This window comes from Sporosarcina sp. FSL K6-1540 (genome assembly GCF_038620285.1).
GTDB classification, from domain to species: Bacteria; Bacillota; Bacilli; order Bacillales_A; family Planococcaceae; genus Sporosarcina; species Sporosarcina psychrophila.
Genome location: NZ_CP152018.1, coordinates 2,390,001 through 2,447,671, shown reverse-complemented (window position 1 = coordinate 2,447,671; position 57,671 = coordinate 2,390,001). Strand labels below are relative to the sequence as shown.

The following is a 57,671-nucleotide window of genomic DNA, read 5'->3' as shown; positions in this document are numbered from 1 at the left end:
AAGAACTCCAAATGACGCTTTCTGAACACCTAACAGTCCAATTTCTAACCAACCATCTGGTATATCCGTAACTTTCGGAGTCATTCCGTAACGTGCTGTCTCTCCTCCGCCTTGCCACATCAAGTTAATGATAATACCTGACATCGCTGCAAGCCCAAAACGTACCACGAGCACAATCCATAACTTCACACCGACTTTCAGTGCAACGCCTGTTTCAATGAATAGATTATGTGAAAATGACAACATGATGGCGATGATGAATACTTCCTTCACAGTCATTTCCAACGATAAAACCCCTGCAATTCCCGCATATAAATTGAGTGCATTACCAAGCACTAACGGGATTGCAGCTTCTCCACTAAGACCGAATATCCCCATAAACGGTGCAACAAGTTTAATAAGCCACGGTAACACGGGTGTATGCTGTAAAATGACGACGAGTACTGTGATTGGAAAGATGATTTTCCCCAGCGTCCACGTTGTCCGAAGTCCTGCCTTTAATCCATTTTGAAGCGTCCCCATTCCCCAAACTCCTTCTTATTTATCTTGATACTTCACATTTACTTTTTGAACGTATCTTCTTACTATGAATACCGCGATAGCAACAATGATTGTGATAACCGATACTAGCTGCGCCGCCCGAAGTTCACCGATGACATATAAGCTGTCTGTTCGCATCCCCTCAATGAAGAAGCGTCCAGCAGAATACCAGACAAGGTAAAATAGAAACATTTCGCCGCGCTTCAAATTCACCTTGCGCAACAAGATAATGATGATAAGTCCCACAATATTCCACATAGATTCATAAAGGAATGTCGGATGATACGTCACGCCTTCAATCGTCATTTGGTTCATAATCCAATCAGGAATAATCGTTGTTTCAAGGAACTTTTCTGAAACAGGACCTCCGTGCGCTTCCTGATTCATGAAATTGCCCCAACGACCGATAATTTGACCAATCAGCAGTCCAGCTGCTGCGATATCGACCACTTTCCAGAATGAAATACCTCTCTTTTTCGTGAAGAAGTATGTCGTAATGAAGGCACCAATTAATGCACCATGGATAGCGATGCCGCCTTGCCAAATTTGAATAATTTGTCCCGGATTGTCTTTATAATAATCCCACGAGAAAATAACATAGTAGATTCGCGCACTAACAATCGCGATTGGAACGGCCCAAATGAGCAGATCCGTCAAAAAGTCCGGATGCATCCCGCGCTTAACCATTTCCTTTTGAACAACAATGAATGCGAGGACAATCCCCAGCGCAATTAAAATCCCATACCACCTGACTTCAAGCGAACCTAGCGAAAATGCAATCGGGTTTATTGCCAGTACATTAAACATGTATTAACCTATCCTTTCTCTATCAATCATTTACTTTCGATTCACTTTAATTTCATCAGCAAGTTTTTTTGTAAACTCCTCTGCTGCATTGACTCCAAGTTTTTTCATTCGATAATCCATTGCCGCAACTTCAATAATAACGGACAAGTTGCGCCCAGGTCTTACCGGCACAGTCAGCTTCGTCAATTCCGAATCCATAATTTTCATCTTTTCTTCATCAATGCCAAGTCGATCATAAATTTTATCCTGATCCCAAAATTCAAGATCGACGATAATTAAAATTCGTTTATCGCTCTTCACGGCGCTGGCTCCGAACAATGTCATCATATCTACAATCCCGACTCCACGGATTTCAAGCATATGTTCAAGTAGTTTTGGTGCATTTCCAATCAACACATTTTTTGCTACCTGTCTAATTTCCACAAGGTCATCAGCCACAAGTCGATGGCCCCTTTTCACAAGTTCAAGCGCTGTTTCACTTTTACCTACACCACTCTTACCCGTGATCAGTATCCCTATTCCATAAACATCTACAAGCACTCCATGAATGGCTGTCATTGGTGCAAGTCTGCCACTTAGATAATTCGTCAGCATTCCCGAAAATCGCGTCGTTGGAACATCCGTTTTCAAGACAGGAATGCCTTGATTTTCAGCAGCCTCAATCAATTCAACCGGCACTTCCATTTCATGTGCCACAATGATGGCCGGCGTAGTTTCTGAACAGAGTCTTTTCATCCGATCTATCCGTTCTACTTCGGTTAAGTTCGCGAAAAATGATAGCTCTGTCTTGCCCAATAGTTGAACACGATCCGCTAGGTAGTAATTGAAATAACCAGCCATTTCAAGGCCTGGTCTTGAAATATCACTCGTATGTATCTCACGCTCGATGCCGGCTTCGCCTGCGCATAGTTCAAGAAAAAGTTTTTCTTGTGCGTCCTTTACTGTTACATAAGACATTAACTCGCCCCTTTTCTATATATTCCAAACGTCTATAGCCTATTTTACCATGCTCTTTTTCAAATGAAATGATTTAGTGCCGAAACTGTCCACCTCTAAACCCTTTTTCCCTATATAGAGGATAAGGAAGGGAAGATTTTGACGACAATAATGATTGATGCAGGGCACGGTCCCAAGACAGCGGGAACACACTAAACAGATGGACTATTGCGGAAATTCCGCTTTTACAGCTTGTAATCGAACAGACCGCGGCGTGAAGAAAGCGAACTACGCTGTCCTACGTGAAACCCGGACGCCTGCGATACTTATTGAGTGCGGATTCATGACAAATTGAGAAGAAGCCGTGTTATTAATGAAGAAAGCATATAGACTTCAGTGTGCAAGGGCAATTGCTCACGCACTATCAACTTAGATTTATCAATAGAATAAATATTTTTTGATAGGGAGTAAGCAATTGTCGTGGTAACTATCAAAACCGACAGAGCTCTTTTCCCGATTTAATGGCTCTATAATCAGCACTTATCAAATAGAATGTTCTTCCAATACCGCTTTATCGCTTGGTGATGGCCTCACGTTTGTCGCTCCTTCGCTAGATTTGTTCATTATACTATTGAGGTATACCACCTAGTTAACTCCAAATAGGTAGTACCGAATATATAATCGGCAATTTCATTTCATTTAAAAAGGACTGTTGCTACACCGATTTCGGTGTAGCAACAGTCCTTTTTATTTCTTTATACTTTTTTCGCGTTATAACAAACGAGAACAGAACCCGTTTTCGCTTCACCAAAAATGTGTAACGGAGATGGATTTCCTTCTACGTCCTTTTTAAAACGAATTGTCCGATGTAGCAATTGTTCCTGCTCGACAGTCCGATCGACATCTTCAAGTTTTAAGTCCAATCGGCCCATATTGGACGCAATTTCACCTGACAGAGCGACTCCTGTTGGAATGTAAATTTCAACTGTACCGCTCATTGTTTTTGCTTCGATTTTCTCAGCTGCAAGATCTGTCGTTGTAACCACGACATGTCCGTTTAAAGATTGTGCCTCCACATCTTTCACAGCGCCATCGATGTACACACGGCCGTTGAGTGTTTCTGCTTCAATTGTAGTAGCAGTCACATCGTTTAGACCGATTGAGCCATTCACAGTTTCAAATTCACCATTTTTGAACGTCAAGCCAGCAATCTCGATTTTCCCGTTTGCAGTCTTCACTTTTACCTTTTCAGCAGTGGCATCTTTCATTTTAAATGAGCCGTTCAGCAAACGTGCGGAAATTCTCGCGTAATCCTTTTTCGGAATGAATAATTCAACATTTACTTGAACCATTTTCAAATCGCTTGAAATTCTTATTTTCCCTTCGTCATTAACAAACAATAACTTTTCAAGAAAATCTTTTTTCGCTTTTTCTTCTGACTCACTATTGTAGGTTTTCACCGTGAAATCTGCCCGTATTTCTTCTGTTTCACCAGTATGGATTGTCACTTTTCCGTTGTCGATATCAATGATAACTTCGTCGATTTCGGTTGCCGGCTTAGTTATTGTATGGTCAAACGTAACCGTATTACCAAATGGAGAATCAAATTCGAACGATTTCACTTTTTGAACAGCGCTCTGCATGAATTGCATGAATCTATCCCCGACGTTGGTAAAATCTTTAGTCAAATCTTCAAGGAATTCATCCATAGAAGGCTGATCTTGATCCTTGTCTTCGATAATAGGCTCAGCCTTTTCGAATGGATCTACTTTTTCTTGCTGTTTTGGTTCACTATATTGTTTTTCCAATTCTTGTGCCTTTACAGTGGTCTGTTTAGCTTCTGGGCTTTTTTCCACTTGACCAGTTTTCCCTAATGTTTCTAGAAGTGTCAATGCTTCCTCGGTCGTGATCGTACCGTTTTCCAGCATTGCTAAAATCCGTTTCCGTTCATTTTGCATCATTACGCCTCCTAGTATTGTGGTGTTCCGGATTTCTCCGTTATTTTATGACTAACTATTAAAGGTTGAAATAAAGAATCCCATTAAATTCGCTACTGCTCCCCTTATAAGGCGCCTTCGCTCAGTTTATATAGGTATTCATTTGTTCAACATACTATATATACGAATGGATGTGGAAAAGGTTTCATTTCGAAACCTTTTCTGCATCTTCAATCATCATGTCCATTCGTTTTCGTTCTCGCTCAAGTACCGGTTTTAAATAATAACCTGTATAGGATACTGTCGATTCCGCTACTTTTTCCGGAGTACCTGTCGCAATAATTTTACCGCCTTTATCACCACCCTCAGGCCCTATGTCGATAATGTAATCGACGGTTTTAATGACATCCAGGTTATGTTCGATAACGAGTACCGTATTTCCTGTATCGACAAGGCGCTGCAATACGATAAGTAGTTTGGCAATATCGTGGACATGAAGACCCGTCGTCGGTTCGTCAAGAATATAAAACGACTTTCCATTGGAGCGTTTGTGCAGCTCAGAAGCAAGTTTCACCCGTTGTGCTTCCCCGCCTGATAATGTTGTTGCCGGCTGGCCTAGATTAATATAACCTAGTCCCACATCAACAATCGTCTGAAGCTTACGGCTAATTTTCGGTATATTTTCAAAAAACACGAGTGCATCATCGACTGTCATAGCAAGTACGTCCGCAATGTTTTTCCCTTTATAGGTAACTTCCAGTGTCTCTCTATTATATCGTTTCCCATGACAAACTTCACAAGGTACATAGACGTCCGGTAAGAAGTGCATTTCGATTTTAATGATTCCATCGCCACGGCAGGCTTCACAACGACCACCCTTAACGTTAAAGCTGAAACGACCTTTTTTATAACCGCGGACTTTAGCTTCGTTCGTAGATGCAAACATATCCCGTACATCATCAAACATGCCTGTATAAGTAGCAGGATTGGATCTAGGCGTCCGTCCAATTGGAGACTGGTCGATTTCAATGACCTTTTCAAGCTCTTCAAGACCTATAGCAGTTTTATATTGTCCCGGTTTCTGCTTGGAACGATTCAATTTCTGTGCGAGTACTTTGTAAAGAACTTGATTGATTAGCGTACTTTTCCCTGATCCTGAAACACCCGTTACGGCGATGAATTGTCCGAGCGGAATATCTACATTTACATTTTTCAAGTTATTTTCAGATGCACCTTTAATGACGATTTTTCGTCCGTCCAGTTTACGTCTTTCCAATGGGAGCGGGATAAATTTCTTACCACTCAAATATTGACCTGTCAGTGAGTTAGGGTCATTCATAACTTTTTCAGGTGTTCCTGCAGAAACGATTTCTCCCCCTGCAACACCAGCACCAGGTCCGATATCAATTAAATAATCGGCAGCCATCATCGTATCTTCATCATGCTCAACAACAATCAGTGTATTGCCGATGTCGCGCATACTTTTCAATGTACCAATGAGCCGATCATTATCTCGCTGATGAAGTCCAATAGATGGTTCATCTAAAATATAAAGAACGCCTGTCAGCCTTGAACCAATTTGCGTTGCCAATCGAATTCGCTGAGCTTCGCCGCCGGATAGCGTTCCTGCCGCCCTCGATAATGACAAATAATCGAGTCCAACATTAATTAGGAATCCAAGACGTTCTTCAATTTCACGCAATATAAGCTTCGCAATTTGTGTATCTTTTTCAGATAGCACAAGGTTTTTGAAAAACTCGTCTGCTTCAGTAATGGACAATTCCGTCACTTTTCCGATATGGACGCCATTCACTTTTACCGCAAGTGACTCTTCCTTCAACCGGTAGCCAGCGCAAGTAGGACATGGCCGCTGTGACATATACTTCTCCATCTGTTCACGGATATAATCTGAAGAAGTTTCTTTAAAGCGGCGCTCTACATTTGCCAAAACACCTTCAAAGTAAATATTGCTATCCCGCGTTCCACCAAATTCATTTGTGTAACGGAATCGAATTTTTTCATCTTTCGAGCCATTTAATATTTTATCAAGTTCATCGTCTGGCAATTCATTTACCGGTACATCCATTGATATGCCAAAATGATTCGCGACAGTTTTTAAAAGTTCCGGATAGTATTGAGAGCTTGTCGGCTCCCATGGCGCAATTGCATGATCTTTTAACGACAGCGTTGGATCTGGCACGATTAATTCCGGGTCGACTTCTTGCTTTGTCCCCAGTCCATCACATTCCTGACAAGCGCCAAACGGACTGTTGAACGAAAACATTCTTGGTTCAAGTTCGCCAATTGAAAAACCGCATAATGGACAAGCATGGTGTTCACTGAACAGGATTTCTTCCCCGTCCATGACGTCAACCAAAACAGTACCATCCGCAAGACGTAGAGCCGATTCAAGAGAGTCGCTCAGACGTGGCGCAATGTCTTCCTTCATAACAATCCGGTCGATGACAACCTCAATCGTATGCTTCTTGTTTTTGTTCAATTCAATATTGTCGTCAAGATCTATAATTTCACCGTTGACTCGAATTCGTACATACCCTTGCTTCTTAATATCTTCGATTAATTTCACATGTGTTCCTTTACGACCTGAAACAATCGGTGCCAGAACTTGAATACGCGCACGTTCTGGTAATTTCATAAGGCGGTCAACCATTTGCTCAATCGTTTGGGACGAAATTTCCGTTCCGTGAATCGGGCAGATTGGTTTGCCAACACGTGCATAAAGAAGACGTAGATAGTCGTATATTTCCGTTGCAGTTCCTACGGTCGAGCGGGGATTGCGGCTCGTCGTCTTTTGATCAATTGAAATTGCCGGTGATAGCCCTTCAATGACATCCACATCCGGCTTGTCCATCTGACCTAAAAACTGTCGCGCATAAGAAGATAATGATTCAACGTACCTTCGCTGCCCTTCCGCGTAAATTGTATCGAAAGCGAGGGAGGACTTCCCTGACCCCGAAAGACCTGTCATGACGACCAATTTGTCACGAGGGATATTTATGTTAATATTTTTCAAATTATTCGCTCGTGCGCCTTGTATGATGATTTCTTTATTCTTCATAAAAACCCTACCTTTCAGCCTTCAATTCCATGATTGTATCCCTTAGTTCAGCAGCACGTTCGAAGTCGAGTGCTTTCGCTGCCTCTTTCATCTCTTTTTCCAAAGTTACAAGCAGCTTTGTTTTTTCGTCTTTTGTCAACTTCTTGCCTTGTGTTACTTTTTCTAAATAGGAAATAGCTTCTTCTGATACTGCTGTTGCACGAATCACATCACGGATTTCCTTTTTGATTGTCGTAGGTGTTATGCCATGTTTTTCATTATATTTTCGTTGAATGTCCCGACGTCGCTCCGTTTCCCCAATTGCTTTCGCCATGGAGTCCGTCATTCTATCTGCATATAAAATGACATGTCCATTGGAATTACGGGCAGCACGACCCATCGTCTGAATAAGTGCTCGCTCAGAACGTAGAAACCCTTCTTTATCAGCATCCAAGATTACAACAAGCGATACTTCAGGAATGTCTATCCCTTCTCTTAAGAGGTTAATACCCACAAGGACATCATATGTGCCTATTCGCAGTTCTCTTAACGTTTCAATTCGTTCAAGTGTTTTAATGTCAGAATGAAGGTATTGAACTTTTATACCAATTTCCTTCAAGTAATCGGTCAAATCTTCGGACATTTTTTTTGTTAACGTCGTAATTAGAACACGTTCATTGTTTTTAGTCCGTTCTCTTATTTGACCTATCAAATCATCAATCTGCCCTTCAATCGGACGGATTTCAATCGTCGGATCTAGTAGACCAGTCGGGCGGATAATCTGTTGAATCATCTCAGGAGTATGCTCAATTTCGTAAGGGCCTGGTGTCGCAGAAACATAAATCGCCTCGTGGACATGGTTTTCGAATTCTTGGAATGTAAGCGGTCTGTTGTCGAGTGCTGAAGGCAAACGGAAACCATGGTCAACAAGGACATTTTTCCGTGCCTGGTCACCGTTATACATACCACGGATTTGTGGCAATGAGACATGACTTTCATCTACAATAATGAGGAAATCATCTGGGAAATAGTCAAGCAATGTATACGGTATCGCTCCTGCAGGACGGAGTGTTAAATGACGGGAATAGTTTTCAATACCCGAACAGAAGCCCATTTCTCGCATCATTTCAAGATCATAGCGTGTCCGTTGTTCAAGACGTTGCGCTTCCAATAATTTGTCCTGGGCACGAAACTCTTTCAAACGTTCTTCCAGTTCAATTTCAATGTTTTCAATTGCTTTCACCATTTTTTCTTCACCAGTAACAAAGTGAGATGCGGGGAATATGGCAACGTGTTCACGTTCACCGAGGATTTCGCCTGTCAGTGAATCCACTTCGCGAATTCGTTCGATTTCATCACCGAAAAACTCGATACGTAAGCAATGTTCATCCTGGGATGCTGGCAAAAGTTCAACAACATCGCCGCGTACCCGGAACGTACCTCGAGTGAAACTTACGTCATTGCGTTCGTATTGAATATCTACAAATCTGCGAAGCAGTTCATTGCGTCCGATTTCCATACCTGGACGAAGAGAAACAACATGTGCGCTGTATTCTTCTGGGGAACCTAGACCATAAATGCAAGAGACAGATGCAACAATGAGTACGTCATTCCTTTCAAATAAGGAAGATGTTGCAGAGTGACGTAATTTATCAATTTCATCATTGATGCTTGAGTCTTTTTCAATGAAGGTGTCAGTATGCGCGATATACGCTTCTGGCTGATAATAATCATAGAAACTGACAAAGTATTCGACTGCATTGTCAGGAAAAAACTCTTTAAATTCACTATATAATTGACCCGCTAACGTTTTGTTGTGAGCGATAACGAGAGTCGGTTTGTTAATCTCCGTCAAGACATTCGACACGGTAAATGTTTTTCCAGTCCCGGTTGCACCGAGCAAAGTTTGGTGCTTCTCACCTCGGTTATGTCCTTCTAATAGTTGTGCGATTGCAGACGGCTGATCGCCTTGTGGTGTATAAGGGGCTTGCAAATTGAATTTTCCGACCATCGGAAAAACCTCCTCTATCAGTTACATCTATCTTATCACTTTACCCATCTTTTGACGAGTAAAAAGCGAACGTACGTTTTTCCACTAATTTTCACTTTTATAAACACACACAAAAAAACGCTGCATGTCTACTCAACATGTAGCGTCCTTGCATTTTTCAATCATTCTCTTCAAGTTTGCCCAGTCTTTTGGAATACAGTAGGAATGCGCTTTCATCCCTACTGTCAAGCGCAAGGTCAATCAATCCCATGAACCTACTCTTTGTCTGCTCTCTGTGTATATGTTTCAAAAAAAGATCTAAATAAATTTCATTCAGCAGTTTTTCCGCTTGGAGCGAAGTACTGTTTTTCCCTACAGCTTTTAAAAACTCGGCATATGAATAATTGTTCTCCATCCCTATCACCCCTGATGCCTTTTATTTAGTATATCTAATTTCAGAGATAAGTTGCAAGGTTTATTGGAATATTCTATTTTTATATTTAGTCATAATTTATCAAAGAAAAGCGTAAGGCGCCGTTTAGCCCACTCGAGTCTAGACGCTGTTCCATGACGAGAAATTCATACTTCCTTTTCTACAAACAAACGCCCCGTCTGCAAATGATTGCAAACGGGGCGACTTTTCTTAGTCATATTCTTTTTTCTCTACAGTCAATCTGATAGTAGCCTCAGAGATGATGAGAATGACAGCCCCGACAAGAAGAGGTGTTACAGAAACCCCATAGAGATACAGTGCAGCGCATGTGACTACTGCCGCCTGAATCCATTGGACTGTACGAACGATTCTTTTAATAGCATCCGGGCGGGTGTCTTCCTTTTCAGGAAATAGCATATCCATCCGAAAATCGTCCCCTGCCCGCAATGCGTGGATAAGTTGTACGGCAGAGGCAAATGCAAGCGCTCCTGCGAAAATAAATACAACAATCGGAAACGGGATGAAAATCGCTCCAAGCGCCGATAAAGCAGTGAGCCTTACCCAGAGCCAAAAAATATCATCCGTGCGTATAAATGTACGTCTGATTAAATACGGTTGTGCTACAGGCTTACCGAAATTCGGGGATCCCATCGCAAAACCGAGCCATGCTCTTCTACTAATGGATCCTTTCAAATGCGGGACGTCTGTGAAGTAATTGGCAAAACGGTAAAAACGCATCATCCGATTCTGTTCGAGTGATATGAAATGATCGTAAGGGAATGGTTTTAGCATTCTCTTTTTTCGCCAATAGAAGTTGTACAGTACAATGAGTACACCAATAATCAGAAGTATAATTAGACTTCCTTCAAGACCTGCATAAATTATGGTTCCCGCCAATAAAAACCGGACGGCCCTATCTAGCCAGATCCCTTTTCCATCCAAAACATGTCTGAAATTATATTCCGACTCAATGAATACTCGCTTAATAACTAGTATCAAAACTGCGATAACGATGTATTCCATCTTTGAACCGGTCCCTGTAGCTGAAAGTAACGGCAACGCCACAATATATAAAATAAATGGTAATGGCAATTGGGAATAGAAGCTCCAACTCAAAGCCCGTTTCATATACGTAATAAGCTTTTGTTCCAGTGGTAGGAAATAAACCGTGTCAGCAGGTTTCAATAGCGTCACTGGCGGCGAAAAGGTGAGCGCTAATCCAAGTATGAGAGCCGTAAGCAACGCTGCAGGGAATTCCGCTGGCACTTCCTTCAACCATTCGCTATACGTAAAGCCCCCCGCCCCAATTGTGAAAACAAGGACAATTGCCAAATGGCCTGTAAATACATACTTCAAATACTTTTGGAGCTCGGTTATATAATGGACGAACCGAGATCCCCATATTTCACGCAAATTGTTCATTGTCGGTTTCCTCTGTCATCGCGATATACAAGTCGTCCAGTGACGCGCCAGGACGTCCGAATGCATTTCTCAAGTCATCCATCGTTCCTTCTGCTCGCACCCGTCCTTCGTGCAGCAAGATGATCCTGTCGCAATATTTTTCCGCAGTTGCCAATACATGCGTTGACATGAGAATGGAAGCCCCATTTTCTGTTCTCTGCGTCATCTGCTCTAAAAGTGATTTGATGCCGATTGGATCGAGACCCACAAATGGTTCATCAATAATATATAAAGATGGATTAACGAGGAAAGCACACATGATCATTACTTTTTGACGCATCCCTTTTGAAAAATGCGCTGGGAACCAGTTTAGACGTTTCTCCATTCGGAATTCCCGGAGTAACTCATCAGACCGTGCTTCAAACACTTCTTTATCAAGGTCGTATGCCATTGCTGTCAGTTCAAGATGTTCCCTAAGCGTCAATTCTTCATAGAGTATCGGCGTTTCCGGTATATAAGTGAACGCTTTTCTATACTTTTCGGGATCCTCACTGAATGTCACCCCGTTGACACGAATTTCACCTTTATGAGGATTCATTAATCCAATAATATGTTTAATGGTTGTACTTTTTCCCGCCCCATTTAGTCCAATCAAACCTACTAACTCACCTTGTCCGATGTTAAATGACAAATCATACAGAACAGGTTTACGTGTATAACCGCCTGTTACGTCTTGTAATTCAAGAATTTCCATATCCATCCTCCATTCTTTCATTCATTTTAGCAAAAAACGCTACAAAAAGCTTTTTCCTTCATATCAACCGATATAGTATTGAATGATTGCAATCGAATAAAGCTTGGACCTGTAGGATGCAGGTCATGCAGTGGGGAGGGAGGGATTGACCTACATCCCTCCTTGTTGCGACACGACGTCGCGAACTTAGACTGCCTTCGTCTCGCCCTGTAAGGCTCCTACGCTAGTTTACCGTATTCAATATTTCAACCTATATCTAAAATTATGCTACACTTGTCCCATTCATGAAAATATGAACAGGAGTGTTGAAAATGACTGAATGTATTTTTTGTAAAATCATTGAAGGTACGATCCCTAGCGTTAAAGTTTATGAAGATGAGCACGTTCTTGCCTTCATGGATATTGTACCTGTAACGAAAGGGCATGTCCTTCTCATCCCGAAAACACATCGTGAAAATATCTATGATTTAACTGCTGAAGAAGCGGCACAACTATTTTCCGTCGTACCCAAAATCGCCAATGCCATAAAAGATGAATTCAAACCAGCTGGAATGAATTTACTACAAAACAATGGCGCATATGCGGGACAAGCCGTTTTTCATTCACACCTACACCTCATCCCTCGCTATGATGAAACTGACGGCTTCCAACTTACGTTTGAAACGAAGGAATCTGAAACAAGTATGGAACGAATTCAGGAAGTTGCAGCTGGAATTCGAATGAAATTACAAAAATAAGCTTGTGAATTATCTGAATACCGTGTATGATTCATAATAAGTTTTTCGCTGTCGATCATGAGGATACGACAGGAAAAACACAAAATACTAGATGAGCCGAGGAGAGATTAGAAATGAAAACGAAAAGTCTTGTGTTAATGTCTTTATTGACTGCTGTAGGTGCTGCACTTTACCTGATTATTCCCCCGATTGCTGGAGGAATGAAACCGGATTTCATGCTGACAATGATGTTTATCAGCATATTCCTGTTCCCTGAAGTACGCAATGTTTTGTTACTTGCTGGAACAACAGGTATTATATCAGGTATTTTTTCAAATTTCCCTGGCGGATTCATCCCCAATGTAATTGATAAGTTCATTACCGCATTCGTAATCTACGCTATTATTATCTCACTAAAAAAAGTTACAGGTAACTTGATTGCTTCCACTGTTGTCGCAGGTATTGGAACTGTATTGTCAGGAAGCATCTTCCTTTCAATCGCCATTTTCATTCTTGGAGTAGATTTACCGTTCGGTGGTTTGTTCTTGGGGGTTGTACTTCCAGCTGTTGCGATGAACGGAATTGCATTTTTCTTGATATACCCGATTGTTAAGGGCTTGGTCAAACGCTCCTCGTTTAAAACTGCATTTTCCAATTGAAATTTTAGCGAAAGCTTTCCGTCTCCACGAGGAGAGCTTTTTTTGTCGCCTGTATAATATACCCGAAGATGAAATTTCGGGCACCCCTCCGCTTTTACTAAAGAAAAGATCATACAAGTAACAGTGCTACGCTATATTGAAAGTGACACTGCCCCTAATTCGAAAAGGAAATGCTATAGAAAAGGAGTAAGCAGTCATTTACTGGTTACTCAACACATGTAGTTTAAAATATAAAGTAGCGTCTAAACAGGTCACTTGCGCTTGTTTTTATTGCTCAGGCACTTTTTAAATGTTTTAATAAAACTAGAGTAAGGAATACTATTCATAACAGGAAGGAGTGTATTATACAATGAAAGCATCTACATTTTTCATCGGACTCGCAGCAGGTTCAGTTGCAGCTGCTGTTACGGTATTGTATTCGACTCCCCAATCGGGAAGTCAACTTCGGACATCCGTCAGGGATGCTTCAAGCGACATGAAATTTTTGTTCAAAGATGTAAAAGTAAAAGTCGATGATTTAAAAGAGTCCATTTCCCACCTTACGAAAGAAGCAAAAGAAACAGTTCCAACAGCAATTGATGGAATTAAAGGTTCAGTAGATCAGTGGCAACAATCAACGGAATCTAATCGGGAACGCATGGAAAAAGAAATTGCAGCAATCCAAACCGCTATTGAAGAGCTTGAGCAGAACTTCGCAAAACAGCAAAAGTAATGTCAATTATGCCTAGGCGTAATTGCGTCCAAAATTTGTAATATCCCTCGGAGGCTTGGACCAGCAGGGAATTTGTTCCCACTTATAAAAGCTGGGGTTGAATGCTAATTCAAGTTAAAAGTTAAAAGTAAATACTATCCACCAGTAAGGAATGCAGTCAACCCTCCACGAGAGACCTACATTATATAGGTTTTAACTAGTGGATACGGCCGCATTCCTTATTTTCATACCCATTTCCCCAAATATTATTATTGAATCGAAAGCTTTTTCACAATTTTTACTTTTCTCTTCTTTGCTTTTCTGCTATAATAAAAGAAGCGGGAAAATATAGAAAGAAGGTGTTTCCAATGTCAGAGCAAAAGTACTCTCCGAAAGAAGCAATGATTTTCAGTCAAAGGGTTGCACAGATGTCTAAAGCTCTTTGGAAAGCAGTAGAAAAAGATTGGCAGCAGTGGATAAAACCTTATGACTTGAATATTAATGAGCATCATATTTTATGGATTTCTTACCATCTTCAAGGCGCAACCATTTCTGACATCGCTAAATTTGGAGTCATGCATGTTTCGACAGCTTTCAACTTTTCGAAGAAGCTAGAAGAACGTAATTATTTACGGTTTTATAAAAAAGATGATGACAGAAGAAATACATATGTTGAAGTTACAGAAGAAGGGGAAAAACTGATACTCGAGATGAACATGAACTACTATGATTCTAAACATGATATTTTAGAGGGATCACTCCCTATTAAAGACCTTTACGGAAAGTTCCCAGAATTTCTCGAAGTAATGTCCGTTGTCCGAAATATTTATGGGGAAGATTTTATGGAAATATTTGAGCGCGGCTTTGAGAAAATCAAAGAATCATATGATGACTCCACCGGTGAAATGATGGCTATTAATCATACGAAAAGTAACGAAGAACTTAAAAACCCAGTATTTAGCGCAGAGGAAAATTAATTTCATTTTAGAAGGACTTCTGCTATGATTGCCTTGGGAAGTTAAAGAGGAGGAATAGATTTGATCCTTATTATTACAATTCTGTTCTCGTTATTATATCTGTTTCAAATCAATAAAATGACGTATGCACTATGCGAATCTAAGGAAATCCCTGAAGAGAAGCAACAGAAAATATACACAACCGTTAACGTTCTTGTAACCATTTTAATCGTGTCATTTTACGTCGAGATTCTGTTACAAGTATAAAAAAGTCCATTCCCTTTTTTACGGGAAATGGACTTTTTCCATTATCGATACCCTCAGCGCCTAACGCCTTGAGCTTTTCTGGAATTAATTCAGGAAGGCTGCACCGACAATGATTAATAAAATGAACAAAACAACAATCAACGCAAATCCCGAAGTACCATGGGAACCTTGGTCATATCCGCTCATAGGAGCACCCCCTCTCTCTATGTATCCTATGCAAAACAATTGGCTCGTTGTAGGCAGTATATTCTAGGGGAACCTTTTTGTTTTAGATACGTTTTTATGGTATAGTGTCTACTGTTGCACATAAAAGTTAGGGGAGATTTCAAAATGAAAAAAACTATTTTAGCACTTACAATGGCCGCATCTGTACTTGCACTTTCAGCGTGCAGCGACAAGAATGCCGGTGATGAAGTTCTTGTCAAATCAAAAGCCGGAAATGTAACACAAAGTGAACTTTATAACGAAATGAAGGATGCTCAAGGTGAACAAACATTACAACTACTCGTCCTTGAAAAAGTATTAGATGCAAAATATAAAATCTCTGATAAGCAAGTCGATACAGCAATCAATGAAATGAAAGAACAATTAGGTGAAGGTTTCGATGCTTATATCGCTCAACAAGGTCACACTGAGAAGAGCTTGAAAAAAATCCTTCGTATCAACATGTTACAAGAAGCGGCTCTTACTGATGGCGTTGAAGTAACAGATAAGGAAATCGAAGAGCGCGTTAAAATGATGGCTACAGAATTGAATGCCAAACACGTCCTAGTTGCGGATGAAGAGACTGCACTTAAAGTCAAAAAGGAACTTGAAGGCGGAGCTGATTTTGCTGAAGTAGCGAAAAAGAATTCGACTGAACCGGCTGCAAAAGAATCCGGTGGGGATCTTGGGTGGTTTGGCTACGGTAAAATGGTCAAAGAATTCTGGGATGCTGCATATGCACTTGAAGTGAACACAATCAGTGAGCCGGTCCAATCGGAACACGGGTTCCACATTATTAAAGTTACAGAAAAACGTGACATCGAAGCTAAGGAAATGACTAAAGAAGAGAAAGAAAAACTCACTAAAGAAATACAACTTGAGAAAGCAGATCCAAGTACAATTATCCCGAAAGTATCTAAGCTAATGAAAGATGCTGATGTAAAAGTTGAAGATAAAGATTTGAAATCAGCACTTGATGTATTCTTGGAAGAACCTAAAGTAGAAAAAGAAACAGAAACAGATAAAGAATCTAAGTAATACTAATAACAATTCAAGACTCCTTTTCAGGGGTCTTTTTTTATTGGGGTATTTAAATGTACAAACAAACACCTCCAAAAGACGCCTGTCCTTCGGAGGTGTTTGCTAGTTCAATATATGTTATTCCACGTCTGTTGATTAACCATTTTCTTGCATAAGATACTGGTAAGGTAGGTGCAAAAGTCTTCATTTGGACTAGTACGTTTCCGGCTCGCTTTCGGCTCGCTTTCGGCTCGCTTTCGGCTCGCTTTCGGCTAAACTAATCACTACATTTTTATCGTGGGAAAAGGGGGTGGCTAGAAGTGACTTCGTCACTTCTAGCCACCCCCTTTTCGATAATTCTGTTGCGATTAGTTGCCTGTCGCGTACCTACAACGTTCTAGTAAAAATTGCAATTGCTTGGAAAATAAGAATAGATAACTTTTCACAGAAGGTATAAGTGCCCGAAGATACAATTTCGGGCACGCTTACATTTTCTACAATGCGTTCCTTACTGACTCTTAGCAAAATCAGGCTTGGCAACATGTGATATCCTGTAGAAATTGACACTTCATTAAAAGATCTAAAGTACTAGTGTCTGGACGTAAAATCTCAATGTTCTAACTCATCCACGGTACGAGATTTTATAACCTCCTAGACAATAAAAAAGAAAAAACCATAAAGAAGGAGTGAGCCGCCAAAATTGTATCTTTGGCGGCCTTTACCCAGATAAGAACCAACTATTCTTTCATCCCAAAAAGCTTTAGCACTTCGTGTACTTGTGTCTTAGAAGGGCGACGGATGAATGACCACCATACGATTACCGAAAAAATCTATAGGGATACGACAAAGTCGCATCCTTATAGATTAAGATATCACGGTAATTGTGTAGGAGCCGTTTAATCCAAAGCGATCTAAAACAACTGTACTCGGAGCGCCTTGTGGTTGATTGCGTTATTTACTGGTTAGTCAATTGATGGATTATAAAATGACCTGTTATCCAGCGGGAAAATTCTTTCAGTGAACTCACCAGGAGCCGTCTTGCCAAGTGCGCGGTCCAACATATTCATCTTCGCATCGATGTTATCGATGTAATGAAGAATTTCCGCTTCTTTCAGCATTGGACGTTTCGGGCTTCCCCATTCTTCCTTACCGTGGTGAGATAAAACCATATGTTGCAACAGCATAACTTCTTCACCTGTAATTTCAAGTTCGTCAGCCGCTTTTGAAATTTCATTGACCATAATCGTAATATGACCTAGCAGATTCCCCTCAATCGTGTATTGAGTTGCAATTGGACCTGAAAGTTCAATTACTTTCCCAACATCATGCAAGATAATTCCCGCGTACAATAAATCCTTATTGAGTGATGGATACAGATCCGCTAACGATTTTCCAAGTTTCAGCATGGAAACAACATGATCAATAAGACCCGATACATAATCATGATGATTTCTTGTCGCAGCAGGATACGTCATGAAAGCTGTCTGATGCTTTTTCAATAAATGACGCGTAATTCGTTGAATTTGTGGATTTTGCATTTCAAAGAAATACTGCATCAGCTCTTCGTATAGCACTTCTTTACTTGTTGCCGATGACGGAACTAGGTCGGCAATCGCCACCCCTTCATCCTCTTTTACGGGACGTATACTTTTAATGCGCAACTGATTTTTCCCACGGTATTCATGTACTTCCCCGCCAACTTTGACAATCGATGCTGCGGCATATGTTTTCGCGTGCTCATCTGTTGTATCCCATAACTTCGCTTCAATATCACCGCTTTTATCCTGCAAAATAAGCGTCATAAACGGTTTACCTTGTGTGGTAACTCCTTTTGTTGATTGCTTAATTAGCAAGAAAAGATCAAACGGCTCGCCTGCATTATATTCTGCAATTTTCTTCATAAGACCATCGCTCCCTGTTCGCTTCCGATATCGGAAACGTTTAGTATTGTTGCCCCCTGCCATTTATCCTTCATCGCTTCGTGGCATGTAAAATAAATGAACTGATGCTTGTTTTGTAGATTGTCTAGTAGTTCAATCATACGCGAAAGTCGCTCTTCGTCAAAGTGAACGAATGGATCGTCCAACATTAGTGGAAAAGGTGCGGTATTCATTATAGATGCCGCAAGCGCCAATCTAAGCGAAATATAGGCTTGCTCTTTTGTAGCCTGGCTCAGCTCTACAATGGGATAACGCATTCCATTTTTCGCTACTACTTCGAAATGACCCGTCTCCGTTACACTCAGTGATTCATAATTCCCACCCGTCAGTTCACAGAACATTTTTTCTGCCGCTTCAAGTACTTCTGGCAATTTCTTTTCTTTCAACTCCGACATCGTTCGTCTGACTGCTTCAGTAATCGCTTTGCGCTCAGACCATTTTTTTACGAGTTCTGCGAGCTCCGATTTTTTCATTTCGAAGTGTTGCAGTTTACGACCGTAATTTTCATCTGTCAGTAGTCGTTCCGTTTTGTTAACAAGTGCCGCCTTGTCATTGATTAAGACATTTAGCCTCTCGCTAATCGACGATAGTGTTCCGCTAATATCATTCACTTTTTTTCGCAACTCTTCATCCACAACGCCATCAGGCAATTCAAGAGGGCCATATGATGCTAATTGAGCATTGACATCCTCAAGTTGCCCCTTTAAACGAAACGCTTCCAGGTGGCTATTGTATGCGGCGTAAAAGGCCTCTTCCGTTTCTACTGCTGCTTCAGCAAGCAGAGCCTGTACTTTTTCCAGCAACGAGTTTACAAGGCTGGATGTCTCTTTCAGCGCTGATTCTTTGCGTTCCAAAGCAACTGTCAATGACCTGATTGTTTCTGCCTGTTCATTAAGGTGAATGAATTCCCTTCTCAGCATCTCATAAACTGTTTCTTGTGGTGCAAATTTCCGCACTATTTTTTCAGCTTCTGCTACCCTTTCAGCAATCTGTTGTTGAATCGTTTGTCGCCGTAACAAGGCATCATTCAACTTTCTAGTAACTTCCTGAACTTCTCGAATCATACGGAATAATTCCGGGATAATCCCGGTTGAAGGTATTTCATCGAAACCATAAAGTCCTAAAAAATCGACCAGTTCCAATTCGATTTTCCGTCTATTGCTATAGGTATTTTCAAGCTCGGATGTCAACGATTGAAATTTCCTTTCAAGTACCATAAACGCTTCTTGTAAATCTTCTTTCTTGCGCTTATACATGCCAATTCGGTCTGTCAGTTCTTCCATTTGATGCTCATTTCCATCATATGCGGCAATGATTTTTTCCATCTGCTTCAGTTTTGCTGAATCCGGCGTTTGATGCTGTTTTTCAGAATAAATTAGAATACCTAATCCTATAACAATAACACCAGCTATAATTATGAACCATTCTTTTTGGATGAAACCGAAAACGATGAACGCGACAGCAAGTACGACAAGAAGTGCAGGTATCATCAGTGATTTCTGTTCAACCGGTCTTCTGCTTAGTGAAATATAGGCTTTCGCTTCAGCAAGTTGCTGACGAATTTTCGGCCACTGCAGTACACGTTCTAATTCCTCTACGGCAGGTGCAGTGCGTTCAATTCCACCAATTTCAGTTTCCGTATCACCTAACTCATTTTCCACTTGGATGAGTTGGCGATTCACAAAGCCAATTTGCTGATCGCCTTCAGTAAGTTCTTGAATAATTTTGTGCATCTGTTCTTCCTTTTGGATTGAAACATCTGCATCCAAAATAGTATTTTCCGCTTCAAGCCCTTTGACACCAAGTCTATCAAGCAGACGTCTCTTTGAACTAGTTAGCTGACTCACGTTTTCTTCTTCAAAAGTAACCGCTGTTTGCCATCTATGCCACTCTGTTTCTTTCGCCAGTAAAATTTCAAGTTCAGCAATGCGTTCAAATTCGTGCTGTTCAGGCATTCGTTTCATTAGCTCTGCTAATTCTTCTTCCAATCGTCGTTTAGTAGCTTCGGCTTCCGTTAACTTCCCCGCAAGCATTTCATAGCGCCTGATACCATCTGTGGGAAAGTTTATTTCACTTAATTGCGATAGTCTTGCATCCAATGCTTGTTTCTTTTGATGAAGGGGGAGTAGCTGTCGCACGAGAGCGAGCTTCTGTGATTCTTGCATAAGTTCCGCTTCCTGTCCTCGCAACTCTGTAAGCAAGTCATCGATTTCCCGTATTCGTTCAATCGAGGGTGCATATTCTCCCACTTTTTCCTGCTCTTCTTTCAACTCTATTTCCAATTCCCGAAGTTCCATGATCTTGACGTTCATCTCCGGAATTCTTCCCGACTTTTTGAACAAATCTCCCAGTTCTTTTTCCATTCGATTTCCAAGCTGTAACAAAGAGTCAACACCAGTAGTCCCCGAAGCAAGAAGTGTCCTGCTTAATTCGTCTTCATCCATTTTTTCAAATCCCTGCAACTGTAACAAAGAGAATGAAAATATGGATTCGAATGAAGCACGGTCATACTGGCGAAGTAGCGTGTTCAATTGCTCTTCTCCACCCTTTGTTCCATCTTCGAAATAGACGGTAACATCACCAGCAGATTTTCCACGGATCCGTTCGACGATGCATTTCCCATATGTTTCATCTATAATATGAACTTGCCCACCGTACTTGCCGCCCGATTTCGGTTCGTAGCGTAAAAGCGCATTATTTTTCGCAGGAAATCCAAATAAGATATGCAGGATGAACTGCTGAATAGTCGTTTTCCCAGCTTCATTCAATCCATAAACTACAGAGATCCCTTGTCCAAAATCCACCGTGACATTTTCATGTTTTCCAAATCCATAAATGTTTAGTTTTTCAATTTTCATGTAAACACCTCATTCCATTCCTGACATTTCCGCCGCCAACAATGCTGTTGCTCCGGCTTTCACTTCATCTATTTCATCTTCAGTCAAAACATCCAGATATTTGACGCCACGCGCATGCTGGTAAACATCTTTTAAAACATCCTTCCAGTCTTCCGTCGTCCAACCATCAATCATCCCAGCAACTGATTGCATCAGTGCACTTGATGCAATAGATGGATTCAACTGACTCGCAAATGTAATCTTCTGCACCCAGACATAGGGTTCGCTTTCACCCACATAATCACGCAGGACCTCCAACCATTCTCCCTCCGGCGATTGACTGAATAGATTCGCAGCTTCACGATCGATATCAGTCAGCAACAGCTCCACAATTCCCGCGCCATTGTGCTCTTTAAATGACTCTAGCACTTCCGAACATGCCGTCAGCCACTCATTCGCATGACTCATTCCTGCACAAGGCAATTCGAGTCTATCAAAGACAATTGCTGATGCCGGGATGAAATGAAGAGATGCTGTTGTTTTCGAGAGTTCAACTTCATAGAATCCCTTTGTACCACGCTCATTGCGATGACGCCCCTGTAAATTTCCCGGATAAACGATTGGAGGCGTTTCATGCAGCTGTTGCCTCACATGGATATGCCCGAGCGCCCAGTAATCATACCGCTTAGCTAGCAACTCATTTTTAGTGAATGGGGCATAAACGGCATGTGTTTCATCTCCCGCCAAGCTACCGTGCAACATCCCGATATGTATCGCATCCTGACCTTCAGCTACAGGATAACGGTCAATCACTTTATCACGGATATGCCTTTCCTGATAACTAAACCCAGAAATCAACACTTCTTGACCATCCACGGTCAGACGCACTGTTTCAACATGCTCATCGAAAACATGCACATTCGGAGGCAGGTCAAATCTTGTCCATCTTCCGCCAAGATGGTCGTGATTGCCATGTGAAATGAATACTGGAATGCCTGCTGTATCCAATTTCACCATCCCTTCCCGGAACTTCATCTGCGTACGTAAACTCCGATCTTCCCCATCGTAAATATCACCCGCGATTAACATGAAATCCGGTTTCGTTTTGACTGCGTGCTCAATCAACTTAGTAAATGCTGCAAAGGTACTGTCACGTAAATTATTCAGGCGATCTGTTGGTAAGCCAGTCATGCCTTTGAACGGGCTGTCGAGATGCAAATCGGCTGTGTGGATAAATCGGATTGTTGACAAGTTAGTCCCTCCTTCATTCGGCGAATACTTGTTCCTATTTTACCATAAATAAAAAGACTCTGCGAATTAATCAGAGTCTTTCTATATCTCACTTATTCTTTTCCGAGCTGGATTGCTTTTTTAATATCTTTCAACGAACGAGACGGTCCGTACATGAGAACACCACCGCGGTAAACACGTGCTCCGAAGAAGCCCAAAAGGAAAATTGTCACAAGCATAATCGCAATTGACAATAGCGGTTCCCATACTGGTAACTCCAACATACCAACGCGTAAGAACATGACGAGTGGCGCAAAGAACGGGAAAAACGAAGCATATTTTATATAGGCCATTTCAGGGTTTCCTAGCCCAGTTGCCGCAATCATGAACCCTGCCACGATTAGCAACGTCATTGGCATGATAATCTGCTGTACATCTTCCGTGCGGCTGACAAGTGAGCCAAGAAGAGCTGCCAGCGTCGCGAAGAGGAAATAGCCCAACAGGAAGAAAACTAGCGCATAGACAAGCGTTCCCACATTCATATTCGAAAAGCCGAAGACGGAAAAGAAGCCATCTGCCATTTCAGAACCTGTTGTTTTCAATGCAATATATCCTGCCAGACCCAATAATACCATTTGCAAAAGACCAAGCGATCCAATGCCAAGTACTTTTGCAAACATATGTTTAACTGGTGATACGCTTGAGATAAGAATTTCCATCACACGCGATGATTTTTCCGCCGCAACTTCTGTCGCGATCATACTTGAATAAACGATGACTGCAAAGTAAATAAGAAACATGAGTACATAGACGAGACCACGTGCCTGGCTCAATTCTTCTTGTGATTTCGCTGACGGAGATACAGATTGCTGTTCAAATTGGATAGGTGCGAATAGTGTCTGTACTTGCTCACCAGACAGTGAGAGCTCCTCCGCTTTCATTTCCGTTTGAATCGACTTAAGTGCTTCTTCTAGCATCATTGGAAGAGAAAAGTCCATGGCACTCATCGAGATGTAGTTCGCTTGAATTGTATTTGTGACATCAAGTCCAAGCGTCACGAACGAATCGATTTCTCCCTCTTTCACTTGTTCTGTAAGCGCATTTTCCGATTTACTGGACAGTTCTACCTTAATACCTGATTCATTTGACTCTAGTTGCATTTTCAACCGCTCCGCAAGAACACCGCTTTCATCGAGTACTTGCAGCACTTCCGCAGAATCTTTATCTCCGCCCGTGGCACCTTTAACGGTATCAATGATTTTTTCCATGTTAGCAAAAAGGAAAACCGCCGCAATCATGATGGATGTTGTTATAATGAACGATTTCGTTTTCGCTTTTGTCGTAAATGCCTGTTTAAAAATGATCATGAATTCACGCATGCTGTTTCCCCACCTTTTCGATGAAAATGTCTTGTAGCGAAGGTTCCTCAATCCCAAAATGGCGAATCGGGCCCGACTTTAATGCGGCCGTCAACAAATCATTGGCCACTTGTTCAGATTCGACCTGGTAGAGTGCCCCTTCAACCGACTTATGGACAGATGTAACACCTGCAATCGCATTCAGATGTGCTAAATCATTGTCTGAATTTATGCGTACGTTCTGCTTGCCATATGACCGCTTCACATCGCGGAGTGTCCCGCTCACGATTTGCTTACCTTTATCGATGATACTAAGTTGCTCACACAATTCTTCGACATGATCCATGCGGTGGCTCGAGAATACGATAGTTGCACCATCATTACGAAATTGAATTATCGCCTCTTTCAACATCTCAACGTTTACCGGGTCCAACCCTGAAAATGGCTCATCTAGAATTAACAGTTGAGGATTATGCATGAGAGATGCAATTACTTGGATTTTTTGTTGATTTCCTTTTGATAGTTCTTCAACTTTTTTATTGGCATAGTGAGTGATTTCCATTCGTTCCAGCCATTTATTCATAGCTGTCTTGGCATCCGACTTTGTCATACCACGTAATTGTGCTAGAAAAATCAGTTGCTCTTCCACCTTCATTTTCGGATAAAGGCCGCGTTCCTCCGGTAAATAACCAATCTCAGGACTTGTTGCGTAAGAAATCGGTTTCCCATTCCACGTAATCCGTCCTTCATTCGCATTTAATAGACCAAGAATCATCCGAAATGTCGTCGTCTTACCTGCACCGTTCGCTCCAAGAAAACCGTACATCGTGCCTTTACCTACAGACAGCGTCAAATCATCAACCGCCGTGAAATCTCCAAATCGTTTCGTTACATTTTCAAGTAGCAATGACATTTGATTACCCCTTTCGTTTTACCCAATATTAACTATACGTATCTAGCACTCTGAAGTTTCACTTTTTTTGTTTTTCAGTTTTTACTACTGGCGATTGCTGTACCAATCGCATACGACGCCATGTGCACTACCCAAATTCCCGTTAGAATGAAAAATGCAAGTTGCGGTCCTTCAACAATAATGATAACTGCCCAAGCAATGAGTATCGCAACGGTTGTCGCACACCACGAAATTGAACGGGCATGTTGATGAATCGTTCTATATCGTTCGTCAAACCATCGTTCTTTCTTTCCCCTTTTCCGATTTATTAACATAGTAATGAAAATAATGACTACAGCAAGCGGCAGCCCTGCAAGAAATACCCATATATTAAACCCTTCGTACATTTTCAATCCTCCTCTGGTGTAAAAATATCTTCAATGCGACAATTGAATAACTTCGCAAGTTTGAACGCTAATGTCAGTGATGGGTTATATCTACCTTTTTCGAGGGAAATAATCGTCTGTCTCGAAACTTCCAGTTTCTCCGACAGATCATCTTGCGTTAGCCCCATTGCAGTCCGCATTTCCTTTATCAAGTTATTCATTCCAATGCTCCCCCCTTCATACGAAAAGCGTAGGGCGCCCAGAGTCAAGACACCGACAATTGTAAAGGTAACTTTACGTAAAGGTTACTTTACTGCACTCGAGATGTCAAGCAACCTTTACAAATTTCCTTTTAGAATATTTCATAGTATAATGAATGAAATAGAGTGGAAAGGGTGAATTATGTGAGAACATATAAACTAACAGCTTTTGAACCAACGGGGGAATTAATTACAGAAGATACATTCACAGCTGAAACGGACGAAGCAGCAAAAGAAAAAGGCCAAGTAATGCTTGAGGATAAGGGTCTTCTTGAAAAGACACATCGCCTTGCATCTCCGGCAGGTAAGTTAATATTGTTCCATTCCTAAATAAAATTGCACTTCAGATGTTTACTTCCCTTCACTTATTATGTAATCCTAAACAGAAACAAAGCATTTCCATCATACAAATAGACAGGGTGTTGAGAAATGAAAATCGCATTAATTGCCCATGACGAAAAGAAAAATGAAATGGTCAATTTCACAATTGCCTACGAATATATCTTTTCGCAATACACATTATTTGCTACCGGTACAACGGGAAAAAGAATTATGGACGAAACCAATTTATCTGTAACCCGACTTAATTCGGGACCTTTGGGTGGTGATCAGCAAATTGGTGCAATGATTGCAACTGGCGAGCTGGACTTAATCTTGTTTTTCCGTGACCCACTAACTGCTCAACCACATGAACCCGACGTCAGTGCGTTATTACGCCTTTGTGATGTCTATGGCATCCCACTCGCTACGAATATTGCAACGGCTGAGCTGTTACTTCGCGCTGTTGAAAAAGGGTACTTTTCGTGGCGTGAAATGCTTGATAAATATAAGTAAGTTCATTTCAAAATAAAATAAAAAGTACCAAGCACTGATCCTTTTATTCAACGGATGCATGCTTGGTACTTTTTTAATTACGCAGGCTGATTCAGACTGCAAGCGCTGGATCAAATTGTTGATTTCCTTTCTTCCTTATGACCGCCATGGAGCTTGTTATGCTCGCCATAGGTGCAGTTATGACCGCCATGAGCACTGTTATGCTCGCCACGACTTCCATTATGACCGGCATCAGCCGTGTTATGACCGCCACATGTTAATTGCACAAAATGTCTAGTACATGAAAAGACACTGATTCAGGATGGCGTAAAAACTCACCCCTAAACCAGTGTCCATATTACATAAAAATCATTTCCCTATAAATTCCGGCTTACGTTTTCCCACAAATGCCTGAATACCTTCTAGGTGGTCTGCTGTTTTCCGCATTGCCACTTGTGCTTCACTTTCCATTGCCAATATGCTTTCAAGTTCTTTCGTTTTTTGCGCATGCAGAATTTTTTTCGATGCAATCATTGCTGCAATCGGCGACGCAAGCAGTTTATGAGCAAACGCTTCGCCGCGTTCAGCACCAGTACCTTGTGCAGTCACTTCATCGATGAGTCCTTTTTCAAGTGCTTCTTGACCATTCATCACTTTTCCTGACCAAATGAGTTTTTTCGCTTGAGGCACACCTACGCGTTCTTTTAAGAAGAAATGACCTGCCCCGTCTGGAATTAGACCAATGCCGATAAAGTTCATCGCAAGTTTACTTTCCTCTTCCGCAATAATATAATCGCAGCCAAGCACAAGGCTAAATCCAAGTCCTGCCGCCGCACCATGGACGACCGCAATCGTAACTTGCGGTAATGTATAAAGTGCCTTCGCAAGACGTGACACGTCTACCATTACGCTACCAATATCCATTGGGCTATCCGGATTTAACATCGCTTTAATATCCCCACCCGCAGAAAATGCACGACCGGCCCCTTGGATTACCAAAACTTGAACTGACACATCGCTTTTCAATTCCTCGAAAACATCTGCTAGTTCCTTCATCATGACACTATCCATCGCGTTCATCGACGCAGGCCTATTCAACGTAAGATGCGCAAGGCGTCCCTCTTTTTTTAATTCGACAGTTGTATACATAAAAAAACACCCCTTCGTAAGAAATGAATTACCATTCACTTCTTAGATTCGGTGTTTTTTCAGTAAACCCTTTATTTAAGAGCTAAGAAAGTATACGTTTTTCTACCTAGAGTAGGGTCTATCAAGGCACTTGCGCTTTTCTACTTAACCATCTCTGGAAAAATCGCGTCAAGATGAGCGAGCTTCTTCACGATTGAATCCTCATACGTCAGAATATAAGCTGCCGGATCTTTCGGATTATAGAACTGCGTAATTTTCCCCGTTTCAGGGTCAATGAACTTACTTGAAGCCCCACAACCTACTCCAATGATCGTCTGTACCTCTTCCATAATAACGATGTTATAGATACTTTCTTCACCAGGCTTTGCGTACCCGACGTTTTCCAAGTTGCCTAAAATGTTCTTTTGACGGTATAAATAGTACGGTTCATAGCCATTTGCAGCGTTCCACTCTTCTCCGAGTTTCATCATCTGCTCGACTGTTTCACGATTAGCAACTTTGTATTTGTCTTTATTACGAGTCATTTCAGATGCCCGTTTGAATGACAATGTATGAACTGTCAGCGATTCAGGTTGCATTTTTTCAGTCTCTGCAAGTGAATGCTTGAATTCTTCCATTCCTTCATTTGGCAAACCGATGATGAGATCCATATTAATATTCTTCATGCCCATATCGCGTGACAACCAGAACTTATCGACTGTTTCTTGAACAGTATGGTGACGACCGATTGCTTTTAGTGTCTCATCTGTATAGGATTGCGGATTGACGCTTATCCGGTCAATACCCCATTTTTTCAGAACTTCGATTTTAGCGGGCGTAATCGTATCAGGACGACCTGCCTCTACCGTTACTTCTCTGACTTTATCCATATTAGGGAATGAAGCATACATCGTTTCATATAGCGCATCCATTTCTTCCGCTTCTATAGATGTCGGAGTTCCTCCACCGAAGTAAATCGTCGTAATGGCCATGTCTCGCTCTGTCAACCATTTTCCCATTTCTCGGATTTCTTCATGCAATCCGTCTAGGAATGTTTCGACTCGTCCATTTTTTCGATTAATCGCATAGGCTGGGAATGTGCAATACGCACATTTCGTCGGACAAAATGGAATGCCTATATAAATACTTACTTCATTTTTTAATTCGTGTAAATCAGGCACCGTTCGCAACTGCACATTCGCTATTTTTGCTAGAAGTTCGCTTTTTTCGCTCGAGAGCCGATGGCGATTCATTAACAATTGCTGGGCCTCTTCCGTACTGTGTCCTTCGTGGCGATATTTATGGTACAGTTTCATCGGGCGAATCCCTGTCAGAATTCCCCACGATTGATGCATCCCTGTTGCTTGTTCAAGCGTTTCAAGGAAAACGTGTGAATAAATCCGCTTTAACTGGCGGGTAATCGCTTTATCATCGTCCGTCTCTTCTATCTCAGAAAACTCAGCAGAATATTCCACACCGTCCCATGTAAGGATTGCCTTTCCGACAAGTTGTCCATCAAGCGTCCGTTCCAACGTCAAATTTGCCAGTATCGCACCCTCTTCATCTTCATCGACTATTTTCGATTGTTCAAAGAAAAGGTTTGCTAGATGCGTAAACATCCTAATCCAACCCTGTTCGTAGTTTTCTTTCATGATGATTTTTTGCATTGTAAGTACCCAACTTTCTATTTATAAAACCGAAGTTTTTTCTCTAGATAAACATAAAATCATTATAGCAAATTTACGGAGTGAAAGAAGAAAAACCGGCCTAGGCCGGTTTTTAGATGGATTCGTATAATTGTTGTACTGGTTTCATCAGTACACGGTTTACTTCTTCAATCAAGCCACTCAATTTCATTTCTGCTTCAAGCATTTTCATAATCTTAGGATTTTGCTGCGCAAGTTGTGCAGTCTTTTGAGCATACTCAAGCTCTTCAGCTACTGGCTCTTCACCTTGCATCTGTTTTTCCTGAAGGCTCAATTGGATTTTACGGAAGTTTTTGAACAACGCTAGTGCATCGTCATCCACCTTCACTTCTTCTACCGCTTGCTGTACTTCTAAAAACTCTGCAGTTTTTCGGAATGTTGCTTCCAATTTGTTTAAATCATCGTAAATATTCACTGTCATGTATTGTTCCCCCTAGGATAAATTTGTTGCCAAGACAATAAGGCCTTGAACGATTCCAATCAAACCGCCGAGAAATGCTCCAAGTACGGTGATCATCTTGAATTCGCGTCTTGAAATGCCGAGCACTAGATCTTCCAGTATTGCAACTGGAAACGCATCGACTTGCTCTCTAACCATATCATCTAATTTAAGTTTGTGGAGCGATATCTCCATTTGTTTTTCTGCCTGTTCGAATGCAAAGCTAGTCAGCGCCGGCGTCAGATTAACAGCTGTCCATTCCGCCCCTGCAGGCCAATAATCCTGTATCGTCTTATTCAAGCGAGCTTCCAGTACAAGTCCTTTTTCTGCATAAGATCGGACTGAATTGAACAACCCATCCCAATCAAATCCTGAGAGAAGTTCCTCAACGGGACGTTTTTGAAGCTTTTCCCATTCATTAAGTATAATTGTGTTCACAAGATCGTACGTCCCTTGTGCTGCGACAAACTTCAGTGCTTCACGCTGTACTTTTACAACAAGCGATTCTGATTCTCCAAAAAACATATTTACCATACTTCCAAGTGTACCTTTTGATGCTAGGAAATCATCAATCATTTTATGGAACATTGCTTTTCCTTCATCTGATTCGAAGTAGGTTTCCGACCTTCCTAGAATATAGGTTGTTATGGCTGGAATGCGCCCTGCAGCTTCTACCCGCCACTTTTGCGGTAGCACCTCTTCTACCGATCCCGTCGTCATTTTTACACGAACGGCGTTAAGCTGGGCATCGAGTACTTCCAACACTTTCCGCTCTGCTTTCTCTGCAACATTCATCGCGCCGGCAGTATTAAGCCAGTCATTCAATGTTTTATCAGAGAGAAGGATATGCTGCTCAAGTTTTTGTTGGAGGAAATCCTCTGCTTTCTTCTCCATGTCAGGCGTCAATAATTTCTTTCTGAACGTTTCCGGTGTTAATAAATAATTCGTCACCGTCTTACCGAGTTGCACTGCCAGTTCATCGCGCCGTTTCGGTATCAATCCCGGCGTGAATGGCAAACGCCATTTCCCAATATATTTCGCTTCATGTGGCCTGAACAGCATTTTAATCGCCAGATGATTTGTAAGTCCCCCGATTAATGCACCAATAAAAGCCATGAATAACAATGTCCATAAAATACCCAAATGCTTCACCTTTTTCCGTATCGTTAAGTCCTAATTATAGCAGAACTAAACCGAACGGAAAAATTCAAAGACTTATCTTAGTGCGTTGTACATTGTCGACATGCGAATAGCGTGTTCCATTTCATCATGCATTGCGATGAAAAATGGATTGTAGGCCTGTTGAAAAGGAACGGTTAGTAGCATTTCCTTATACATTTCAACCGCTTCAAGCTCACTCACCAATGCCCGCTGAACACACTCTTTTAAGTTATAACAAGGCAACGGTCTCTTTGGATTTGGTACAAATGTCCCCGTCATCATATAATAGAGCTGTTGAAACATTTCATAATGGCTTTTTTCATCTTCATACATATGTCTGAGGAAGTCTTGCCAAAGCGGATCATTGGTCATGTCGTGCATTGATTTATAAAAATAATAATCTTTGTACTCATCCTCGATGGCCTGCTTTAATTTATCAACAAACAAGTCAGCACCCTTTCGCTTTCTTTTCTTGATATTATGCGGTCGGGTAGCGTCTTATGAGAGGAGTTATTTACATGCTACAACATTTCAGTTTTAAACCGATGTTTGACAATACACAATTACCGGGTTGGACATTCTCATTTTTCTTCCGCAATACGAGGTATACCGGTGACTATTTACCTGAGGGTGTCATTGTTTGGACAGGAGAAACGCCTCCTGAAGAAGACAATTTGAAAAAAATGATTCATGAATTGATGATTTTTCACGTCTATGATTGATTCGTGAAAACTTCGGGAATACTGTCCTCCATGACGTATTAAGGAGGCGCAGTATGAATAAAGAAAAATCCCCTGAAGAGTTGCGTAAAGAAAAGGAACAGTTAAAAGTACAAGATCAGAAAACTGAAAATGTCTTTGAAGATAAGAGTCGAGTACCAGAAGAACAAAATGCCTGGAAAGAAACACAAGCCAGACGCGGTGAATAACAAAACTCCCTGCATATTGTATGCAGGGAGTTTTGTTATTCTACATTTCTCGTTTCCTCTATGCCAACCGCGTGCCTTGTATCTTCTTCCAAGTACTTATTACTGTTCGTGTCATTTGTTCCCCTCGTCATATCGTCATAAGGCATAAAAGGCGTAAACATATTTCCTGACTTCTTCTTATTAAAAAGTGTCTTGTAGATTGCAAAACCAATCAACACCATACCTCCGAGTCCCAATACAATGGCAACAACAGCTATAATGGTAATGCCCATAAGAACACCCCTTTTTATTTATTATACCACTAATGAACCAGATTTTTCTGACACCCTATTCCTACGACAAATTTCTTCTGCCAAAAATGAAGTAATAGTACGTCGAGGAAACAACATAGAGTCCTGCTGTGATTGTGAATGCATAGGCATAGCCCCAATACGAACCACTTGCAATAACAAGCCCCGCTGCTACAGGCCCCATCGCTGCCCATCCAATATTAAATACAGTTTGGTTCACTGAGTTAGCAAGCCCTTTGTATTTATCCGCAACAATTTCCATTGCAATAGCACTTTGAATCGGATTCCCCGCATTCATGAGTGCCTGGCGCATAAGGAATCCGAGTGATGCTAACAACAGGGATGTCGTATAGGCCGTTAATAGTAAAAATGGAATAGACAGCATTTGGAATAGGATAAGTGCTTTCACTTTCCCAACCTTTTTCACTAATGCCGGACCAATAAGCATAGCTACCGCCGTCATCGCAGATCCAAGTGATAAAATAAGACCAATGTATGCATTTGAGGCATCAAATCGGTTTGAGAAATATAAATTCAAGTACGGCACAACAAGACCTGAACCAAAACCAATCAGCAAACTCGCAAATGAGAAATGGAAAATCAGAATGATATTCCGTCTGAAGCTGCTGTCGACTTTCTCAATCTCTTCGTCCACAGGTTCAACGGACGTTTTCTTCACTTGCACCGGTTTAGGCGGCTTGTTTTGAAGTTTAAATAAGGGAAGTAAACCAATTATAAAAATGGTTGCCCCCGTTAGAAGCGCCCAACGAATCGCATCAGCTGCATCGAGAGCCAAGAGGACTTCTAGTACGTCAGCGATAACGCCCCCAAGCAAACTGCCGATAACATTCGCAACCGTCATGAGGGCGAAGTGGATACTAAACATATGGACCCGTTCGGCGGGCTTTGAGTTTTCAGCGAGAAATGGCACACCCGAAACTTGCACGAATGCCATGAATAACCCCGTCAGAAATGCTGCGTAAATAATTGGCGTTTCAGCAACAGCGACACTTCGGTAAAACAATGTCATTCCTCCGAAAATTGCACCGCCGACAATCATCCATTTCCGACCGAATTTATCACTTAGAAATCCGGCTGGAACGAGCATAATTGCCGAAGCCAACGCCGTCATAGAAATGACTTTTCCGTTGATAGTTTCAGGCATTCCTAACTCTTTTATATAGAGATTGTACATGACCATGAATACACCCATCCCGATCTGGATGAGCACGTTCGCTAGCATGAACAGCCTGACGTTTTTATTGAATGAAGATATTTTCAACTTCCAATCCGCATACCATTTCCCCATGCTACTCCAACTTTCCATACGAGATACTTCGTTACTCTAAAGATACGTCTTTCAGAATAGTTTTTCAACAACTCAAATGCATCGTGCCAGTTATTGACACCATTTGTACCCTTCAAATTGTGGCAACAGCTGGACCACACACCGGGTAGTACGGGCAACAATAAAGCAGTCACTTGGAGCTTAATCACAAAGAAAAAAGGAACTTCCCACTTACACGGAAGTCCCCTTCGTCATATCCTTGTCATTCAACTTTCGGAGTACCAGAAGTTCCCGCCTGCAATTTATACATTTGAGCATATTGCCCACCAAGCATAAGCAACTCATCATGTGAGCCTTGTTCAACAATCTCCCCGCGATCTAACACTAAAATACGATCCGCGTTCTTAATAGTAGAGAGTCTATGGGCAATGATGAACGTTGTACGCCCTTTTTTCAGTACGTCCATCGCATGTTGGATGATTTCCTCTGTTTCCGTGTCGATGTTGGACGTCGCTTCATCCAGAATAAGAATGGCAGGATCGAACGCAAGCGCCCGTGCGAATGAAATAAGCTGGCGCTGTCCAGAAGAGAGCGTACTCCCTTTTTCCACAACTGGCTCGTCAATTCCGCCTGGCAAATGTTTCAATACCAGTTCCCCACCGACTGCATCTAGCGAATGTTGCACTTTTTCGCGTGTAATGCGTGAGTCACCTAAGCTAATGTTCGACTCGACTGTCCCACTAAACAAGTAAGGGTCTTGCAGAACAATACCCATATGATCACGAATCGTCTGACGTGGCATGTCACTGATGTTTAGTCCGTCAATCGTAATCTTCCCTTTCGAAGCATCATAGAAGCGGAACAGTAAATTCATGATTGAACTTTTTCCCGATCCAGTATGGCCGACAAGTGCGACCGTTTCTCCCTGCTTTGCTCCGAATGAAAGATCCTTTAAGACATATTCTTCATCCTTATAAGCGAACCAGACATTCTCAAAGCGGACATTTCCCTGGTAACGGGCGATTTTGTCGTCGCTTACCGGCTCCCCTTCACGGTCCAATAATTTGAAGACACGCTCTGCCGCCACAAGTGAATGCTCGAGACGTGCGAACTGGTTTACAATGCCCGTCACCGGGTTGAACAACCGTGTAATATAGTCTACGAAAGCATAGAGCATCCCAACTGAAATGAAACTTTCTGTGGAGATCGAAGCACCGCCAAAATACCAGATAAAGAACACAAAGGTCAATGACCGGATTACGTCGACAAGGTTATGTGAAGTCGCCGCCTCCACTTTTAGCAGTTTGTTCTGATAGCGGAAGTGTTCATCATTCAAGTCACGGAATTCCTCTTCCATCTGCTTTTCACGACGAAATGCCTGAATGATTGTCATGCCATTTATTGATTCATTAATCATCGCATTCATGTCACTCACTTTTCCGCGGATGATATGGTTAACCTTCGAAGCGAATTTTCTGTATGCCTTCATCCAAATATAAAGTATTGGTAAGACAAATAACGTGATAGCACCCATTTTAGGATCCAAAATGAACATTGCAATGAAGATTCCTGTAATGTACATTCCGCTAATTGCGAACTGTGAAACGACCGTCACATATAAGTTACGGATCGCTTCCGTGTCATTTGTAATTCTTGCAACAACTTTCCCAGCAGGCAAATTATCAAAATAGCGGATTGGCAATGTCTGAATATGTTCGTACAGATCATTACGCATTTTCTGTATGATACGATTTGCCGCCTGTTGCATCAATAAATACTGGAAATACCTCAGTATCGCAGTTACCACGGCGAGCCCGAAAAAGATGGCAAGTAGCTTGGCGATCGGAGCGAAATCCATGCCCCCGCCAGTAGCCCCTGCAATGTGGTCATCAATGATTTTCTTGGCAATCATTGGTCCCATTAGATCCGCAGCGACTGCGAACGCGAGAAGAATAATACCTGTCAGTAATAATTTTTTATAGTCAAGTGCGTAGTGGAGTAAGCGTCTACCGGTACCCATATTATTCAACCTCCCCAATCTGTTGGCGGTCGAATTGTTCTTTGTACCAGCCGTTCATTCCAAGTAAGCCCTCATGTGTTCCCTCTTCAATAACACGCCCATCGTCAAGTACGATAATCCAGTCTGCATGCTGAATAGCAGACAGTCGGTGTGTTGTAATAATTGTCGTTTTTCCAGAACGTTCCGTTTGAATATTTTCTATGATTTTCGCTTCCGTTTTTGCATCGACCGCAGAAAGCGAGTCATCTAAAATAAGAATCTCCGGATTTTTCACCAGTGCTCGTGCAATGGATATTCGCTGTTTCTGCCCTCCGGATAATGCAACACCCTTCTCTCCGACAAGTGTTTCAAGTCCTTCAGGAAGCATTTCAAGATCTTTTTCAAAATAGGACAGACGAATCGTTTCCGCAATGTCCGCTTCGGTTGCATCGGGTCGTCCGAATAAGATATTATCCCTGACTGACCGTGAAAACAGAACGTGATCTTGCGGGACGTAACCAATCCAATCCCTTACCTGATCTTTTGTCATTGACTGCATTGGTACTCCCGAGAAGACGATTTCCCCTTCTCCGGATGGATATTCACGCAGTAGCTGTTTGACGAATGTCGTCTTTCCACTACCGGTTTTTCCAACTATCCCAAGCGTATCGCCACGTTTCAAATGGAGCTTAATAGCATCCAAGTTGACCGAATGCGACGTCGGATAAGTGAAAGTAACATCCTGGAAACCTACACTATTAGGTTGTTCAACATTCACGGGATGTTTAGGATCCTTCACATCTTCCTCATAATCAAGCGTCTCTGTCACCCGGTCGAGTGACGCATTTCCGCGTTGTAAAACGTTAATCAATTCACCAATTGCAAACATCGGCCAAACAATCATCCCAAGATAGACATTAAAGGTAACAAGATTTCCTAGCGTCATATCACCAATGGATACAAGGTAGGCCCCGTAACCGAGCCCAATCATATACGTCAGACCTGTCAGTACTTTCGAAATTGGCATGAACAGCGCGTCAATCTTCTCGACGTGCATGTTTTTCTGATAGACATCTTCCGTCATATCAGCAAACCCTTTTTCAGATGCACGTTCCTGGACGTATGCACGAACAACCCTTACACCCGCGACTGCTTCCAAGACGTTATCATTCAAATCACCGAACGCCTGCTGTGCCGTCATATATCTTTCGTGAATTTTCTTTCCTAAAACCTGCATGATAAACGCCAAAATCGGAAGCGGTAAAATCGCCACAAGCGTCAATTTCCACGACACGAGAAAGCCCATCGTCAAGACTAGCGTCAGTAAATAGAGCGTCGAATCGACAAGCGTCATGATGCCGAAACCTGCCGTCTCAGATATTGCCCGTAAGTCATTTGTAGAACGGGCCATCAGATCGCCTGTTTTATTTTTCTCATAAAACGTGGGGGTCATTTTCAGAAAATGATGCATAAGCTTTCCCCGTAATTGTCGTTCGATTACATAAGCCCCGCCAAATAATTGGTATTGCCAAACATAGTTACTTGCATAATTGAAAAGCATAATTAAAAACATAGAACCAATAAATATAACAAGTAATCTTGCTGTCAACGTCTGTGTATAGATCGAGTCAATTGCCTGCCCGATTAGCCAAGGTGGAATAACAACAAGAATATTCGTCACCATCAGCAGAATAAGCGCAACTGTGTACCTCTTACGATTTTCTTTAAAAAACCATTTTAATTTAAATAGCACTGAAAACATAATTCAATCAACCTTCTTCCCTATTCTCTTACAGCTATCCGCTTTCGAGAGATTCCTTTTTCAATATTTTCCTTTGTTGTTTGATGATTAACATCGTCAACACTCCTTTTCCTATTAGTTAGTCCAACTTTATGCAACACGCAATGCGTGGAAACACCAATTTCTCTTTAGATTAAAACAAAAAAAGAGCACACGCTTCTTAAGATAAGCGTGTGCTCATAAAAGGAACGGCAAAGCGCGCCGGTCCGGGTTTATTTAGTGTTAAAAACTAAAACACGGATAGGTACGGTTTCATTTTATTGTAGTTGTTTTGGAACACGTATACTTTTTTCATTTTCCGTACCTCCCTTTCTATTTCGAGTAACTAACTACTTGTAGGTTATCATTTCCATTTCAGAGTTGTCAATACTTTTCGAAAACAGAATTACTTCAACCATTTTCTATGATGTAATCCTCAAGTCAGTGAGAATCTTACTGTTCGTTAATATTGGATAAATATATGAATGAGTTAAATTGAATATGACACCAACAGAGAAATACGTAATGAATAACAGCTACTATATATGTTAAACAAATGAATACAGCGTATGCGCTTTACAAGAGCTTTTGGTAGGCCACTGAGAAGGTCCCAATAATTGGAGTGAAATAGAACTCCTACCAATACCGCTTCGACGCTTTGTGGATGCCTCCCGCGATAAGCCAGAAAGAAGACCACTTTCAGTCTTATCGCTCCGGCTACCACGAAGTCGCGCCTTCGCTGGATGGTCTATTTGAGAAAGCGCATTTCATCCCAGATAATTATATATGTTGAATCTGGTATATATACTGAGCGAAGGCGCCTTAACAGGGGTAGCCGAAGCCATAAGACTGGCGGCGAAGCTGCTTGGCTTAGGGCGGGAGGCATCCCCGAGCGTCGCAGCGGTTCAATGGAATTCTTTATTTCAATTTATATAGTATCAACTAGTAATCACAGTATAATCTCGGCATATACATCTCAAAATCATATTTTCCTCGATAATGAACACCCTAGCGCAGGCATCCCCAAAGCGTCAAGCGTTCTACAATCCACACCCCGAATTTCATTGAGGCTTGAACAACTTCTATGAACTTTTTCTTATCCTTTTTCAGAAGTCCTGCTATACCGCCTTACCAGCAAATATACGTAAGACAAGAGTATCTATTTGTTTTTTTCTTGAAAATAAATTATCATAGAGTTAACTAAGGATTTTACCACTATAGGAGGTGTACACTTTGTTCTCCCCCTCATTTGGGTTCGGAACAAAGTAATTATTTGGATATTGCCATACGATTGACAGCATTTGCTGTCTTGATCGCTCTCACCGCATTTTTTGTTGCGAGTGAATTTGCAATTGTGAAGATTAGATCAACACGGATTGACCAACTGGTTGCGGAGGGTAACCAGCGTGCCGTAATTGCGAGAAAGGTAATTAGTAATCTGGACGAATATTTGTCCGCTTGCCAATTGGGGATTACGATAACTGCTCTCGGACTCGGGATGCTCGGGGAACCAACTGTAAAACTAATGTTAAAACCGATTTTCTCTTATTTCGATTTAACAGCTAGTACTTCCAGTATTCTTTCATTCATTATCGCATTCACATCGGTAACATTTTTGCATGTTGTTATAGGTGAATTGGCTCCTAAAACGATCGCGATTCAAAAAGCGGAAGCCATTACATTGTTATTTGCAAAACCGCTTATTTTATTTTATCGCCTCATGTACCCTGTTATTAAAGGTATGAATGGTTCTGCACGTTTCTTCGTTGGACTGCTTGGCTATAAATCGATTTCTGAATCAGAAGTCGCTCATACAGAAGAAGAACTTCGAATGATTTTATCAGATAGTTTAAAAAGCGGCGAGATTAACCAAGCCGAATATAAATATGTCAATAAGATTTTCGAATTTGATGACCGGATTGCCAATGAAATAATGGCCCCTCGGACAGAAATGATATCAATCGAAAAAGATATGACATTACGTGAAGTATTCGATGTGATGGGTGTTGAACAATATACACGCTACCCTGTCACGGATGGCGATAAAGACCATATTATTGGTCTGGTCAACATGAAAAACCTATTGACAGCATTCATTAAGGAACCAGACACAGCTGGCCATCAACCAATTGTTAATTATATGCAACCGATTATACATGTCATCGAATCGATACCAATCGCCGACCTTCTACTCAAAATCCAACGAGAACGCATTCATATGGCGATTCTAATGGATGAATATGGTGGAACTTCAGGCCTTGTAACTATCGAAGATATTTTAGAAGAAATCGTCGGTGATATTCAAGACGAATTCGATATGAATGAAGTACCAGAAATTCAAATTCTCGGGGAAAACCATTACATTTTAGACGCGAAGATGCGCATCGAAAATGTAAATGACATTCTCGGTATTTCCATTAACGAAGAGGACATCGATACAATCGGCGGCTGGATCATGACCCAACGCTTCGAAGCAATCCAAGGTGAAAAAATTATTGAACAAGGGTTTGAATTCATGGTGAAAGATGTGGATGGTCATCATATTCTCTACCTAGAAGTCATCAAATATGAACAGGACTCCACTGACAGCACTTCAGAATTGTCAATGGAATCCTAACTAAAAGCGTCTTCCCTATGGAGGACGCTTTTTTTGTCCGATACGATACGCTCCCACCTTCTCAGCTATATTTCAAATGACCTGAAAAGTCTGTATTGACTTTCTTCTTGCGTCTTGTTATTATTAATTCAACTTACAGAAAGCAGGTGAAGTTTTATGGCTATTATCATTGTACCTATTGCTAATTTGATCGGACCCATACTTTCACCTGCCGTGCTTTTATAATAAGCATGCTTATTCTGTTATGCGCGTGAAAGCCGTGGTGTCCGATCAAAGGACCCACGGCTTTTTTATTGTCTAGCTACAGGCGCCTTGCGCTTTTCTAGTACGCACATAACAGGAGGAATATAAATTGATTAATTTAAACGAGTACGGTTGGAATTTATCCCATGAAACGAACTGGGATGATATAAAAGACGGATTAAAAATGAAAAAATGTACGCCTGGGCGTGTCACACTCGAGCATAAAAGAATGTATCGGGTTGTCACAGCTGAAGGTGAATGGCTATCTGTCTGTTCGGGTGCGATGCAGTACGAAGCCGATGAGCGACGAGACTTTCCAGCTGTCGGTGATTGGGTCGCAGTGGAAAAAATGCCTGGTGAAGAACGTGGTATTATCCATGACATATTACCGAGAACATCTCTGTTCTCCAGAAAATCCGCTGGCACAATGATTTCCGAACAAATTATCGCAGTAAATATCGATATCGTTTTCTTGGTCATGTCGATGAATAAAGACTTTAATGCTAGACGACTCGAGCGTTATCTGGTTGCCGCCTATGATTCAGGCGCAAGTCCCGTCGTCGTATTGACAAAGAAAGACGTATGTGATGACCCTTCCTACTACATTGAAGAAGCACGGAATATAGCTATGGGCGCTGATGTTTTCGCCGTGAGCAATGTAACCGGTGAAGGAATTGACGAATTGACCGCACTGTTAGATGGCGGAAAAACAGCGGCCTTATTAGGTTCTTCAGGTGTAGGAAAATCCTCTCTTACAAACGCCATTTACGGCGGTGAAACGATGTTCGTTCAAGATATCCGTGATGATGACGATAAAGGCCGGCATACGACAACCCATCGTGAACTCGTTAAGATTCCTGGCGGCGGTGTACTGATTGATACGCCAGGGATGAGAGAGTTTCAGCTGTGGGACAACAGCGAGAGCCTGGATTCAGGTTTTAAAGACGTGGAAGCATTCACCAATTCATGCAAGTTCAATGACTGTCAGCATAACAATGAACCCGGATGTGCAGTACAGGAAGCACTTGCTACAGGTGCTTTACCTGAAGACCGCTATGCGAGCTATCTGAAACTCCAAAAAGAGTTGGCATTCCTTGAACGAAAAATGGATGCCGCCGCTCGATCCGAAGAACGGAATAAGTGGAAAAAGATAACAAAAAGTATGCGCAATCATCCTTCGAAGAAGAAATAAGTAAAGAGTCACTATATGAGAAGGGCTGATCTGTTAGTCGATAAATTATCGACTAACAAGAACAGCCCTTTTTTTGATATGTATATTGATTGTTATCACCGCGTTGATTTGCTTTATCACCGTCATCGGGAGGTTTATCACCGCCATGGACCCGTTTATCACCGTCTTAAACGAGTTTATCACCGCCATGGAATTCCTAGTAAGTCGGAAACTACTTTTTGCGTTACAAAAAACAGCCACGTACACCGGGTTTACCGGTATGCGTGGCATTTTTGCTTTCAATCCTTCTTATACTCGATATGGTACACATCATGACGACGATCTTTTAGTTGCTTCACGGTACCGTCCTGACGCTGGCGACGTAATATCTCGAGGTCGACGTCTCCAATAAGTACCATTTCTAAATTTGCATTCGTTTCTCCTACGATGCCATCCCGAGCAAACTCGAAATCGGATGGAGCGAATATAGCTGATTGTGCATATTGGATATCCATATTTGCCGTCTGTGGCAAGTTTCCGACCGTGCCAGAAATAACAGTGTAAATCTGATTTTCAATCGCTCGGGCTTGGGCACAATAACGGACGCGCAGATACCCTTGTCTATCTTCTGTACAAAATGGTGTGAAGATAATATTGGCACCCATATCTGTTGCAATACGTGCCAATTCGGGGAATTCGATATCATAACAAATTTGGATGGCGATTTTCCCACAGTCTGTATCGAAGACGCGAACCGCATCTCCTGCACTAATTCCCCACCATTTTCGTTCATTTGGCGTAATGTGAATCTTATATTGTTTTTCGATTGACCCATCACGACGGAACAAATACGAAATATTGTAGATTTCTTCATCCTCTTCCTCGACAAAGTGAGATCCACCAATGATATTCACGTTATAACGGACTGCAAGATTCATGAACATCTCAATATATTGCGGCGTATATTCAGTCATTTTACGTACTGCTTGGCTCGGCGATATTTCATCCATAAATGACATAAGCTGAGTCGTGAATATTTCAGGGAAGACGACGAAATCGGAGTTGGCATCAGACGCGACGTCAACGAAATATTCACACTGATGAGCCATGTCGTCGAATGATGAAATCTTGCGCATCAAGTATTGGACAACGCAAATACGTACTGGATAACTTGTCTTGAAATGACGCTTCGTCAGCGGTTTATAATCAACGTTATTCCATTCCATAAGTGTTGCATATTTCTTCGATGCTTTATCGTCCGGTAGATAGTTTGGATTAACCCTCATCAACGTAAAGTCATTCATCAGTTGGAACGTCAGTACAGGATCATAGATTTTATGGCGCGACACAGAATCTACATATTCACGCGGCGACATTTCTTCGGCAAATTTATGGTAGTTCGGGATCCGACCACCTAGGATAATCGACTTCAAATTGAGCTCTCTCGCAAGTTCTTTACGTGCTTCATACAAACGCTGTCCGACCTTCATACGGCGGTAGCCAGGATGCACCATAACTTCGATGCCGTACATATTATAACCGTCGGGATTATGGTTTGTTATGTACCCTTCATCAGTGACATCATCCCATGTATGGCGGTCGTCATACTCATCGAAATTGATGATTAGACTGGAGCATGAACCGATGATTTCCCCATCCAATTCAGCAACCATCTGTCCTTCCGGAAAATTTTCTAAATGACTCTTTAGATGCCCCTCTTCCCACGGTTCCATACCAGGGAAACATAATTCCTGCATACTTAAAAGCCTCGTTATATCCTCAAATTTCATCTGACGAATAACCATACTTATTTCAAACTCAGACAAATCAAATTCTTCACTCATCCGAAACACCTCTTCCCAACCTGTATCTCTCCATTATACCGCAGTTGCCCCTACAGTTAATAATGTTTTACTTGTTTAATACGACACCCTATAATCAAATGTGTATGTAGTTTACCAAGCAGGAGATGATTGTATGCAAAAACGACTAGAAAACAGTCTCATTGTTATTTGGACAGTTTCATTTGTCGCAACGCTCGGTTCGTTATACTTTTCGGAAGTACGCGGATATGAGCCCTGTACGCTCTGTTGGTACCAGCGGATTCTGATGTATCCAATCGTACTCATTTCAGGTGTCGCCCTGTTCCAAAAAAACGCACGAATTGCCTTGACTCTAGCTGTTTTCTCGATTGTTGGTGGAAGTATCTCCCTCTATCATTATGGAATTCAAAAGCTGACTTTTTTGGGCAATAGCGCACCGGTTTGTGGGAATGTATCTTGCACCGGACAGTACATCAACTATCTTGGATTTATTACAATTCCCTTCTTGGCGCTTACGGCATTTTTAATCATCTTAATCACAAGCCTTTTCATGATGAAATGGCAGAAGGAGTCGAAGTAACTTGAAAAAATTATTAATCATTGGCGGTGCTATTGTCGCGGTCTTCATCCTCATTGTCGTATTATCGAACAAAGCGGACCAAGCAAAAATGAAAGACAATCCATATGGAACGGATAATCTTGAAAAACCAACAATCGATTTGATCGGCAATGAAAACTACAGCAACATCGTCTTGCCAGATACTCTGTTCAAAAAAATCGAGGCCGGTGAATCAGTAACGGCCTATTATTTCCACCCTGAATGTCAATTTTGCATGGAAATGACACCTGTTTTGATGCCAATTGCAAAAGAGATGGATGTCAACGTACTGCAATATAACATGATGGAATTTGGTGATAAAGCCGGAATGGATACAGACTATAAAATTGAACGTTGGCCAGCCCTCGTCCACTACAAAGATGGTAAAGAAGTCGGACGTATGCTCGGTGCACAACCCGAGGAAAATATCCGTGCATTTTTCAATGAATTCGAAGGCAAATAATATGGAACGAAGTCTAAGTTCGCTGCGTCCTGCGGCAACTAGGAGGGATGAAGTACAATCCCTCACGCTTCATGACCTACATCCTGTAGGCCCACGACTGGAAGGAATGATTTAAATGGCTTTATTTCATTATAAAACACAAGAAGACAATATGACGGTTGAATACTTGCTCAAAGATAAATGGCAAGGCGGTAAAAAGACGGTCCACCTTATGCGTATGGCCAAGAGTGTACTAGATTCGAACGGCGAACCCGTAGACGACTGGCGCTTACCTCTCGCGGAAGGTACGGAATTGGTGTTTACTTTCCCTGATGCAGCTTCCACGTATATTGCTGATGAACAAGTTGAACTTACCGTACTTTTTGAAGACGAGCATATCCTGGCAGCTGTTAAACCTGCTGGCATGACAACACATCCCGATGGTCCAAGGGACAAAGGTACACTGATGAATGCTGTCATGGCATATGTTAAAAACAATGGCGGGGATTATGCCGAGCATATCCATCGTCTTGATAAAGGAACTTCCGGTGTTGTTCTCGTTGCGAAGCATCCAATTGCGAAGGCACTCTTCGACCGTATGATTGAGAATAACGACATCTCGCGGAAATACACGGCAGAAGTTGACGGTTACTTGAAACGACCTAAAGGTTCCATTAGACTTCCGATTGGAAAAGACCGCCATCATCCAGCCAAACGAATTGTTTCAATGTCTGGACAAGCTGCTGTTACAAACTTCCGACTTATTGAACGTAAAGAAGAGACTTCCATTGTAGAGGCTGATCTTGAAACCGGTCGGACACACCAAATCCGCGTACATTTATCACATATTGGATACCCAGTTACAGGCGATACACTATATGACGGCAGTGAAACGGAAGACGGTCATTATCGGTTAACTGCAACTGCGTTATCGTTCATCCATCCATTTACAGAAGAACAGACGCTTATTGAAATGAAAAATATCTAAAAAATGCCATGGAGAGTATTTCTCCATGGCATTTTTTTAATAAATTGCACTTAGTTTGTGACATCCTCAGAACGCGGCATTTTTAGTCTAGGTACTCCTAAGTTCGCTCGTACTGAATCAAATTAAAACGCTAGTTGACGGATTCCATTCTCAAGACGCTCATCAACTTCTTTTGCATCTTCAATATGTTCCACAATTAGATTATGTGCTTGTGAGAATAAACTTTTCGCACCGTGAAGTTCATGTTTCACTTCTTCGGACAGTTTTTTCTGTTCTTCAATCATTTCTTGAATAGCACCAATGTCACCTTGGCTTACCTCAATCGTGCTTAGGATGCTTTCAATTTTTAATGCAGTTGCCAAACTTACTTCGACTCCTTTTTCAACGAGCTCAGCACTTTTCCTTGTAGCGGCAAGCGCTTGCTCGATTTCATTGCGAAGTGAAGAAGTTAATGTTTGGATGTTTGCCGTACTATCCGACGTGCTTTCTGCAAGTTTCCTTACTTCTTGGGCAACGACCGCGAACCCTTTTCCGGATTCTCCAGCCCGTGCCGCCTCGATTGACGCATTCAATGCAAGCAAATTTGTCTGCGCTGCAATATCTTCAATGACGCCGACAATTGACTGTATCTCAACTGATCTAGCGCTTAAGTTCGTCATGTTCTGTTCGGAAGCTTGAATTTGGATTCCCAAATCTTTGATTACATCGGCTGTCGCCTTTACCTCTTTCGTTCCTTCTGATGCTTCTTTAACCATGCTATGAGATTGTTCTTCAAGTGAACGACCTTTTTCAAACAAGTCCTGTGACTTTTCCGAAGTTCTTTCGCTTAGTTCACCTACGTTTTCAAACCTTGTCTCAATCTGACTAACTGCTTCACCTAATACGTTATGTTGCGCGTTTACTTTTTCATGCTGATTAACAGCAGCATTCAGCTCGCTTTTTAAGTCAGTTAAACGTCCTTGATCCTGTTGTTCTTTATCTGAATACGCCAACTTCAAACGGTCAATTTCTAGTTGAAGACGATCATCCTCGATACCCTTTTTCTTGCTTCTGAACATGGTAATCAATTCCTCCTACACCCTTTTTTTCATCATACCATAAAATACCTCATTTTGAATGTAGTATTTGTGCTAAAAGTTGCAATACTATGAATAGCATTAAGACTTATGACACATATCAGGCACGCTAATGAAATTAGTATGAATCCGGATTGGTTCCCGTCCGCTCATCGCGATTAAGTGCGTTAATCGATGCCATTTCTTCAGATGACAGTTCAAAATCGGCAACTTCATTATTTTCACTTATACGTTCAGGTGTCACCGACTTTGGAATAACGATGAGATTATTTTGCAAATGCCATCTGATAATAACTTGCGCAGGTGTTTTACCGTACTGTTCGCCGATAGTAAGAAGCGTTGGTTCTGCAAGTAGCTTCCCACGTGCAAGCGGTGACCAAGACGTCACAGCAATTCCATTCTCTTCGCAAAACGCACGGAGCGGTTCCTGTGTTAGATACGGATGGAGTTCAATCTGGTTCACCATTGGCGCAACATTTGCTTTTACAAGGATTTTTTCAAGATGATGGGCATGATGATTGGAGACACCTGTTGTACGGATCAGTTTTTCGTCATACAACCGTTCAATCGCTTTATAAGTGTCGACATATTTTTCTGACACAGGCCAATGTGTCAAATATAGATCCAAATAATCTAAGCCTAGTTTCTTCAATGAAGTCTCGAATGCGCGGAGTGTCCCGTCATAGCCCTGATCAGTATTCCATACCTTCGATGTGATGAACAGCTCTTCCCTTGGAACACCAGAGTGACGGACCGCTTCCCCCGTTTCCCTTTCATTCTCATAGATTGCCGCTGTGTCAATTGCGCGATATCCTGTTTCTATTGCGTATGTAATTGCTTCGACAGTCTGACCCGGATCCGTCATCTTATAGACGCCAAGTCCTAATTGTGGCATTTTCACACCATTTGCTAGCTCAAGTGTTCCGTTGAATCGTTTTGTCATTTGAATTTCCCCTTTCGAAACTTATTCTTTAATTGTACAAGCGGCATTCGAATATTACGAATTACCTGATTGCATTTCAGAGTTGAATTTTAACGTAAAAACGAATATTATTGTAAATGTACTTCATTTCGTTCGTATTCTGAAAGGAGATTTACATTGTTTCATTTAAAAAAACATAATACCACTGTGAAAACGGAAGTATTGGCAGGTATGACAACTTTTTTGACAATGGCCTATATTGTCATCGTCAATCCGATTATTCTTGCTGACGCCGGCGTACCATTTGAGCAAGTATTCATTGCGACAATTATCGCTGCGGTTATCGGTACACTTTGGATGGCACTTTTCGCCAATTATCCAATTGCAATTGCACCAGGAATGGGATTGAATGCTTATTTTACATCGGTTGTTCTCGCATCTGATGGTCAACTCGACTACATGACTGCTTTTTCTGCAGTATTCATAGCTGGATTAATATTTGTTCTGTTGTCCTTGACTTCTTTCCGTGAAAAATTAATTGAATCAATTCCTGAGAGTCTAAAGCTCGGGATTACAGCTGGGATAGGGTTATTCATCGCCTTTATCGGCTTGCGTCTTTCTGGACTCGTCGCTCCACATGAGGCGAACCTTGTTAAGCTTGGCGACCTTACGTCTCCGCCCGTTCTACTCGCTTTGTTCGGCCTTCTCGTGACGGTTATTCTTATGACTTTGAATATCTATGGTTCGATTTTCATTGGAATGGTTCTAACCGGAATTGTCGCAGTCTTTACGGGTCAGCTCAAATTTGAAGGTGCCTTATGGAAAATGCCTCAATTGCCGGAAGGGATTCTTGTTTGGAATCCGATTACTGCATTCGGTGACGTCATTTCACATGGTTTGTATGGGGTGGTTTTTGCCTTTCTCATCGTTACCTTGTTCGATACCACCGGCACGATGATTGGCGTTGCAAAACAGGCTGGCCTTATGAAAGGCAATAAGCTGCCACGTGCACGTCATGCATTACTTGCAGATTCTGTTGCAACAACATTCGGATCAATGTTCGGTACGAGCCCAACAACGGCGTACATCGAATCTTCATCTGGTGTTGCAGTAGGTGGCCGGACAGGATTGACATCACTGACTGTCTCTATCCTCTTCCTTGTCGCGGCATTTTTCGGTCCACTCGTCAGTACATTGTCTGGTGTATCTGCAATCACAGCTCCTGCTTTGATTATCGTCGGAAGCTTGATGATTGGCGCAGTGAAAGATATTGATTGGGATTCATTCGATGAAGCATTCCCAGCATTCCTCGTTATTCTAACAATGCCACTCACATCGAGCATTGCGACAGGAATCGCTCTTGGTTTCATCACATACCCGCTATTGAAAGTTGTGAAAGGGAAAGGAAAACAAGTTCCTATCCTGTTATATATTTTCGCAGTACTGTTCACCTATCAGCTGCTCTATTTACCACATTAAAAAATACCCTTCCGTTAGTATTCGGAAGGGTATTTCTTACATATTGATTTAGCGTCTAGAAGTGATAGCTGACATTACGAGCGCTCCTGCAGTTAGTAGGTGCATGAACCAGCCAATGAACGGAATAGCACTCACTATGCTCGTGACGAGACCTAGGATGGGTGCTGCCTTACCCTGCATGTCCCGAATTGAAAGCAGTAACGTAATTGCATGTAAAACGAACATGACACCCAGCACTGAATATCCGGAGCTTATAACAAAAACTCCTCCAATGATTGGAATTGCAAGAAAACCTTCTGCAATTGCCGTGATCCATTTCATTCCTGTCGAGTAATTTTTCATACTATATTCTACCTCCATATTATTTAAGTCGTTATGTTATATACGGACAAGCCGACAAAAAGTTTCATTTTTCTTGGCTCTGTCACAATTTTTCCTGACGGTCGTTTCAATTCCATTTAAAATAGGGTATACTTAACGAAGCTACTAATGAATTTACAGGAGGTACCTATCATGACAGTAATTCTAATTATAGGTGTTTGCTTTGCATTCCTATCTGCAATTTTCACAGGCGGATACGATGATAAACCGGGCAAGGTTAAGATACCTGGCCTAAAAAAATAACAATAAGTAAAACGGGACATGCCTTCAGGCTGCCCCGTTTTTTTTATACCAATCCTGGATAAGATTGTTGCCTAAGTGCTTCATATATAAGTATCGCCGCCGTGTTCGATAAATTAAGCGACCGAATGTTGTCGTTCATCGGGATTCGTAGACACCGTTCTTTATTCTCCTCTAAAATTTCTTCAGGAAGTCCGCTCGTCTCTTTACCGAAGACGAAAAATATATCTGTTGCACCATCAGAATAATCGAATGCAGTATGAGTCCTTTCACCGTGTTTTGTCAAAAAGTAAAAAACAGCATCGGGATTCGCCGCGAATAGCTCACGAATTCCTTCATGATATGTAATGTCGACGTGCTCCCAGTAATCGAGCCCCGCACGTTTCAACATTTTGTCATCCGTCGAAAATCCAAGCGGTTTCACAAGATGAAGTTTCGCTCCTGTTCCTGCGCATGTCCTTGCAATATTCCCTGTGTTTGCAGGGATTTGTGGTTCAAATAACGCTACGTGTATGGCCATCTCAGTGATTCCTCCAATTAAACTTTTTCTTACTATAGATTTGTTGAAATATAGAACCCCATTGAATTTACTTCTGCTGCCTCTTGTAAGGAGCCTTCGTTTAGTTTATATAGGCATTCATTTCTTTAATATATAAGTATCCGCTGCCTTTTCTAATTCAGCACGCACTTCCGGATCTTCCTCTTTCGATAATGCTTCCTTAATCGCTACATATCCTTCTTCCAAACCAATTCGACCAAGTGCCCATGCAATCGTACCACGAATGACGGGCCTTGGATCGTTCTCTAACATACTGATCAATTCAGGTACCGCAGACTCCTCCTTAAAATGTGCGAGTGCAATAATTGCATTTCGCTGAATCGGATTTTTTCCGCGCCAAGATCCTGATACATGTCCAAATTTCTCTTTAAATTCTCGATTCGACAACCTGAGCACAGGCTGAAGAAGTGGCTTCGCCAGTTCAGGGTCCGGTTGGAATGCTTGCTGATGCAAATTATGCTTTCCTTTATTTTTCGGACATACCGTTTGACATGTATCACACCCGTATATCCGATTACCAAACTCCGCACGAAATTCTTCCGGGATTGGCTTTTTCGACTGTGTAAGGAAAGCAATGCAACGCTGCGCATTTAATTGACCACCCTGAATCAATGCACCAGTTGGACATACGTCAAGACAAAGTGTGCAATCCCCACATTCATCTTCCATTGGAACGTCCGGCGCAAAAGGGATATTGGTAATCATTTCACCCAGGTACACATACGAACCGAATTCCGGCGTAATTATTGAACAGTTTTTTGCCGACCAGCCAATCCCCGCCCGTTCTGCAACAGCGCGGTCTGCAAGCTCACCCGTATCTACCATCGAGCGAACCTTTGCTTTAGGTGCATGTTCTAGTATAAATTCCTCAAGCAGTCTCAGCTTTTCACGAAGGACTGTATGATAATCTGTTCCCCATGATGCACGGCAAAAAATACCCCGGCGCTCGCCTTTTTTTCCTCTCGGAGAATCTGCCATTTTGGATGGATAAGCTACAGCAATTGCAATAATGCTTTCTGCTTGATCAAGCAAAAGAGCAGGTTCTGTCCGTTTATCTAAATCCTTTTCTTCAAAACCCGACTGATAGCCTAGTTCTTGCTGCCGCTTCAAGCGGTTTTTCAACTCACGAAATGGTGCAGCTGTTGTAAAACCAATTTTGTCGATGCCGATTGACTCCGCATAGTCCCTCACTGACTGTTGCAACTGAACAGCATTCACACTGTATCGCCTCCACTATGCTACTATTGAATTAAACTATATAAAGGGTGAAGTCATTGATTATTGAAATGGATATGAAGCTTTTAGGTGCCGTACCCGGATTAAAATTGGGCATTAATCATTATACCAAAATTACAGTGTCAGAATCGCCTCAAATGCTAAAAGGAAAATTGCAATTATTCCAAGAGCAACTTTTCTTTGAGCTGGAGAACAAGTCCGTCCCCGAATTCCCTGGCATTAAAGAATGGCGTACTGTGTGGAAAGCACTTGGCGCAGACCCTAATCGATACCGTCATTCTACAGAAGCACTTATGCGCCGGATTAAGAAGCAAAACTACATCGATCCATTCCACAATGCTGTCGACTTGAATAACTTCTTTTCCTTGCAGCACGAAATTCCAGTAGGCATCTATGACCTCGAAAAAATTGTCGGCGATATAGTCGTTACTTCAGGGACAGAAGAGGATGGATATGATGGATTGAATGGTCGTTTTAATTCATTACAAAACATTCTACTGTTAAAAGATGATTATAGCCCATTCGGTAGCCCATATGTCGATTCTATACGCAGCGCTGTAACAGAAGATACGACAGACGCGTTACATATCTTCTTCCTACGCCCGTCCATGGATGCTACTGAAGCGTTTGAACTGACAACAGCATGTGGGAACATGTTTACTAGTCTTAGTGGTGGAGATGTTCGTTCATATGTTTTGCACGAGGGACAAACTTCCATTATAGTTGACTGACAATGTTTCTAAATGGGGGGAATGAACAAGTGAGCAACATAACACTCGCTGAAGCTGTAAAATTAAAAAGTGTTTTAACAAAACGAATTCATGAGCTTGAAGATGAAATGAGACGCGTAGCCTTTACGAATGTAGAAAAAGGCAACACCCCTGATCAAGGACCACGTAGCCTTAAAATCGTAGAAACAGAATTGGATGAAGTCCGTTTAGATAGTCGAGTGCTCGACCGTCTCATGTATCGTGCCAATATCGATAATGAAATCGAGTTCCAAGGGCAACAACTTGCGATTGTCGAAGCGATTGAACTTGCCATACAATTACGTGCAAAAGCCCGCTTTTACAAAGAACTCTCTATGGCAGAAAAAGAAGAGATTCAATACGGCTACTCTGAAGGTACGGTCGTATACCGTGTTGCTTTATTCGATCCTGAGGATTATCGGGTGAAATCATTGCAAGCAGAAAAGGATGCACATAAGTTATCTAATTCTATTAATGCAAAAAACTATTCGATTGTCTTGAAATTTGATGATACGAAGTACTTTTAATGCCCTTGGAAAGGTGAGACTCCTCTCCAGGGCATAGAGTAGGGATCAATCCAATTTAAATTGCAGGCAAACCAATAACCTGTCACCATTTACTTTGTGACCAATCCCCAATGACCAACCAAGGCAATTGCAATGGACAACCCAAACTAGTGTCATCGGATCCCCTCTATGAAAATCGCTCCTTACGCTTCGGCGGTAAGGAGCGATTTTGTTTACTACCCATTTTTGAACCGCTGTGTTTTCTCACCATCTATTAGTAACGTCCAGGTTCCACTCTCTAGAAAACTTGTGCCACCAAGTTTATCAAGTCGACTTTTCCTGATGAAATGCCTCTTACTCATTTTCTGCAATATGCTTCAGAGCTCTTGCTCGACTCACAATAAAGTTTCTCATATAGCTTTCCAAAAACAACTTATCCGCAATAACACCAATCACTCCACAGGGTGATCTATATTGAAATCTGTCAATCATCAGAGTGCCATTATCCTTCTCAATAAACTCATGAATATGGTGAAAAGATTGGAATGCTCCTTTCACCATTATGTCTTCAAACATATACGGTATATCCATCACCGTTACTTTGGCAGTTAGTCTTTGTCTTATACCGAAATGAACGGCCTCCCATGTAACAATATCCCCGGCCAGCAATAAACCTGTTGTCACCCCACCGACAGCCTTCTCTTTCGTCCCCTCTGTTGTACGGGTATGAATATCCACGTCTCGTGCAAGATCAAAGCAACGTTCTACCGAGGCTTGAATGAACTCCTGGTGTTCAATTAATGGCATAATGTTTCCCCTACTCTCTATTCTTTTATCTAAATATATATTGAAATAAAGAATTAAATTACATTGAATTCTTTAAAGTGCTAGGGGTAGCCAAAGCCCACGTTCGCTCAGTTAAGTCAACTTATATAGTAGAAATTAAACACAAAAAAACACAACCGAAGTTGTGTTTTTCATCTGATACCCGAGGCCGGACTTGAACCGGCACGCCTTACGGCATCGCATTTTGAGTGCGACGTGTCTGCCATTCCACCACTCGGGCATAACACTATTTAGTTTACGAACAACGATACATAAGAAAATTGGAGGCGGCAACCGGAATCGAACCGGTGGTAAGGGTGTTGCAGACCCATGCCTTACCGCTTGGCTATGCCGCCGTAGATGATGGAGCGGAAGACGGGATTCGAACCCGCGACCCCGACCTTGGCAAGGTCGTATTCTACCACTGAACTACTTCCGCGAAACTGGGGTAGCTGGATTCGAACCAACGAGTGACGGAGTCAAAGTCCGTTGCCTTACCGCTTGGCTATACCCCAAAAAGATAAATGGGGCGACTGAAGGGAATCGAACCCTCGAGTGTCGGAACCACAATCCGATGTGTTAACCACTTCACCACAATCGCCATGATATCTAGTTTGTTTTAATTGAATATAAAATGGGGCGACTGAAGGGAATCGAACCCTCGAATGTCGGAACCACAATCCGATGTGTTAACCACTTCACCACAATCGCCATGATATATAAGTTTGTTTTAATTGGATAGATAAATGGGGCGACTGAAGGGAATCGAACCCTCGAGTGTCGGAACCACAATCCGATGTGTTAACCACTTCACCACAATCGCCATAATATTAGATTATACTAAAAAAAATGGCAGGGGCAGTAGGAATCGAACCCACATCAAAGGTTTTGGAGACCTCTATTCTACCGTTAAACTATGCCCCTAAAACTGGTGGTGGGGGGCGGATTCGAACCGCCGAACCCGTAGGGAGCGGATTTACAGTCCGCCGCGTTTAGCCACTTCGCTACCCCACCATATAGGTGTAAATGGTGCCGGAGAAAGGACTTGAACCCTCAACCTACTGATTACAAGTCAGTTGCTCTACCAGTTGAGCTACTCCGGCACAAATATTAAAATGGTGGCTCAGGACGGAATCGAACCGCCGACACAAGGATTTTCAGTCCTTTGCTCTACCGACTGAGCTACTGAGCCACATATTTGGTTTACATTAAGATATTAGCTTATTCTAAACCTTATAAGAAAAATAAAAATGGCGGTCCCGACCGGGATCGAACCGGCGATCTCCTGCGTGACAGGCAGGCATGTTAACCGCTACACCACGGGACCATTTGGTTGCGGGGGCAGGATTTGAACCTGCGACCTTCGGGTTATGAGCCCGACGAGATACCACTTCTCCACCCCGCGACAACAATATAATGTATTCATTTGATAAAGAGCTAATCATTTACATGTCAGCTATATGATCTGCTGTATCATGATAAAATTTGGTTGCGGGGGCAGGATTTGAACCTGCGACCTTCGGGTTATGAGCCCGACGAGATACCACTTCTCCACCCCGCGACAATAGTATTTATATAATTAAATATATGTAAGTTTCTTTAAGCGGTGAATCTGCTTAAAAAACTTAATGGTGGAGGATGACGGGCTCGAACCGCCGACCCCCTGCTTGTAAGGCAGGTGCTCTCCCAGCTGAGCTAATCCTCCTGGGTAAAATTGCGATAAGCGGCGCATCTCTCTGTCAGCTTCATTCGCTCAGTCAGTCACGTACTAATGTACGCTCCTTCCTTCTCCCAATTTTAACGAGAGTGTGCTATGCTCGAATTACTGAATTAAAGTCTACGTGCTTAATGATGAATTTCTAAAAAATTATGGTGACCCCTACGGGATTCGAACCCGTGATACCGCCGTGAAAGGGCGGTGTCTTAACCGCTTGACCAAGGGGCCTTAATTTATCATTTATATGAATCTGGCGGAGAGCAAGGGATTTGAACCCTTGAAACAGCGTTAGCCGCTTACATGATTTCCAATCATGCTCCTTCGGCCACTCGGACAGCTCTCCTAAATGGCTCCGCAGGTAGGACTCGAACCTACGACCGATCGGTTAACAGCCGATTGCTCTACCACTGAGCTACTGCGGAATAATATTAAGAACATACATTAAGTATCTTCTTTTGGACTAACAGACCAGCGACGTCCTACTCTCACAGGGGGAAACCCCCAACTACCATCGGCGCTGAAGAGCTTAACTTCCGTGTTCGGTATGGGAACGGGTGTGACCTCTTCGCAATCGTCACTGAACTATTTTCCACAAGACAAGATTAATTATATCATACCTTGTTGTTACTTGCAAGCGTTTTTACAAAATAATTAATTTTGTTCGCTCAAAACTGAATAAAACAGACATTGTGCTACACAGAATCAGGGTAATCAAGCCCTTTTCAAAATTGGTTAAGTCCTCGATCGATTAGTATCCGTCAGCTCCACACGTCGCCGTGCTTCCACCCCAGACCTATCAACCTCATCTTCTTTGAGGGATCTTACTTACTTGCGTAATGGGAAATCTCATCTCGAGGGGGGCTTCATGCTTAGATGCTTTCAGCATTTATCCCGTCCATACATAGCTACCCAGCGATGCCTTTGGCAAGACAACTGGTACACCAGAGGTATGTCCATCCCGGTCCTCTCGTACTAAGGACAGCTCCTCTCAAATTTCCTGCGCCCGCGACGGATAGGGACCGAACTGTCTCACGACGTTCTGAACCCAGCTCGCGTACCGCTTTAATGGGCGAACAGCCCAACCCTTGGGACCGACTACAGCCCCAGGATGCGATGAGCCGACATCGAGGTGCCAAACCTCCCCGTCGATGTGGACTCTTGGGGGAGATAAGCCTGTTATCCCCGGGGTAGCTTTTATCCGTTGAGCGATGGCCCTTCCATGCGGAACCACCGGATCACTAAGCCCGTCTTTCGACCCTGCTCGACTTGTAGGTCTCGCAGTCAAGCTCCCTTATGCCTTTGCACTCTACGAATGATGTCCAACCATTCTGAGGGAACCTTTGGGCGCCTCCGTTACTCTTTAGGAGGCGACCGCCCCAGTCAAACTGCCCGCCTGACACTGTCTCCTGCCCCGATAAGGGGCATGGGTTAGAAGTCCAATACAGCCAGGGTAGTATCCCACCAACGCCTCATCCGAAGCTAGCGCTCCGGAATCCAAGGCTCCTACCTATCCTGTACAGGCTGCACCGGAATTCAATATCAGGTTACAGTAAAGCTCCACGGGGTCTTTCCGTCCTGTCGCGGGTAACCTGCATCTTCACAGGTATTATAATTTCACCGAGTCTCTCGTTGAGACAGTGCCCAGATCGTTACGCCTTTCGTGCGGGTCGGAACTTACCCGACAAGGAATTTCGCTACCTTAGGACCGTTATAGTTACGGCCGCCGTTTACTGGGGCTTCAATTCGAAGCTTCGCTTGCGCTGACCTCTCCTCTTAACCTTCCAGCACCGGGCAGGCGTCAGCCCCTATACTTCACCTTGCGGTTTTGCAGAGACCTGTGTTTTTGCTAAACAGTCGCCTGGGCCTATTCACTGCGGCTCTCTCGGGCTTTAACACCCTACCAGAGCACCCCTTCTCCCGAAGTTACGGGGTCATTTTGCCGAGTTCCTTAACGAGAGTTCTCTCGATCACCTTAGGATTCTCTCCTCGCCTACCTGTGTCGGTTTGCGGTACAGGCACCTCCCGCCTCGCTAGAGGCTTTTCTTGGCAGCGTGAAATCAGGGACTCAGGGATAAATCCCCTTGCTGTAACAGCTCAATGTTATAGGAACGGGATTTGCCTCATTCCACACCTCACTGCTTAGACGCGCATAACCAACAGCGCGCTCACCCTATCCTACTGCGTCACCCCATTGCTCAAACGGCGGGGAGGTGGTACAGGAATATCAACCTGTTGTCCATCGTCTACGCCTTTCGGCCTCAACTTAGGTCCTGACTAACCCTGAGCGGACGAGCCTTCCTCAGGAAACCTTGGGCATTCGGTGGAAGGGATTCTCACCCTTCTTTCGCTACTCATACCGGCATTCTCACTTCCAAGCGCTCCACCAGTCCTTACGGTCTAGCTTCGACGCCCTTGGAACGCTCTCCTACCACTGACATCTAAGATGTCAATCCACAGTTTCGGTGATTCGTTTAGCCCCGGTACATTTTCGGCGCAGCGCCACTCGACCAGTGAGCTATTACGCACTCTTTAAATGATGGCTGCTTCTAAGCCAACATCCTGGTTGTCTGGGCAACGCCACATCCTTTTCCACTTAACGAATACTTGGGGACCTTAACTGGTGGTCTGGGCTGTTTCCCTCTCGACTACGGATCTTATCACCCGCAGTCTGACTCCCAAACATAAATCATCGGCATTCGGAGTTTGTCTGAATTCGGTAACCCGGGATGGGCCCCTAGTCCAAACAGTGCTCTACCTCCGAGATTCTTAAGTTTGAGGCTAGCCCTAAAGCTATTTCGGAGAGAACCAGCTATCTCCAGGTTCGATTGGAATTTCACCGCTACCCACACCTCATCCCCGCACTTTTCAACGTACGTGGGTTCGGGCCTCCAGTAAGTGTTACCTTACCTTCACCCTGGACATGGGTAGATCACCTGGTTTCGGGTCTACGACCCCATACTCTATCGCCCTATTCAGACTCGCTTTCGCTGCGGCTCCGCATTCACTGCTTAACCTTGCATGGAATCGTAACTCGCCGGTTCATTCTACAAAAGGCACGCCATCACCCATTAACGGGCTCTGACAACTTGTAGGCACATGGTTTCAGGATCTATTTCACTCCCCTTCCGGGGTGCTTTTCACCTTTCCCTCACGGTACTGGTTCACTATCGGTCACTAGGGAGTATTTAGCCTTGGGAGATGGTCCTCCCGGATTCCGACGGAATTTCACGTGTTCCGCCGTACTCAGGATACACTCTGGAGAGAATGGACTTTCAACTACGGGGCTTTTACCCGC

The 57,671-nt window shown here is 42.4% G+C and carries 52 protein-coding genes, 18 tRNA genes and 2 rRNA genes (2 of these 72 cut by a window edge); 19 read left to right on the top strand and 53 right to left on the bottom strand.

From position 1 onward, the window contains the following. The 3 genes in view from MKY15_RS11465 to hprK are tightly spaced (at most 30 nt apart) and all read right to left on the bottom strand, a layout consistent with a single transcriptional unit that may run on beyond the window. Positions 1-522 carry the 5' portion of a nucleoside recognition domain-containing protein gene (locus MKY15_RS11465; protein ID WP_342537585.1) on the bottom strand. The gene continues 423 nt to the left of window position 1, outside the view, so the window shows 522 of its 945 coding nt (coding positions 1-522); it begins with the start codon at positions 520-522; its stop codon lies off the left edge, out of view. 15 nt (positions 523-537) lie between these two features. Further along, positions 538-1,347 (bottom strand): prolipoprotein diacylglyceryl transferase, encoded by an 810-nt coding sequence (gene lgt, locus MKY15_RS11460; RefSeq protein WP_067205964.1) that lies wholly within the window; start codon positions 1,345-1,347, stop codon positions 538-540. Positions 1,348-1,377: 30 nt separating this feature from the next. Further along, a complete protein-coding gene (hprK, locus tag MKY15_RS11455) occupies positions 1,378-2,304 on the bottom strand; it encodes an HPr(Ser) kinase/phosphatase (RefSeq protein ID WP_338653539.1) in 927 nt (308 codons plus the stop codon). Positions 2,305-2,461: 157 nt separating this feature from the next. Between hprK and MKY15_RS11450 the strand changes: the two genes are divergently transcribed. After that, positions 2,462-2,638: an N-acetylmuramoyl-L-alanine amidase gene (locus MKY15_RS11450; protein ID WP_342539742.1), complete on the top strand. Its 177-nt coding sequence runs from the start codon at positions 2,462-2,464 to the stop codon at positions 2,636-2,638. A gap of 400 nt (positions 2,639-3,038) precedes the next feature. Here the strand turns inward: MKY15_RS11450 and MKY15_RS11445 are convergent, their stop codons facing one another. The 6 genes from MKY15_RS11445 to MKY15_RS11420 form a co-directional block, all read right to left on the bottom strand. Then, entirely contained in the window at positions 3,039-4,241 is a 1,203-nt protein-coding gene (locus MKY15_RS11445; RefSeq protein WP_338653541.1) for a DUF4097 family beta strand repeat-containing protein, read from the bottom strand. Positions 4,242-4,425: 184 nt separating this feature from the next. Continuing rightward, positions 4,426-7,299, bottom strand: a complete 2,874-nt coding sequence (gene uvrA, locus MKY15_RS11440) for an excinuclease ABC subunit UvrA (protein ID WP_342537583.1) — start codon at positions 7,297-7,299, stop codon at positions 4,426-4,428. A gap of 7 nt (positions 7,300-7,306) precedes the next feature. Further along, on the bottom strand, positions 7,307-9,289 hold the full coding sequence (gene uvrB, locus MKY15_RS11435; protein WP_067205953.1) for an excinuclease ABC subunit UvrB: 1,983 nt from the start codon (positions 9,287-9,289) through the stop codon (positions 7,307-7,309). Positions 9,290-9,446: 157 nt separating this feature from the next. Continuing rightward, positions 9,447-9,683: an IDEAL domain-containing protein gene (locus tag MKY15_RS11430; RefSeq protein ID WP_067205951.1), complete on the bottom strand. Its 237-nt coding sequence runs from the start codon at positions 9,681-9,683 to the stop codon at positions 9,447-9,449. 228 nt (positions 9,684-9,911) lie between these two features. Then, positions 9,912-11,123, bottom strand: a complete 1,212-nt coding sequence (locus MKY15_RS11425; protein WP_067205948.1) for an ABC transporter permease — start codon at positions 11,121-11,123, stop codon at positions 9,912-9,914. After that, positions 11,107-11,856 (bottom strand): ABC transporter ATP-binding protein, encoded by a 750-nt coding sequence (locus MKY15_RS11420; protein ID WP_067205945.1) that lies wholly within the window; start codon positions 11,854-11,856, stop codon positions 11,107-11,109. The genes MKY15_RS11425 and MKY15_RS11420 overlap by 17 nt, the downstream gene beginning before the upstream one ends. A gap of 311 nt (positions 11,857-12,167) precedes the next feature. On the opposite strand from MKY15_RS11420, the gene MKY15_RS11415 reads away from it, so the two are divergent. The 5 genes from MKY15_RS11415 to MKY15_RS11395 all read left to right on the top strand — a co-directional run bounded on the left by MKY15_RS11415 (position 12,168) and on the right by MKY15_RS11395 (position 15,145). After that, positions 12,168-12,593, top strand: coding sequence for an HIT family protein (locus MKY15_RS11415; RefSeq protein ID WP_067205943.1), 426 nt, complete (start codon positions 12,168-12,170; stop codon positions 12,591-12,593). A 113-nt stretch (positions 12,594-12,706) separates the two neighbouring features. Then, positions 12,707-13,231: a tryptophan transporter gene (locus MKY15_RS11410; protein ID WP_067205940.1), complete on the top strand. Its 525-nt coding sequence runs from the start codon at positions 12,707-12,709 to the stop codon at positions 13,229-13,231. A 349-nt stretch (positions 13,232-13,580) separates the two neighbouring features. Further along, positions 13,581-13,943: a YtxH domain-containing protein gene (locus tag MKY15_RS11405; protein ID WP_067205937.1), complete on the top strand. Its 363-nt coding sequence runs from the start codon at positions 13,581-13,583 to the stop codon at positions 13,941-13,943. 347 nt (positions 13,944-14,290) lie between these two features. Continuing rightward, a complete protein-coding gene (locus MKY15_RS11400; RefSeq protein WP_067205934.1) occupies positions 14,291-14,899 on the top strand; it encodes an HTH-type transcriptional regulator Hpr in 609 nt (202 codons plus the stop codon). Between the two features lie 60 nt (positions 14,900-14,959). After that, complete coding sequence (locus tag MKY15_RS11395; RefSeq protein WP_067205932.1) at positions 14,960-15,145, top strand: hypothetical protein; 186 nt, start codon at positions 14,960-14,962, stop codon at positions 15,143-15,145. 84 nt (positions 15,146-15,229) lie between these two features. Here the strand turns inward: MKY15_RS11395 and MKY15_RS11390 are convergent, their stop codons facing one another. After that, complete coding sequence (locus MKY15_RS11390) at positions 15,230-15,331, bottom strand: YjcZ family sporulation protein (RefSeq protein WP_082786481.1); 102 nt, start codon at positions 15,329-15,331, stop codon at positions 15,230-15,232. Between the two features lie 144 nt (positions 15,332-15,475). Here MKY15_RS11390 and MKY15_RS11385 point away from each other — a divergent pair, with 144 nt between their 5' ends. Beyond that, positions 15,476-16,387: a peptidylprolyl isomerase gene (locus MKY15_RS11385; protein ID WP_340741506.1), complete on the top strand. Its 912-nt coding sequence runs from the start codon at positions 15,476-15,478 to the stop codon at positions 16,385-16,387. Between the two features lie 944 nt (positions 16,388-17,331). Here the strand turns inward: MKY15_RS11385 and yhaM are convergent. The 7 genes from yhaM to MKY15_RS11350 form a co-directional block, all read right to left on the bottom strand. Beyond that, positions 17,332-18,270, bottom strand: a complete 939-nt coding sequence (gene yhaM / locus MKY15_RS11380; RefSeq protein ID WP_338653546.1) for a 3'-5' exoribonuclease YhaM — start codon at positions 18,268-18,270, stop codon at positions 17,332-17,334. After that, positions 18,267-21,167, bottom strand: coding sequence for an AAA family ATPase (locus MKY15_RS11375; protein ID WP_342537582.1), 2,901 nt, complete (start codon positions 21,165-21,167; stop codon positions 18,267-18,269). Before MKY15_RS11375 ends, yhaM begins: the two co-directional genes overlap by 4 nt. Before the next feature lie 9 nt (positions 21,168-21,176). After that, positions 21,177-22,397: a DNA repair exonuclease gene (locus MKY15_RS11370; protein WP_342537581.1), complete on the bottom strand. Its 1,221-nt coding sequence runs from the start codon at positions 22,395-22,397 to the stop codon at positions 21,177-21,179. A gap of 92 nt (positions 22,398-22,489) precedes the next feature. Continuing rightward, on the bottom strand, positions 22,490-23,755 hold the full coding sequence (locus MKY15_RS11365) for an ABC transporter permease (protein WP_342537579.1): 1,266 nt from the start codon (positions 23,753-23,755) through the stop codon (positions 22,490-22,492). Further along, positions 23,748-24,647 (bottom strand): ABC transporter ATP-binding protein, encoded by a 900-nt coding sequence (locus MKY15_RS11360; RefSeq protein ID WP_340741502.1) that lies wholly within the window; start codon positions 24,645-24,647, stop codon positions 23,748-23,750. Before MKY15_RS11360 ends, MKY15_RS11365 begins: the two co-directional genes overlap by 8 nt. A 74-nt stretch (positions 24,648-24,721) precedes the next feature. After that, positions 24,722-25,033, bottom strand: coding sequence for a hypothetical protein (locus tag MKY15_RS11355; RefSeq protein ID WP_067205915.1), 312 nt, complete (start codon positions 25,031-25,033; stop codon positions 24,722-24,724). 2 nt (positions 25,034-25,035) lie between these two features. Then, a complete protein-coding gene (locus MKY15_RS11350) occupies positions 25,036-25,233 on the bottom strand; it encodes a helix-turn-helix transcriptional regulator (protein WP_067205914.1) in 198 nt (65 codons plus the stop codon). A gap of 183 nt (positions 25,234-25,416) precedes the next feature. Between MKY15_RS11350 and MKY15_RS11345 the strand changes: the two genes are divergently transcribed. Both MKY15_RS11345 and mgsA read left to right on the top strand, forming a co-directional pair. Further along, positions 25,417-25,602 carry a YhzD family protein gene (locus MKY15_RS11345; RefSeq protein WP_067205911.1) on the top strand — a complete coding sequence of 62 codons (186 nt, stop codon included), beginning with the start codon at positions 25,417-25,419 and terminating at the stop codon, positions 25,600-25,602. 99 nt (positions 25,603-25,701) lie between these two features. Next, a complete protein-coding gene (gene mgsA, locus MKY15_RS11340) occupies positions 25,702-26,106 on the top strand; it encodes a methylglyoxal synthase (protein WP_067205909.1) in 405 nt (134 codons plus the stop codon). 348 nt (positions 26,107-26,454) lie between these two features. Here mgsA and MKY15_RS11335 read toward each other — a convergent pair whose 3' ends face one another. From MKY15_RS11335 to MKY15_RS11315, 5 genes are all read right to left on the bottom strand, one after another. Then, entirely contained in the window at positions 26,455-27,234 is a 780-nt protein-coding gene (locus MKY15_RS11335; RefSeq protein WP_067205907.1) for an enoyl-CoA hydratase, read from the bottom strand. A 140-nt stretch (positions 27,235-27,374) separates the two neighbouring features. Beyond that, positions 27,375-28,880: a coproporphyrinogen III oxidase gene (locus MKY15_RS11330; protein ID WP_067205904.1), complete on the bottom strand. Its 1,506-nt coding sequence runs from the start codon at positions 28,878-28,880 to the stop codon at positions 27,375-27,377. Positions 28,881-28,992: 112 nt separating this feature from the next. Beyond that, complete coding sequence (locus MKY15_RS11325) at positions 28,993-29,340, bottom strand: YlbF family regulator (RefSeq protein WP_067205901.1); 348 nt, start codon at positions 29,338-29,340, stop codon at positions 28,993-28,995. A gap of 12 nt (positions 29,341-29,352) precedes the next feature. Further along, on the bottom strand, positions 29,353-30,510 hold the full coding sequence (locus tag MKY15_RS11320) for a DUF445 family protein (protein WP_342537578.1): 1,158 nt from the start codon (positions 30,508-30,510) through the stop codon (positions 29,353-29,355). A 63-nt stretch (positions 30,511-30,573) separates the two neighbouring features. After that, positions 30,574-30,966 carry a ferritin-like domain-containing protein gene (locus tag MKY15_RS11315; RefSeq protein WP_067205897.1) on the bottom strand — a complete coding sequence of 131 codons (393 nt, stop codon included), beginning with the start codon at positions 30,964-30,966 and terminating at the stop codon, positions 30,574-30,576. A gap of 71 nt (positions 30,967-31,037) precedes the next feature. On the opposite strand from MKY15_RS11315, the gene MKY15_RS11310 reads away from it, so the two are divergent. Both MKY15_RS11310 and MKY15_RS11305 read left to right on the top strand, forming a co-directional pair. Then, positions 31,038-31,241: a YheE family protein gene (locus MKY15_RS11310; RefSeq protein ID WP_067205894.1), complete on the top strand. Its 204-nt coding sequence runs from the start codon at positions 31,038-31,040 to the stop codon at positions 31,239-31,241. A 53-nt stretch (positions 31,242-31,294) separates the two neighbouring features. Continuing rightward, positions 31,295-31,447: a hypothetical protein gene (locus MKY15_RS11305; RefSeq protein WP_156475954.1), complete on the top strand. Its 153-nt coding sequence runs from the start codon at positions 31,295-31,297 to the stop codon at positions 31,445-31,447. A gap of 35 nt (positions 31,448-31,482) precedes the next feature. Here MKY15_RS11305 and MKY15_RS11300 read toward each other — a convergent pair whose 3' ends face one another. From MKY15_RS11300 to MKY15_RS11285, 4 genes are all read right to left on the bottom strand, one after another. Then, on the bottom strand, positions 31,483-31,719 hold the full coding sequence (locus MKY15_RS11300; protein ID WP_342537577.1) for a hypothetical protein: 237 nt from the start codon (positions 31,717-31,719) through the stop codon (positions 31,483-31,485). 61 nt (positions 31,720-31,780) lie between these two features. Next, on the bottom strand, positions 31,781-33,064 hold the full coding sequence (locus MKY15_RS11295; RefSeq protein ID WP_255428575.1) for an MFS transporter: 1,284 nt from the start codon (positions 33,062-33,064) through the stop codon (positions 31,781-31,783). 223 nt (positions 33,065-33,287) lie between these two features. Beyond that, positions 33,288-35,045 (bottom strand): ABC transporter ATP-binding protein, encoded by a 1,758-nt coding sequence (locus MKY15_RS11290; RefSeq protein ID WP_067205885.1) that lies wholly within the window; start codon positions 35,043-35,045, stop codon positions 33,288-33,290. A gap of 1 nt (position 35,046) precedes the next feature. Continuing rightward, positions 35,047-36,786 carry an ABC transporter ATP-binding protein gene (locus tag MKY15_RS11285; RefSeq protein WP_067205882.1) on the bottom strand — a complete coding sequence of 580 codons (1,740 nt, stop codon included), beginning with the start codon at positions 36,784-36,786 and terminating at the stop codon, positions 35,047-35,049. Between the two features lie 1,309 nt (positions 36,787-38,095). On the opposite strand from MKY15_RS11285, the gene MKY15_RS11280 reads away from it, so the two are divergent. Then, on the top strand, positions 38,096-39,421 hold the full coding sequence (locus MKY15_RS11280; RefSeq protein WP_067213830.1) for a hemolysin family protein: 1,326 nt from the start codon (positions 38,096-38,098) through the stop codon (positions 39,419-39,421). A 427-nt stretch (positions 39,422-39,848) separates the two neighbouring features. Further along, the gene (gene rsgA / locus MKY15_RS11275) at positions 39,849-40,856 is read left to right on the top strand and encodes a ribosome small subunit-dependent GTPase A (protein ID WP_082786794.1); all 1,008 of its coding nucleotides are present in this window, start codon (positions 39,849-39,851) and stop codon (positions 40,854-40,856) included. A 278-nt stretch (positions 40,857-41,134) separates the two neighbouring features. On the opposite strand, the gene MKY15_RS11270 is transcribed toward rsgA, so the two are convergent. After that, positions 41,135-42,679, bottom strand: coding sequence for a bifunctional GNAT family N-acetyltransferase/carbon-nitrogen hydrolase family protein (locus MKY15_RS11270; protein WP_067205879.1), 1,545 nt, complete (start codon positions 42,677-42,679; stop codon positions 41,135-41,137). A gap of 133 nt (positions 42,680-42,812) precedes the next feature. On the opposite strand from MKY15_RS11270, the gene MKY15_RS11265 reads away from it, so the two are divergent. The 3 genes from MKY15_RS11265 to MKY15_RS11255 all read left to right on the top strand — a co-directional run bounded on the left by MKY15_RS11265 (position 42,813) and on the right by MKY15_RS11255 (position 44,686). Then, positions 42,813-43,238: a disulfide oxidoreductase gene (locus MKY15_RS11265; RefSeq protein WP_342537576.1), complete on the top strand. Its 426-nt coding sequence runs from the start codon at positions 42,813-42,815 to the stop codon at positions 43,236-43,238. A gap of 1 nt (position 43,239) precedes the next feature. Beyond that, positions 43,240-43,719: a thioredoxin family protein gene (locus tag MKY15_RS11260; protein ID WP_067205874.1), complete on the top strand. Its 480-nt coding sequence runs from the start codon at positions 43,240-43,242 to the stop codon at positions 43,717-43,719. Between the two features lie 115 nt (positions 43,720-43,834). Further along, positions 43,835-44,686, top strand: coding sequence for an RluA family pseudouridine synthase (locus tag MKY15_RS11255; RefSeq protein WP_187046659.1), 852 nt, complete (start codon positions 43,835-43,837; stop codon positions 44,684-44,686). Between the two features lie 122 nt (positions 44,687-44,808). Here MKY15_RS11255 and MKY15_RS11250 read toward each other — a convergent pair whose 3' ends face one another. Together MKY15_RS11250 and MKY15_RS11245 are read right to left on the bottom strand one after the other, a co-directional pair. Beyond that, positions 44,809-45,744 carry a methyl-accepting chemotaxis protein gene (locus MKY15_RS11250; protein ID WP_067205870.1) on the bottom strand — a complete coding sequence of 312 codons (936 nt, stop codon included), beginning with the start codon at positions 45,742-45,744 and terminating at the stop codon, positions 44,809-44,811. A gap of 136 nt (positions 45,745-45,880) precedes the next feature. Continuing rightward, the gene (locus tag MKY15_RS11245; protein ID WP_067205867.1) at positions 45,881-46,705 is read right to left on the bottom strand and encodes an aldo/keto reductase; all 825 of its coding nucleotides are present in this window, start codon (positions 46,703-46,705) and stop codon (positions 45,881-45,883) included. Between the two features lie 156 nt (positions 46,706-46,861). On the opposite strand from MKY15_RS11245, the gene MKY15_RS11240 reads away from it, so the two are divergent. Next, positions 46,862-48,163: an NCS2 family permease gene (locus MKY15_RS11240; protein WP_067205864.1), complete on the top strand. Its 1,302-nt coding sequence runs from the start codon at positions 46,862-46,864 to the stop codon at positions 48,161-48,163. A 48-nt stretch (positions 48,164-48,211) separates the two neighbouring features. Here MKY15_RS11240 and MKY15_RS11235 read toward each other — a convergent pair whose 3' ends face one another. The 3 genes from MKY15_RS11235 to queG all read right to left on the bottom strand — a co-directional run bounded on the left by MKY15_RS11235 (position 48,212) and on the right by queG (position 50,561). Further along, a complete protein-coding gene (locus tag MKY15_RS11235; RefSeq protein ID WP_067205862.1) occupies positions 48,212-48,505 on the bottom strand; it encodes a hypothetical protein in 294 nt (97 codons plus the stop codon). A gap of 325 nt (positions 48,506-48,830) precedes the next feature. Beyond that, a complete protein-coding gene (trmL, locus tag MKY15_RS11230) occupies positions 48,831-49,304 on the bottom strand; it encodes a tRNA (uridine(34)/cytosine(34)/5-carboxymethylaminomethyluridine(34)-2'-O)-methyltransferase TrmL (RefSeq protein ID WP_067205859.1) in 474 nt (157 codons plus the stop codon). Positions 49,305-49,421: 117 nt separating this feature from the next. Beyond that, positions 49,422-50,561 carry a tRNA epoxyqueuosine(34) reductase QueG gene (gene queG, locus MKY15_RS11225; protein ID WP_340766126.1) on the bottom strand — a complete coding sequence of 380 codons (1,140 nt, stop codon included), beginning with the start codon at positions 50,559-50,561 and terminating at the stop codon, positions 49,422-49,424. A 68-nt stretch (positions 50,562-50,629) separates the two neighbouring features. Between queG and MKY15_RS11220 the strand changes: the two genes are divergently transcribed. Both MKY15_RS11220 and MKY15_RS11215 read left to right on the top strand, forming a co-directional pair. Next, the gene (locus MKY15_RS11220) at positions 50,630-51,310 is read left to right on the top strand and encodes a phenylalanine--tRNA ligase beta subunit-related protein (protein WP_082786793.1); all 681 of its coding nucleotides are present in this window, start codon (positions 50,630-50,632) and stop codon (positions 51,308-51,310) included. A gap of 29 nt (positions 51,311-51,339) precedes the next feature. Beyond that, positions 51,340-51,855 carry a hypothetical protein gene (locus MKY15_RS11215; RefSeq protein ID WP_156475953.1) on the top strand — a complete coding sequence of 172 codons (516 nt, stop codon included), beginning with the start codon at positions 51,340-51,342 and terminating at the stop codon, positions 51,853-51,855. Positions 51,856-52,188: 333 nt separating this feature from the next. On the opposite strand, the gene MKY15_RS11210 is transcribed toward MKY15_RS11215, so the two are convergent. The 21 genes from MKY15_RS11210 to MKY15_RS11110 all read right to left on the bottom strand — a co-directional run. Next, entirely contained in the window at positions 52,189-52,641 is a 453-nt protein-coding gene (locus tag MKY15_RS11210) for an SRPBCC family protein (RefSeq protein WP_187046656.1), read from the bottom strand. 178 nt (positions 52,642-52,819) lie between these two features. Next, positions 52,820-52,900 (bottom strand) — tRNA-Leu (locus tag MKY15_RS11205). 41 nt (positions 52,901-52,941) lie between these two features. Further along, a tRNA-Cys gene (locus MKY15_RS11200) sits at positions 52,942-53,015 on the bottom strand. Between the two features lie 8 nt (positions 53,016-53,023). Next, a tRNA-Gly gene (locus MKY15_RS11195) sits at positions 53,024-53,098 on the bottom strand. A gap of 4 nt (positions 53,099-53,102) precedes the next feature. Further along, a tRNA-Gln gene (locus MKY15_RS11190) sits at positions 53,103-53,174 on the bottom strand. A gap of 10 nt (positions 53,175-53,184) precedes the next feature. Beyond that, positions 53,185-53,260: transfer RNA gene (locus MKY15_RS11185), tRNA-His, on the bottom strand. Between the two features lie 34 nt (positions 53,261-53,294). Beyond that, positions 53,295-53,370, bottom strand: a tRNA-His gene (locus tag MKY15_RS11180). 36 nt (positions 53,371-53,406) lie between these two features. Then, positions 53,407-53,482, bottom strand: a tRNA-His gene (locus MKY15_RS11175). Positions 53,483-53,509: 27 nt separating this feature from the next. Continuing rightward, positions 53,510-53,583, bottom strand: a tRNA-Trp gene (locus MKY15_RS11170). 5 nt (positions 53,584-53,588) lie between these two features. Next, positions 53,589-53,673: transfer RNA gene (locus MKY15_RS11165), tRNA-Tyr, on the bottom strand. Between the two features lie 13 nt (positions 53,674-53,686). Beyond that, a tRNA-Thr gene (locus MKY15_RS11160) sits at positions 53,687-53,762 on the bottom strand. Between the two features lie 13 nt (positions 53,763-53,775). Continuing rightward, positions 53,776-53,851: transfer RNA gene (locus MKY15_RS11155), tRNA-Phe, on the bottom strand. A gap of 59 nt (positions 53,852-53,910) precedes the next feature. Further along, positions 53,911-53,986: transfer RNA gene (locus MKY15_RS11150), tRNA-Asp, on the bottom strand. A gap of 3 nt (positions 53,987-53,989) precedes the next feature. Then, positions 53,990-54,064, bottom strand: a tRNA-Met gene (locus MKY15_RS11145). An 81-nt stretch (positions 54,065-54,145) separates the two neighbouring features. Continuing rightward, positions 54,146-54,220: transfer RNA gene (locus tag MKY15_RS11140), tRNA-Met, on the bottom strand. Between the two features lie 68 nt (positions 54,221-54,288). After that, positions 54,289-54,364, bottom strand: a tRNA-Val gene (locus tag MKY15_RS11135). Between the two features lie 165 nt (positions 54,365-54,529). Next, a tRNA-Glu gene (locus MKY15_RS11130) sits at positions 54,530-54,604 on the bottom strand. Positions 54,605-54,627: 23 nt separating this feature from the next. Further along, positions 54,628-54,719 (bottom strand) — tRNA-Ser (locus tag MKY15_RS11125). Positions 54,720-54,723: 4 nt separating this feature from the next. After that, positions 54,724-54,798, bottom strand: a tRNA-Asn gene (locus MKY15_RS11120). 44 nt (positions 54,799-54,842) lie between these two features. After that, positions 54,843-54,958: ribosomal RNA gene (rrf, locus tag MKY15_RS11115) — 5S ribosomal RNA — on the bottom strand. Positions 54,959-55,104: 146 nt separating this feature from the next. Beyond that, positions 55,105-57,671 (bottom strand): 23S ribosomal RNA (locus MKY15_RS11110) (it continues 365 nt past the right edge of the window).

Excerpts from the sequence above, each read along its gene's own strand:
- MKY15_RS11365 (WP_342537579.1), bottom strand. The coding sequence starts at position 23,755 with ATGCGTGAATTCATGATCATTTTTAAACAGGCATTTACGACAAAAGCG.
- MKY15_RS11375 (WP_342537582.1), bottom strand. The coding sequence starts at position 21,167 with ATGAAAATTGAAAAACTAAACATTTATGGATTTGGAAAACATGAAAAT.
- MKY15_RS11405 (WP_067205937.1), top strand. The coding sequence starts at position 13,581 with ATGAAAGCATCTACATTTTTCATCGGACTCGCAGCAGGTTCAGTTGCA.
- MKY15_RS11235 (WP_067205862.1), bottom strand. The coding sequence starts at position 48,505 with ATGAAAAATTACTCGACAGGAATGAAATGGATCACGGCAATTGCAGAA.
- uvrA (WP_342537583.1), bottom strand. The coding sequence starts at position 7,299 with ATGAAGAATAAAGAAATCATCATACAAGGCGCACGAGCGAATAATTTG.
- MKY15_RS11285 (WP_067205882.1), bottom strand. The coding sequence starts at position 36,786 with ATGTTTTCAGTGCTATTTAAATTAAAATGGTTTTTTAAAGAAAATCGT.
- MKY15_RS11265 (WP_342537576.1), top strand. The coding sequence starts at position 42,813 with ATGCAAAAACGACTAGAAAACAGTCTCATTGTTATTTGGACAGTTTCA.
- MKY15_RS11255 (WP_187046659.1), top strand. The coding sequence starts at position 43,835 with ATGGCTTTATTTCATTATAAAACACAAGAAGACAATATGACGGTTGAA.
- MKY15_RS11355 (WP_067205915.1), bottom strand. The coding sequence starts at position 25,033 with ATGTACGAAGGGTTTAATATATGGGTATTTCTTGCAGGGCTGCCGCTT.
- MKY15_RS11425 (WP_067205948.1), bottom strand. The coding sequence starts at position 11,123 with ATGAACAATTTGCGTGAAATATGGGGATCTCGGTTCGTCCATTATATA.
- hprK (WP_338653539.1), bottom strand. The coding sequence starts at position 2,304 with ATGTCTTATGTAACAGTAAAGGACGCACAAGAAAAACTTTTTCTTGAA.
- MKY15_RS11445 (WP_338653541.1), bottom strand. The coding sequence starts at position 4,241 with ATGCAAAATGAACGGAAACGGATTTTAGCAATGCTGGAAAACGGTACG.
- MKY15_RS11310 (WP_067205894.1), top strand. The coding sequence starts at position 31,038 with ATGCTACAACATTTCAGTTTTAAACCGATGTTTGACAATACACAATTA.
- yhaM (WP_338653546.1), bottom strand. The coding sequence starts at position 18,270 with ATGAAGAAAATTGCAGAATATAATGCAGGCGAGCCGTTTGATCTTTTC.
- MKY15_RS11410 (WP_067205940.1), top strand. The coding sequence starts at position 12,707 with ATGAAAACGAAAAGTCTTGTGTTAATGTCTTTATTGACTGCTGTAGGT.
- mgsA (WP_067205909.1), top strand. The coding sequence starts at position 25,702 with ATGAAAATCGCATTAATTGCCCATGACGAAAAGAAAAATGAAATGGTC.
- MKY15_RS11270 (WP_067205879.1), bottom strand. The coding sequence starts at position 42,679 with ATGAGTGAAGAATTTGATTTGTCTGAGTTTGAAATAAGTATGGTTATT.
- MKY15_RS11385 (WP_340741506.1), top strand. The coding sequence starts at position 15,476 with ATGAAAAAAACTATTTTAGCACTTACAATGGCCGCATCTGTACTTGCA.
- MKY15_RS11245 (WP_067205867.1), bottom strand. The coding sequence starts at position 46,705 with ATGACAAAACGATTCAACGGAACACTTGAGCTAGCAAATGGTGTGAAA.
- MKY15_RS11210 (WP_187046656.1), bottom strand. The coding sequence starts at position 52,641 with ATGCCATTAATTGAACACCAGGAGTTCATTCAAGCCTCGGTAGAACGT.
- MKY15_RS11220 (WP_082786793.1), top strand. The coding sequence starts at position 50,630 with ATGGATATGAAGCTTTTAGGTGCCGTACCCGGATTAAAATTGGGCATT.
- MKY15_RS11250 (WP_067205870.1), bottom strand. The coding sequence starts at position 45,744 with ATGTTCAGAAGCAAGAAAAAGGGTATCGAGGATGATCGTCTTCAACTA.
- MKY15_RS11325 (WP_067205901.1), bottom strand. The coding sequence starts at position 29,340 with ATGACAGTGAATATTTACGATGATTTAAACAAATTGGAAGCAACATTC.
- uvrB (WP_067205953.1), bottom strand. The coding sequence starts at position 9,289 with ATGGTCGGAAAATTCAATTTGCAAGCCCCTTATACACCACAAGGCGAT.
- MKY15_RS11290 (WP_067205885.1), bottom strand. The coding sequence starts at position 35,045 with ATGGGTACCGGTAGACGCTTACTCCACTACGCACTTGACTATAAAAAA.
- lgt (WP_067205964.1), bottom strand. The coding sequence starts at position 1,347 with ATGTTTAATGTACTGGCAATAAACCCGATTGCATTTTCGCTAGGTTCG.
- MKY15_RS11450 (WP_342539742.1), top strand. The coding sequence starts at position 2,462 with ATGCAGGGCACGGTCCCAAGACAGCGGGAACACACTAAACAGATGGAC.
- rsgA (WP_082786794.1), top strand. The coding sequence starts at position 39,849 with ATGAAAAAATGTACGCCTGGGCGTGTCACACTCGAGCATAAAAGAATG.
- MKY15_RS11300 (WP_342537577.1), bottom strand. The coding sequence starts at position 31,719 with ATGGGCATTACCATTATAGCTGTTGTTGCCATTGTATTGGGACTCGGA.
- MKY15_RS11350 (WP_067205914.1), bottom strand. The coding sequence starts at position 25,233 with ATGAATAACTTGATAAAGGAAATGCGGACTGCAATGGGGCTAACGCAA.
- MKY15_RS11360 (WP_340741502.1), bottom strand. The coding sequence starts at position 24,647 with ATGTCATTGCTACTTGAAAATGTAACGAAACGATTTGGAGATTTCACG.
- MKY15_RS11420 (WP_067205945.1), bottom strand. The coding sequence starts at position 11,856 with ATGGAAATTCTTGAATTACAAGACGTAACAGGCGGTTATACACGTAAA.
- MKY15_RS11400 (WP_067205934.1), top strand. The coding sequence starts at position 14,291 with ATGTCAGAGCAAAAGTACTCTCCGAAAGAAGCAATGATTTTCAGTCAA.
- trmL (WP_067205859.1), bottom strand. The coding sequence starts at position 49,304 with ATGGCCATACACGTAGCGTTATTTGAACCACAAATCCCTGCAAACACA.
- MKY15_RS11415 (WP_067205943.1), top strand. The coding sequence starts at position 12,168 with ATGACTGAATGTATTTTTTGTAAAATCATTGAAGGTACGATCCCTAGC.
- MKY15_RS11430 (WP_067205951.1), bottom strand. The coding sequence starts at position 9,683 with ATGGAGAACAATTATTCATATGCCGAGTTTTTAAAAGCTGTAGGGAAA.
- MKY15_RS11330 (WP_067205904.1), bottom strand. The coding sequence starts at position 28,880 with ATGCAAAAAATCATCATGAAAGAAAACTACGAACAGGGTTGGATTAGG.
- MKY15_RS11390 (WP_082786481.1), bottom strand. The coding sequence starts at position 15,331 with ATGAGCGGATATGACCAAGGTTCCCATGGTACTTCGGGATTTGCGTTG.
- MKY15_RS11335 (WP_067205907.1), bottom strand. The coding sequence starts at position 27,234 with ATGTATACAACTGTCGAATTAAAAAAAGAGGGACGCCTTGCGCATCTT.
- MKY15_RS11305 (WP_156475954.1), top strand. The coding sequence starts at position 31,295 with ATGAATAAAGAAAAATCCCCTGAAGAGTTGCGTAAAGAAAAGGAACAG.
- MKY15_RS11295 (WP_255428575.1), bottom strand. The coding sequence starts at position 33,064 with ATGGAAAGTTGGAGTAGCATGGGGAAATGGTATGCGGATTGGAAGTTG.